General features: G+C 68.3%; 59 protein-coding genes and 10 pseudogenes. 19 read left to right on the top strand and 50 right to left on the bottom strand.

Annotated features, from left to right (window positions below; translation table 11 throughout):
- Window positions 1-16: 16 nt before the first annotated feature.
- The 7 genes from ACZ3IC_RS31255 to ACZ3IC_RS31225 all read right to left on the bottom strand — a co-directional run bounded on the left by ACZ3IC_RS31255 (window position 17) and on the right by ACZ3IC_RS31225 (window position 4,667).
- Window positions 17-361 carry a hypothetical protein gene (locus ACZ3IC_RS31255; RefSeq protein ID WP_467421709.1) on the bottom strand — a complete coding sequence of 115 codons (345 nt, stop codon included), beginning with the start codon at window positions 359-361 and terminating at the stop codon, window positions 17-19.
- 46 nt (window positions 362-407) lie between these two features.
- Complete coding sequence (locus ACZ3IC_RS31250) at window positions 408-917, bottom strand: transposase (protein WP_467421708.1); 510 nt, start codon at window positions 915-917, stop codon at window positions 408-410.
- A gap of 208 nt (window positions 918-1,125) precedes the next feature.
- On the bottom strand, window positions 1,126-1,632 hold the full coding sequence (locus ACZ3IC_RS31245; protein ID WP_467421706.1) for a GNAT family N-acetyltransferase: 507 nt from the start codon (window positions 1,630-1,632) through the stop codon (window positions 1,126-1,128).
- On the bottom strand, window positions 1,607-2,425 hold the full coding sequence (locus ACZ3IC_RS31240) for a hypothetical protein (RefSeq protein ID WP_467421705.1): 819 nt from the start codon (window positions 2,423-2,425) through the stop codon (window positions 1,607-1,609). The genes ACZ3IC_RS31245 and ACZ3IC_RS31240 overlap by 26 nt, the downstream gene beginning before the upstream one ends.
- Window positions 2,426-3,265: 840 nt before the next feature.
- A complete protein-coding gene (locus ACZ3IC_RS31235) occupies window positions 3,266-3,595 on the bottom strand; it encodes a helix-turn-helix domain-containing protein (protein WP_467421703.1) in 330 nt (109 codons plus the stop codon).
- A complete protein-coding gene (locus tag ACZ3IC_RS31230; RefSeq protein ID WP_467421701.1) occupies window positions 3,592-4,386 on the bottom strand; it encodes a tyrosine-type recombinase/integrase in 795 nt (264 codons plus the stop codon). The genes ACZ3IC_RS31235 and ACZ3IC_RS31230 overlap by 4 nt, the downstream gene beginning before the upstream one ends.
- A complete protein-coding gene (locus ACZ3IC_RS31225; RefSeq protein WP_467421699.1) occupies window positions 4,383-4,667 on the bottom strand; it encodes a hypothetical protein in 285 nt (94 codons plus the stop codon). Before ACZ3IC_RS31225 ends, ACZ3IC_RS31230 begins: the two co-directional genes overlap by 4 nt.
- Window positions 4,668-5,012: 345 nt before the next feature.
- On the opposite strand from ACZ3IC_RS31225, the gene ACZ3IC_RS31220 reads away from it, so the two are divergent.
- The gene (locus tag ACZ3IC_RS31220; RefSeq protein WP_467421696.1) at window positions 5,013-5,798 is read left to right on the top strand and encodes a GNAT family N-acetyltransferase; all 786 of its coding nucleotides are present in this window, start codon (window positions 5,013-5,015) and stop codon (window positions 5,796-5,798) included.
- A 2-nt stretch (window positions 5,799-5,800) separates the two neighbouring features.
- Here ACZ3IC_RS31220 and ACZ3IC_RS31215 read toward each other — a convergent pair whose 3' ends face one another.
- The 7 genes and pseudogenes from ACZ3IC_RS31215 to ACZ3IC_RS31185 form a co-directional block, all read right to left on the bottom strand.
- Entirely contained in the window at window positions 5,801-5,995 is a 195-nt protein-coding gene (locus ACZ3IC_RS31215) for a hypothetical protein (RefSeq protein WP_467421694.1), read from the bottom strand.
- A 62-nt stretch (window positions 5,996-6,057) separates the two neighbouring features.
- Window positions 6,058-6,612 (bottom strand): class I SAM-dependent methyltransferase, encoded by a 555-nt coding sequence (locus ACZ3IC_RS31210; RefSeq protein WP_467421692.1) that lies wholly within the window; start codon window positions 6,610-6,612, stop codon window positions 6,058-6,060.
- 283 nt (window positions 6,613-6,895) lie between these two features.
- A pseudogene (locus ACZ3IC_RS31205) lies at window positions 6,896-7,650 on the bottom strand (Mrp/NBP35 family ATP-binding protein).
- A pseudogene (locus ACZ3IC_RS31200) lies at window positions 7,640-7,981 on the bottom strand (hypothetical protein); the annotation flags it as partial. The pseudogenes ACZ3IC_RS31205 and ACZ3IC_RS31200, both read right to left, overlap by 11 nt.
- 32 nt (window positions 7,982-8,013) lie before the next feature.
- Window positions 8,014-8,262 (bottom strand): hypothetical protein, encoded by a 249-nt coding sequence (locus ACZ3IC_RS31195; RefSeq protein ID WP_467421727.1) that lies wholly within the window; start codon window positions 8,260-8,262, stop codon window positions 8,014-8,016.
- A gap of 40 nt (window positions 8,263-8,302) precedes the next feature.
- Window positions 8,303-8,452: pseudogene (locus tag ACZ3IC_RS31190) on the bottom strand (LD-carboxypeptidase); the annotation flags it as partial.
- A 157-nt stretch (window positions 8,453-8,609) separates the two neighbouring features.
- Window positions 8,610-9,650, bottom strand: coding sequence for a phosphotransferase (locus ACZ3IC_RS31185; RefSeq protein WP_467421690.1), 1,041 nt, complete (start codon window positions 9,648-9,650; stop codon window positions 8,610-8,612).
- A 72-nt stretch (window positions 9,651-9,722) separates the two neighbouring features.
- Here ACZ3IC_RS31185 and ACZ3IC_RS31180 point away from each other — a divergent pair, with 72 nt between their 5' ends.
- Window positions 9,723-9,914, top strand: coding sequence for a hypothetical protein (locus ACZ3IC_RS31180; protein ID WP_467421688.1), 192 nt, complete (start codon window positions 9,723-9,725; stop codon window positions 9,912-9,914).
- On the opposite strand, the gene ACZ3IC_RS31175 is transcribed toward ACZ3IC_RS31180, so the two are convergent.
- The gene (locus tag ACZ3IC_RS31175; RefSeq protein ID WP_467421686.1) at window positions 9,911-10,225 is read right to left on the bottom strand and encodes an amino acid--tRNA ligase-related protein; all 315 of its coding nucleotides are present in this window, start codon (window positions 10,223-10,225) and stop codon (window positions 9,911-9,913) included. The two genes, ACZ3IC_RS31180 and ACZ3IC_RS31175, sit on opposite strands and share 4 nt — an antisense overlap.
- A 60-nt stretch (window positions 10,226-10,285) precedes the next feature.
- Between ACZ3IC_RS31175 and ACZ3IC_RS31170 the strand changes: the two genes are divergently transcribed.
- Window positions 10,286-10,483, top strand: coding sequence for a hypothetical protein (locus ACZ3IC_RS31170; protein WP_467421684.1), 198 nt, complete (start codon window positions 10,286-10,288; stop codon window positions 10,481-10,483).
- A 261-nt stretch (window positions 10,484-10,744) separates the two neighbouring features.
- Here ACZ3IC_RS31170 and ACZ3IC_RS31165 read toward each other — a convergent pair whose 3' ends face one another.
- The gene (locus ACZ3IC_RS31165) at window positions 10,745-11,806 is read right to left on the bottom strand and encodes a helix-turn-helix transcriptional regulator (RefSeq protein ID WP_467421682.1); all 1,062 of its coding nucleotides are present in this window, start codon (window positions 11,804-11,806) and stop codon (window positions 10,745-10,747) included.
- Window positions 11,807-11,895: 89 nt separating this feature from the next.
- Here ACZ3IC_RS31165 and ACZ3IC_RS31160 point away from each other — a divergent pair, with 89 nt between their 5' ends.
- The 4 genes and pseudogenes from ACZ3IC_RS31160 to ACZ3IC_RS31145 all read left to right on the top strand — a co-directional run bounded on the left by ACZ3IC_RS31160 (window position 11,896) and on the right by ACZ3IC_RS31145 (window position 14,542).
- Complete coding sequence (locus ACZ3IC_RS31160; protein WP_467421680.1) at window positions 11,896-12,885, top strand: Gfo/Idh/MocA family protein; 990 nt, start codon at window positions 11,896-11,898, stop codon at window positions 12,883-12,885.
- Window positions 12,882-13,489: pseudogene (locus tag ACZ3IC_RS31155) on the top strand (DegT/DnrJ/EryC1/StrS family aminotransferase); the annotation flags it as partial. The gene ACZ3IC_RS31160 and the pseudogene ACZ3IC_RS31155, both read left to right, overlap by 4 nt.
- 80 nt (window positions 13,490-13,569) lie before the next feature.
- Window positions 13,570-14,043: a DegT/DnrJ/EryC1/StrS family aminotransferase gene (locus ACZ3IC_RS31150; RefSeq protein ID WP_467421724.1), complete on the top strand. Its 474-nt coding sequence runs from the start codon at window positions 13,570-13,572 to the stop codon at window positions 14,041-14,043.
- Between the two features lie 61 nt (window positions 14,044-14,104).
- Window positions 14,105-14,542 (top strand): NUDIX hydrolase, encoded by a 438-nt coding sequence (locus ACZ3IC_RS31145; RefSeq protein WP_467421678.1) that lies wholly within the window; start codon window positions 14,105-14,107, stop codon window positions 14,540-14,542.
- A 131-nt stretch (window positions 14,543-14,673) separates the two neighbouring features.
- Here the strand turns inward: ACZ3IC_RS31145 and ACZ3IC_RS31140 are convergent, their stop codons facing one another.
- Window positions 14,674-15,402 (bottom strand): Tn3 family transposase, encoded by a 729-nt coding sequence (locus ACZ3IC_RS31140; RefSeq protein ID WP_467421676.1) that lies wholly within the window; start codon window positions 15,400-15,402, stop codon window positions 14,674-14,676.
- Between the two features lie 130 nt (window positions 15,403-15,532).
- Between ACZ3IC_RS31140 and ACZ3IC_RS31135 the strand changes: the two genes are divergently transcribed.
- Both ACZ3IC_RS31135 and ACZ3IC_RS31130 read left to right on the top strand, forming a co-directional pair.
- Window positions 15,533-15,613 carry a universal stress protein gene (locus ACZ3IC_RS31135; RefSeq protein WP_467421722.1) on the top strand — a complete coding sequence of 27 codons (81 nt, stop codon included), beginning with the start codon at window positions 15,533-15,535 and terminating at the stop codon, window positions 15,611-15,613.
- A 305-nt stretch (window positions 15,614-15,918) separates the two neighbouring features.
- Window positions 15,919-16,122: a cold-shock protein gene (locus tag ACZ3IC_RS31130; protein WP_467421674.1), complete on the top strand. Its 204-nt coding sequence runs from the start codon at window positions 15,919-15,921 to the stop codon at window positions 16,120-16,122.
- 283 nt (window positions 16,123-16,405) lie between these two features.
- Here ACZ3IC_RS31130 and ACZ3IC_RS31125 read toward each other — a convergent pair whose 3' ends face one another.
- The 3 genes from ACZ3IC_RS31125 to ACZ3IC_RS31115 form a co-directional block, all read right to left on the bottom strand.
- Complete coding sequence (locus ACZ3IC_RS31125; RefSeq protein WP_467421671.1) at window positions 16,406-16,735, bottom strand: hypothetical protein; 330 nt, start codon at window positions 16,733-16,735, stop codon at window positions 16,406-16,408.
- Between the two features lie 203 nt (window positions 16,736-16,938).
- Window positions 16,939-18,039: an SPFH domain-containing protein gene (locus tag ACZ3IC_RS31120; RefSeq protein WP_467421669.1), complete on the bottom strand. Its 1,101-nt coding sequence runs from the start codon at window positions 18,037-18,039 to the stop codon at window positions 16,939-16,941.
- Window positions 18,040-18,061: 22 nt separating this feature from the next.
- Window positions 18,062-18,499 (bottom strand): NfeD family protein, encoded by a 438-nt coding sequence (locus tag ACZ3IC_RS31115; RefSeq protein ID WP_467421668.1) that lies wholly within the window; start codon window positions 18,497-18,499, stop codon window positions 18,062-18,064.
- A gap of 154 nt (window positions 18,500-18,653) precedes the next feature.
- Here ACZ3IC_RS31115 and ACZ3IC_RS31110 point away from each other — a divergent pair, with 154 nt between their 5' ends.
- Both ACZ3IC_RS31110 and nhaA read left to right on the top strand, forming a co-directional pair.
- On the top strand, window positions 18,654-18,797 hold the full coding sequence (locus ACZ3IC_RS31110) for a hypothetical protein (protein WP_467421665.1): 144 nt from the start codon (window positions 18,654-18,656) through the stop codon (window positions 18,795-18,797).
- Window positions 18,798-18,899: 102 nt separating this feature from the next.
- On the top strand, window positions 18,900-20,207 hold the full coding sequence (gene nhaA, locus ACZ3IC_RS31105; protein WP_467421663.1) for a Na+/H+ antiporter NhaA: 1,308 nt from the start codon (window positions 18,900-18,902) through the stop codon (window positions 20,205-20,207).
- A gap of 37 nt (window positions 20,208-20,244) precedes the next feature.
- Here nhaA and ACZ3IC_RS31100 read toward each other — a convergent pair whose 3' ends face one another.
- Window positions 20,245-20,448 carry a hypothetical protein gene (locus tag ACZ3IC_RS31100; protein ID WP_467421661.1) on the bottom strand — a complete coding sequence of 68 codons (204 nt, stop codon included), beginning with the start codon at window positions 20,446-20,448 and terminating at the stop codon, window positions 20,245-20,247.
- Window positions 20,449-20,779: 331 nt separating this feature from the next.
- On the opposite strand from ACZ3IC_RS31100, the gene ACZ3IC_RS31095 reads away from it, so the two are divergent.
- The gene (locus ACZ3IC_RS31095; protein WP_467421659.1) at window positions 20,780-21,190 is read left to right on the top strand and encodes a RidA family protein; all 411 of its coding nucleotides are present in this window, start codon (window positions 20,780-20,782) and stop codon (window positions 21,188-21,190) included.
- 81 nt (window positions 21,191-21,271) lie between these two features.
- Here the strand turns inward: ACZ3IC_RS31095 and ACZ3IC_RS31090 are convergent.
- Together ACZ3IC_RS31090 and ACZ3IC_RS31085 are read right to left on the bottom strand one after the other, a co-directional pair.
- Window positions 21,272-21,599, bottom strand: a pseudogene (locus ACZ3IC_RS31090) (ATP-binding protein); the annotation flags it as partial.
- A gap of 71 nt (window positions 21,600-21,670) precedes the next feature.
- Window positions 21,671-22,006 (bottom strand): annotated as a pseudogene (locus ACZ3IC_RS31085) (DDE-type integrase/transposase/recombinase); the annotation flags it as partial.
- Between the two features lie 92 nt (window positions 22,007-22,098).
- Here ACZ3IC_RS31085 and ACZ3IC_RS31080 point away from each other — a divergent pair.
- On the top strand, window positions 22,099-22,383 hold the full coding sequence (locus ACZ3IC_RS31080; RefSeq protein ID WP_467421656.1) for a hypothetical protein: 285 nt from the start codon (window positions 22,099-22,101) through the stop codon (window positions 22,381-22,383).
- Here the strand turns inward: ACZ3IC_RS31080 and ACZ3IC_RS31075 are convergent.
- The 11 genes and pseudogenes from ACZ3IC_RS31075 to ACZ3IC_RS31025 form a co-directional block, all read right to left on the bottom strand.
- Window positions 22,376-25,408 carry a Tn3 family transposase gene (locus ACZ3IC_RS31075; RefSeq protein ID WP_467421653.1) on the bottom strand — a complete coding sequence of 1,011 codons (3,033 nt, stop codon included), beginning with the start codon at window positions 25,406-25,408 and terminating at the stop codon, window positions 22,376-22,378. The genes ACZ3IC_RS31080 and ACZ3IC_RS31075 overlap by 8 nt on opposite strands.
- Before the next feature lie 224 nt (window positions 25,409-25,632).
- Window positions 25,633-26,871 carry an MFS transporter gene (locus tag ACZ3IC_RS31070; RefSeq protein ID WP_467421651.1) on the bottom strand — a complete coding sequence of 413 codons (1,239 nt, stop codon included), beginning with the start codon at window positions 26,869-26,871 and terminating at the stop codon, window positions 25,633-25,635.
- Entirely contained in the window at window positions 26,868-27,674 is an 807-nt protein-coding gene (locus tag ACZ3IC_RS31065; protein WP_467421649.1) for a phytanoyl-CoA dioxygenase family protein, read from the bottom strand. The genes ACZ3IC_RS31070 and ACZ3IC_RS31065 overlap by 4 nt, the downstream gene beginning before the upstream one ends.
- Entirely contained in the window at window positions 27,671-28,588 is a 918-nt protein-coding gene (locus ACZ3IC_RS31060; RefSeq protein WP_467421646.1) for a phytanoyl-CoA dioxygenase family protein, read from the bottom strand. The genes ACZ3IC_RS31065 and ACZ3IC_RS31060 overlap by 4 nt, the downstream gene beginning before the upstream one ends.
- Window positions 28,585-29,691, bottom strand: coding sequence for a radical SAM protein (locus ACZ3IC_RS31055; protein ID WP_467421644.1), 1,107 nt, complete (start codon window positions 29,689-29,691; stop codon window positions 28,585-28,587). The genes ACZ3IC_RS31060 and ACZ3IC_RS31055 overlap by 4 nt, the downstream gene beginning before the upstream one ends.
- A gap of 12 nt (window positions 29,692-29,703) precedes the next feature.
- Entirely contained in the window at window positions 29,704-30,918 is a 1,215-nt protein-coding gene (locus ACZ3IC_RS31050; protein WP_467421641.1) for an aKG-HExxH-type peptide beta-hydroxylase, read from the bottom strand.
- Window positions 30,919-31,059: 141 nt separating this feature from the next.
- Window positions 31,060-31,221 carry a hypothetical protein gene (locus ACZ3IC_RS31045; RefSeq protein ID WP_467421638.1) on the bottom strand — a complete coding sequence of 54 codons (162 nt, stop codon included), beginning with the start codon at window positions 31,219-31,221 and terminating at the stop codon, window positions 31,060-31,062.
- A gap of 268 nt (window positions 31,222-31,489) precedes the next feature.
- Window positions 31,490-32,413, bottom strand: coding sequence for a recombinase family protein (locus ACZ3IC_RS31040; protein ID WP_467421636.1), 924 nt, complete (start codon window positions 32,411-32,413; stop codon window positions 31,490-31,492).
- Window positions 32,414-32,703: 290 nt separating this feature from the next.
- A pseudogene (locus tag ACZ3IC_RS31035) lies at window positions 32,704-33,091 on the bottom strand (IS6 family transposase); the annotation flags it as partial.
- A 78-nt stretch (window positions 33,092-33,169) separates the two neighbouring features.
- The gene (locus ACZ3IC_RS31030) at window positions 33,170-34,309 is read right to left on the bottom strand and encodes a lipase (protein ID WP_467421720.1); all 1,140 of its coding nucleotides are present in this window, start codon (window positions 34,307-34,309) and stop codon (window positions 33,170-33,172) included.
- Window positions 34,310-34,379: 70 nt separating this feature from the next.
- Window positions 34,380-34,928, bottom strand: coding sequence for a YciI family protein (locus ACZ3IC_RS31025; RefSeq protein ID WP_467421718.1), 549 nt, complete (start codon window positions 34,926-34,928; stop codon window positions 34,380-34,382).
- A gap of 269 nt (window positions 34,929-35,197) precedes the next feature.
- Between ACZ3IC_RS31025 and ACZ3IC_RS31020 the strand changes: the two are divergent.
- The 4 genes and pseudogenes from ACZ3IC_RS31020 to ACZ3IC_RS31005 all read left to right on the top strand — a co-directional run bounded on the left by ACZ3IC_RS31020 (window position 35,198) and on the right by ACZ3IC_RS31005 (window position 37,035).
- Window positions 35,198-35,837: pseudogene (locus tag ACZ3IC_RS31020) on the top strand (IS6 family transposase).
- A gap of 65 nt (window positions 35,838-35,902) precedes the next feature.
- Window positions 35,903-36,103 (top strand): annotated as a pseudogene (locus ACZ3IC_RS31015) (ABC transporter ATP-binding protein); the annotation flags it as partial.
- Between the two features lie 151 nt (window positions 36,104-36,254).
- Window positions 36,255-36,605: a hypothetical protein gene (locus ACZ3IC_RS31010; protein ID WP_467421634.1), complete on the top strand. Its 351-nt coding sequence runs from the start codon at window positions 36,255-36,257 to the stop codon at window positions 36,603-36,605.
- The gene (locus ACZ3IC_RS31005; RefSeq protein WP_467421631.1) at window positions 36,592-37,035 is read left to right on the top strand and encodes a tectonin domain-containing protein; all 444 of its coding nucleotides are present in this window, start codon (window positions 36,592-36,594) and stop codon (window positions 37,033-37,035) included. Before ACZ3IC_RS31010 ends, ACZ3IC_RS31005 begins: the two co-directional genes overlap by 14 nt.
- Before the next feature lie 100 nt (window positions 37,036-37,135).
- Here ACZ3IC_RS31005 and ACZ3IC_RS31000 read toward each other — a convergent pair whose 3' ends face one another.
- The 6 genes from ACZ3IC_RS31000 to ureA all read right to left on the bottom strand — a co-directional run bounded on the left by ACZ3IC_RS31000 (window position 37,136) and on the right by ureA (window position 42,326).
- Window positions 37,136-37,993 (bottom strand): urease accessory protein UreD, encoded by an 858-nt coding sequence (locus ACZ3IC_RS31000; protein WP_467421629.1) that lies wholly within the window; start codon window positions 37,991-37,993, stop codon window positions 37,136-37,138.
- Window positions 37,990-38,733, bottom strand: a complete 744-nt coding sequence (ureG, locus tag ACZ3IC_RS30995) for an urease accessory protein UreG (RefSeq protein ID WP_467421716.1) — start codon at window positions 38,731-38,733, stop codon at window positions 37,990-37,992. The genes ACZ3IC_RS31000 and ureG overlap by 4 nt, the downstream gene beginning before the upstream one ends.
- A 25-nt stretch (window positions 38,734-38,758) precedes the next feature.
- Window positions 38,759-39,412, bottom strand: coding sequence for an urease accessory protein UreF (locus ACZ3IC_RS30990; protein ID WP_467421626.1), 654 nt, complete (start codon window positions 39,410-39,412; stop codon window positions 38,759-38,761).
- 8 nt (window positions 39,413-39,420) lie between these two features.
- The gene (ureC, locus tag ACZ3IC_RS30985; protein ID WP_467421624.1) at window positions 39,421-41,295 is read right to left on the bottom strand and encodes an urease subunit alpha; all 1,875 of its coding nucleotides are present in this window, start codon (window positions 41,293-41,295) and stop codon (window positions 39,421-39,423) included.
- 33 nt (window positions 41,296-41,328) lie between these two features.
- Window positions 41,329-41,757, bottom strand: coding sequence for an urease subunit beta (locus tag ACZ3IC_RS30980; RefSeq protein ID WP_467421622.1), 429 nt, complete (start codon window positions 41,755-41,757; stop codon window positions 41,329-41,331).
- Between the two features lie 182 nt (window positions 41,758-41,939).
- On the bottom strand, window positions 41,940-42,326 hold the full coding sequence (ureA, locus tag ACZ3IC_RS30975; protein ID WP_467421620.1) for an urease subunit gamma: 387 nt from the start codon (window positions 42,324-42,326) through the stop codon (window positions 41,940-41,942).
- Between the two features lie 957 nt (window positions 42,327-43,283).
- Between ureA and ACZ3IC_RS30970 the strand changes: the two are divergent.
- A pseudogene (locus ACZ3IC_RS30970) lies at window positions 43,284-44,214 on the top strand (ADP-ribosylglycohydrolase family protein).
- Between the two features lie 47 nt (window positions 44,215-44,261).
- Here the strand turns inward: ACZ3IC_RS30970 and ACZ3IC_RS30965 are convergent.
- Together ACZ3IC_RS30965 and ACZ3IC_RS30960 are read right to left on the bottom strand one after the other, a co-directional pair.
- Entirely contained in the window at window positions 44,262-44,747 is a 486-nt protein-coding gene (locus ACZ3IC_RS30965) for a hypothetical protein (protein ID WP_467421618.1), read from the bottom strand.
- Between the two features lie 91 nt (window positions 44,748-44,838).
- Window positions 44,839-45,252, bottom strand: coding sequence for a hypothetical protein (locus ACZ3IC_RS30960; RefSeq protein WP_467421616.1), 414 nt, complete (start codon window positions 45,250-45,252; stop codon window positions 44,839-44,841).
- Window positions 45,253-45,382: 130 nt separating this feature from the next.
- Here ACZ3IC_RS30960 and ACZ3IC_RS30955 point away from each other — a divergent pair, with 130 nt between their 5' ends.
- Entirely contained in the window at window positions 45,383-45,760 is a 378-nt protein-coding gene (locus ACZ3IC_RS30955; protein WP_467421714.1) for a DUF6420 family protein, read from the top strand.
- 333 nt (window positions 45,761-46,093) lie between these two features.
- Here ACZ3IC_RS30955 and ACZ3IC_RS30950 read toward each other — a convergent pair whose 3' ends face one another.
- The 8 genes from ACZ3IC_RS30950 to ACZ3IC_RS30915 form a co-directional block, all read right to left on the bottom strand.
- Window positions 46,094-46,231, bottom strand: coding sequence for a hypothetical protein (locus tag ACZ3IC_RS30950; protein WP_467421613.1), 138 nt, complete (start codon window positions 46,229-46,231; stop codon window positions 46,094-46,096).
- A gap of 47 nt (window positions 46,232-46,278) precedes the next feature.
- Entirely contained in the window at window positions 46,279-46,662 is a 384-nt protein-coding gene (locus ACZ3IC_RS30945; RefSeq protein WP_467421611.1) for an SUKH-4 family immunity protein, read from the bottom strand.
- Window positions 46,663-46,681: 19 nt separating this feature from the next.
- Window positions 46,682-48,202: a hypothetical protein gene (locus ACZ3IC_RS30940; RefSeq protein WP_467421609.1), complete on the bottom strand. Its 1,521-nt coding sequence runs from the start codon at window positions 48,200-48,202 to the stop codon at window positions 46,682-46,684.
- A 3-nt stretch (window positions 48,203-48,205) separates the two neighbouring features.
- Window positions 48,206-48,532, bottom strand: coding sequence for a helix-turn-helix domain-containing protein (locus ACZ3IC_RS30935; RefSeq protein ID WP_453507495.1), 327 nt, complete (start codon window positions 48,530-48,532; stop codon window positions 48,206-48,208).
- The gene (locus ACZ3IC_RS30930) at window positions 48,532-48,879 is read right to left on the bottom strand and encodes a tyrosine-type recombinase/integrase (RefSeq protein ID WP_467421711.1); all 348 of its coding nucleotides are present in this window, start codon (window positions 48,877-48,879) and stop codon (window positions 48,532-48,534) included. The genes ACZ3IC_RS30935 and ACZ3IC_RS30930 overlap by 1 nt, the downstream gene beginning before the upstream one ends.
- Before the next feature lie 265 nt (window positions 48,880-49,144).
- The gene (locus ACZ3IC_RS30925; protein WP_467421605.1) at window positions 49,145-50,029 is read right to left on the bottom strand and encodes a phosphotransferase family protein; all 885 of its coding nucleotides are present in this window, start codon (window positions 50,027-50,029) and stop codon (window positions 49,145-49,147) included.
- Between the two features lie 246 nt (window positions 50,030-50,275).
- Entirely contained in the window at window positions 50,276-50,656 is a 381-nt protein-coding gene (locus ACZ3IC_RS30920; protein WP_467421602.1) for a hypothetical protein, read from the bottom strand.
- Window positions 50,657-50,910: 254 nt separating this feature from the next.
- Window positions 50,911-52,320, bottom strand: coding sequence for a hypothetical protein (locus ACZ3IC_RS30915; protein ID WP_467421600.1), 1,410 nt, complete (start codon window positions 52,318-52,320; stop codon window positions 50,911-50,913).
- Window positions 52,321-52,721 lie beyond the last annotated feature (401 nt).

Genomic DNA, 52,721 nt, shown 5'->3' with positions numbered 1-52,721 from the left:
CGCACGTCGGCGCAGCTCAAGCGGGTAACGGGAAGGTCGTGCCATGACTCGATCCTTTCATGAAATCGAGCCTCCACCTGACCCGGGGCGGTTCACGCACCCCCTTGTCATCACGGTGGTACTGCTCGGCCCAGGCCCGGCCAAGGACCTGAACCGTGGGGATCTCCCGCAGCCACCGCGGCGCACCGGGCGCGTGAATGGCGTCCAGGATCGTGAAGCCGTCCCGGCCAACCTGTTCGGCCCACTCGGTGCGGACGTTGTCCCCTTTGGGGAAGCGGTAGGAGTCGATCCGCGCCCCGTAGCGCTTGATCCAGTCTGCGGTGACCAAGGGCGACAGCCACTGTGGTGCCGCTGCCGCCATGGCTTCGAGGGCAGCGCGCAGACTCTCGCCACGAACTCCATCCGGTTCAACGTCCGCACTGCGGCCAGAACATGAGTGGAATCGGTCCGCTGCCGACCGCCGAGCGCAGCAACCCCAGTTCGGAGCATCGGGCCAGGACCAGCTCCAGGACTCTCTCCTCCAGGCCGTGCCCGACCAGACGGGAGCGGAAGTCACTCAGTACCGAGAAATCGAACCCCGGGTCGTCCAGTTCAAGGCCCAGCAGGAACTTCCAGTCCATCCGGGCCCGGACCTGCTCGGCGGCCTGGCGGTCGGTGAGCCCTTCGGCGTACTGCAGCACCGACACCAACGCCAGCGCACCCGGGGATATCGCCGGCCGGCCTCGCTTGGGGAACGCCTCGGCGAAGGACTCGTCCTCGAACAGCGGACCGAGTGCCTCTCGGATGCGGACCGCCATCGTGCCCTTCGGGAAGGACGCCCGTACCACGCGCGCCGTCAGCTCCGGCACACCACGGTCATCCCGCGACTCCAGCGACACCCAGCCCCCATCCGCCTGCCCGACCATCGGAATGATCACGCCAGTCCGACCGCCACCAGACAGCCGGTTTACGGATTTCCCAACGGAGTCGTACAGGGCCGGGAGTCCCGCGGGTTCACGCAAAAGGGTTCTTGGTGGGAACCCAAGGGTCGGTCGCCGTGCTTCACGGTGCTGGTTCCGCGAGTTTGACCCCAACTCACGACCACGCCGCTGCCTGGCTCTCTGGGCGGCCGAGAGGGTAAGCGGGTTAACCAATAGGGTGGCCGTAGCGCAGCTTGTTGAGAGCGGCCCCGCCGGTGGTGTCCACCACTGCCGCGCCGCCGGGGCGCCAACCGGCGGCCTCGTAGAAGCGCCGGGCTCGTTCGTTGTCTTCGAGTACCCACAGGACGGCCTGTGCGTAGTCCGCCTGTCCGAGAGTCGTCAAGGCTGCCGCCATCAACTGCTTTCCGATCCCAGCGCCCCAGACCTCGGGCATTGCGTAGAGCGTGCCGATTTCCGCGATGGCAGAGCTCTCCTCAGACGCGCTGAAACTTGCGAACCCGACGATCCCCGCCTCAGTTTCGGCTACCAGCACCCCCGACGATGGCCACTGTGTAGCTGCGATACGTGACTTCCAGCCGGACTCTTCGTGGCTTGGGTCCATGGCGTGGAGGTAGTCCTGCGGAACAAGACCGGCAAAGGCCACCTGCCAGGAGCGCACGTGGACACCAGCGACCGCCGAGGCATCATCAGGCCCTGCCTGTCGAATCCGCATGGCCGTCATTCTTCAAGGCTCCGCGCTCCGGGCCAAGTTCTTTTGCCGAGGGCACTGTCGAGTGCTCGGCTGCCTGTTCCAGCAGTGCTCGCGCAGAGTCCGCGTAGCGGATGGCAGTCTTCTCGTCGATGCCGAAGACGAGCGCGAGGTGGAGCGGGTCGGCGCCGTGGGTGAGGGCCTCTTCAAGCTGACGGTCGACGCGGAGCCGTTCAAGGGTGGCGGTGAGGGTGGCCCGGGTGGTCCAGAGCTTGCCGGCTGGGCCGAGTTCGACGGCTGTCTTCTGGGTGATCAGCAGGTGGGGGTTGGCCGTGTTCGGCCAGCGGCTGCGACGGTAGTCCAGCCAGTCCAGGACCGCGCGGTGGGTGAGGTCGTCGAGTGGGCGGAGGTGGCCGCCGACGGTGATGCGCCGGTTGCCCAGGTCGACGTCCTCCAGCTGCATGGTGCGGATCGTCTTCGGCCGTGCCGCGTGGACGGCGGCCAGGGCGATGATGAGCCGGATGTCTGGGGTGGTGGCGGTGGCGATGGCCTCGTCGATGTCCACCTGGACAAGAGCCTGGAGGACGCCGCCGGTCTGCCGGGGGACACGGATGCGGATCGTGGGGTTGCGGAAGATCTGGCCGTTCTTCTTCGTGTGCCGGAACAGTGATCGCAGCGCGACGATCCGGCTTTCGCGCTGTTTGCCGGTGACAGCGTCCCGGGCCGCGATGATGTCCTCCCGGGTGACGTCTCGCAGGTGGTCGTAGCGCCTGGACCACTCCAGCAGCACCGGCTGGATCTCACCCAGGTAGGCCAAGTCGTGTGCCGGGAGCGAGGTTCGGACCGCAGGCCGCCGTCGAGGAGAGTGCGAACCCAGGCTTCGACGGCGCGATGGATGCCCGGGGCCATCCCGTCTAGTTTTCGCTCCAACCACCGGTCGACGGCGGGGGCCCGGTCGTCGACGAACAGGCCGAGACGGTCGAGGACTTCGGCGGTCCGCACGACGGGAAGCCCACGGACTCGCAGGGCCGGGAAGAGCTCGGAGTATCGGATCGACTCACCTTCGCGGAAGCCGGACAGCACGATGACCAGGGCTGGGTTCACGTCGCTGGTGATCCAGCGGTTCCAGCCGCGGGCCTCGCCCAGGGCCCGAGCGGCCTGCTGGGCCCGGACCAGCCAGGGGTTGGCCAGGTCGGCGTGGAGTTTGCGGTCGAACCGGCGGAAGTCCCGAGTGGCAGTGAACAGCGTCAGTTGCGTTGATGTCGTGATCACGCGATACGGTTCGGGAAGCGGCGACGGCTTCAGCACGCGCCGCCCGGGCTTGCCGACTCGCGGCCCGCCGTTCTTGGGCCGCTGGAGGTTCGCGAAGAACAGCTGCTGACAGGCCACCTGCCGTAGGTACGGCTCGATCACCGAAGCCTTGCCGCTGGCCTTGATCGCCCAGGTCGCCTGAGCCCGGCATAGCCGGCAGTAGCCGTGCTTGTTATCGACCGGGACCTGTCGCCGGCAGCCGACGCATTCGCCGACGGCGTGTTGCTGGCCGTAGGTGTAGCAGCCTCGGCAGAACCGGCCGGGCAACTATCCCCAGGCGAATCAGCCTGAGCAGGAGGCCGCCGGCTTGTTCTCGCTGATCTTCCCCATGGTGATGGTGACCAGGTCACATCGGCGGCAGGGAACGGCCGTCGCGGCGCTTGGGCACGACGGCCGGGGCCACCACCGAGCCGGTCGTGGCCTCCTGAACGCCAGCCTGCTGACCTGGGCGGCTGACCTTCCCGGGGTCGGGAATCAGCAGATCGCCGATCTCGCAGCCGAGCACGACGCAGATCACGTCCAGGTCCTCCAGCTTGAGGGAGACCGGCTGGCCTGACCACAGACCGGACATCTTCCCGGCCGAGATCACCAAGCCGTGCTCGGTCAGGCTCCGCTGGAGTTCGGACGCCTTCCAGATGCCTTTGTTCGCGGCGGTCAGCCGCAGGTTCCACTTCATCCCATCAGTCCTTCCAGCCGCTTCGCGGCCCGCTGCTGCCCGGACACCCAGGCGTCCTCGACCCGGGTCTGCTGAACGTGGATGTACCGCATCGTGGTGGCGATCCAGGAGTGTCCGAGGACCGCTTGGATCCCAAGCAGATCAAGACCTCCTAGGTAGAGCTCGGACGCGCAGAAATGCCGCAGGACGTGCGGCGTCAGCGTGTCGGCCCAGCCGGGCAGATGGGTCTTCGCTGCGGCGGCCAGGCCGTTGCGCAAGGCGTCGTCGCCGACGCGGCGCGAGGAGCCGTCGGTGTTCTTGCGCTCGGAGGGGAACAGCGGGGCTCCGGGTCGGGTGTGGTCGTCGTCGAACTGGCCCCAGACGTCCTCGATGAACCATCGCAGTGTGCGGTCGGCGCCGTTGATCAGCGGCACCATCCGCTCGCGCGGGCCTGAGCCGCGGGCGCCTTTGCCGTGGCGGACGTGGAGCTTGCCGAAGCGGCCCAGGTCCCACTTGATGTCGGCCAGGTCGAGCTTGCACGCCTCACTCACCCTGAGTCCGACCTGGGACATCAGTTTCGCCGCGGTGTAGTTCCGCGCGGTCGGGGCGAACTTGCGGCAGGTCGCCAGCTCGCCGCCCCAGCCGGTGAACAACGTCTTGATCTCCGGCTCGGTCGGCGGGATCCGCAAGGCCGCGTCCTTGGATCCCCGCGGCCGGTTCATCTCGTCGATCGGGCACTCGACGACCCGCCCGGTCATCCGATGGATCTCGACCTTGTGCCGCAGCTCCAGGAACAGGAAGTACGTGGTCAACGCCTGCGCGCGGGCCAGCCGGTGCCACTCGGCGAACCCCGCAGCACCTTCCCGAAGTACCCGTCGGCGTCAGCCGGCTCCATATCCCACAGCGGCCGGCCGAACCAGGCCCGCATCTGGTCCAGGTGCCCGACGTCCCCGCGGATGGTGCCGTCCGCAAGCCCCGCCGAAGCCCGCGCGAGAACGAACCCGGCGAGCACATCGGTCTCGAACTGCTCCAGTACCTCCGCCGAGACCGGATCGCGGAACTCGCGCAGGTCGCGTACGGCTGCCAGCGCCAACCCAAGCCTCCTCGCCTTCATCCCGATCACAGATCGATCGGACGAAGTGAGAACGCTTCAAGAATCCTGAAGTTACGTCACCAACTCGAAGAACACGCCAAGGAGATAGAACGCCCTGGCCACGGGGACAATTAGCGGGGCTCACAGAAACTCACGGGATGTCGCACACTCTGGTATGTGGATGAGGAATGACGACACTGCGTAGATGCGATCGTGGGGACGGCCAGCCACCCGCGGGTGGCTGGCCGTCGAGCCAGGTAGCGGCAGTGAGAGGAGCAGCCGCTGATGTTCGCGCGGTTTCGACCGGCGTTTTTAATCACTTGACCCGGTCCGTACGGTGTTCGAGTGAAGGACACTCTGATCAACGAACTTTGCACCGCGTATGACGCCCAACTCCGTGGTGTCACCCCGCCTGGCGGCAGCGCCCGCGTCGAAAAGGACGGCCCATTGACCCGTGTCGTCGGTTGGCACCGTGGCTTCGTCACGGGCCCACGCGACCTCGGTGTGTGCGGGGCAGAACTCGACACGCTCATTGCGCGGCAGCGTGACTTCTACGCTGCCCGTGGTGAGTCGGTCGAATGGAAGACTCGCGCCCGTGATCTCCCCGCCGACCTCACCGACCGACTCACGGCGGCTGGCTTCGTCGCGGAGGACAGCGAGACCGTTCTCATCGGGCAGTCCGCAGACCTTGCTGCCGACCCCGTCCTGCCCGACGGCGTGACCCTCCGCCGTGTCACCGCCAGATCAGACCTCCAGCGCATCGCCGCTATGGAGAGCACCGTTTGGGACGAGGACTGGAGTTGGCTCGCCGACGACCTGACCGCCCGGATCGAGAACGCCCCAGAGAACACCATCGTCCTCGTCGCCGAGGCACGCACCGAAGTCGTCTGCGCCGCCTGGCTGGTGTTCAAGGACGGCGTCGACTTCGGCGGGCTCTGGGGCGGCTCAACGCTCAAGGAATGGCGTGGCCAGGGCATCTACCGGGCCATGGTCGCCCACCGAGCCCAACTCGCTGCTGCCCGCGACGTCCCCTACGTCTACGTCGACGCCTCAGCCGACAGCGCCCCGATCCTCACCCGCCTTGGCCTAGACGCGGTCACCACGACGACACCGTATGTCTGGTCGCCCTGAGCTCAGCCGGCCTTCACCGGATCCTCAGCTCGTGCCCGGGTGCTGGCGAGGCGGTAGGAGTCCGTGCCGGTCTCGATGATGGTGCCGTTGAAGGGTGAGGCGGTCGACGATGGCCGCGCAGAGCCGGGGGCGGTGAAGGCGTGCTCCTGGTGGACATGGACTTGCAGCCGTCCACCGCGGGCTGGATCGACCCCCACCAGCCCGCCCTCATTGCCATGCCCGGCGCTCAGCGTTGACCCCGCAGCGCCGGGCCGGTCCGTCAGACGACCGTTGCAACGAGGAGCATGTGGGCGGACAGGTCGGCGGTGTCCGGGTGCGGGTCGGCGAGGTGCGCTGCTTCGAGCGCGGTGACGAGCAGGTCGCCGAGGGGTTCGCCGGTGTGCCGCTCGATCCCCTTGAGGATCGCCCAGGCCGGGCCTTCGACTCCGTACAGCACAGCACCGGTCAGACCTGCGTCGGTGGCTTCGGCAAGGAGTTCGCCGCTGGTGTGGAAGTAGGCGGCGGTGAAAAGTCCGGTGGGGCCGGCGTCGGGCTCGGGGTGGTAGCCGCTGGCGAGACGTGCACCGAGGCGTCGACGTACGTCCTTGCTGGTCAGGCTGGTGACGGTGCCGTGGTCCTGGAGGAGCGAGTACCGGCTGATAGCGGCGGCGGCGATCAGGCCGCCGGGGCGTACGACGCGCTGCGCCTCGCGCAGTGCCGTGATGCGGTCGTGCCGGTCGGGCAGGTGGTAGAGGGGGCCCAGGAGGAGGGCGGCGTCGTGCGAGTCGTCGGGGGCGGTGAGCGTGCGGGCGTCGCCGAGTTCGGTGGTGCACACCGTGTGGGAGCTGGCTTGGGTGAGGTGGTGGGGACGGGGGCGATGAGGTGGACGGTGTACCCGTCGTTGGCCAGCCATCGGGCGTGGATGCCGGGTCCGCCGCCGACGTCGAGGACGCGGGCTGGGGCGGGCGGCAGGTGGCGGCGCAGGAGGTGCTGTGTGCGGGCGAGTTCGAGGCTGCCGGTCGCGGTGGCGTGCAGGCGGTCGGTCTGGTCGTGGGTCTCGTAGTGGGCGACGACGCGGGGGTCCATGCGGTGCATGTGGAGGGGGCCTTCCGTTGTGGTCAGGGTGTGGGGAGGAGCTCGAGGAGGTCGCAGTACAGGCCGGCTTCGGTGAGGTGGCGGATGAGGGAGGCGTCGGTGTTGCCGTCGGCGTCGATCTCGGGGGCCTGGCTGTCGATGGGCAGACGGATGAGGCGGGCGCCGGGCAGCAGCTCGTGCAGGGTCTCGCCGGCTGTTCCGGGGAACGGCGGCCAGGAGTGGGCGCAGGAAGGGCAGATGGCTTCGGCGAGGTCTTCCACGATGGCGACGACCGGTACGGATGCTTCTTCGAGCATCCGCAGGGACCGGCGGACGTCGAGGAGGGCCAGTTCGTGGGGGGTGACGATGACGGCCCCGGCGACGTCGAGTTCGTCCAGCACGGCGAGCTGCGGTTCACCGGTGCCCGGGGGCAGGTCCACCACGAGGGCGTCCAGGAGGCCCCAGTCGGTGTCGTGGAGGAGCTGGACATGGCGCCGCGCAGGAGAGGACCGTGCCAGATGAAGGGCCGGTCGGCGTCGGCGAGGAGTCCGGTGGACACCACGGGGATGCCTGCGCTGATCGCGGGCTGGATGCGCTGGCCGGCCACGCGCAGGCGGCCGTCGACGCCGAAGAGGGCGGGGGCGGAGGGGCCGGTGAGGTCGGCGTCGAAGTGACCGGCTCGGATGCCCTGGGCCTTGAGGCCGCGGGAGACGGCCTTGGCCACGGTGCTCTTGCCCACGCCTCCCTTGCCGCTCCACACGATGATGGCCCGGGGCGCGAAGGGCGGGTCAGATGCCATCGGTTCGGTCCCTTCTGGGGATGACGGCCGGTTGGGTGATCGTCAGGGTGGTGGTGTCGAGGGTGGCGGCAACGCCGAGGGGATAGGTCGGCATTGGGTCGACGTGACCGCCTTCCATACCGGCCACTACGGGGTAGGAGCCGCCGCGGGTGTGCGTACGCAGGACATCCGCGTACGCGGTGGCGTCCTGGCCGGCCGGGGTACGCAGCATGACGACGGCGGCCGGGTCACGGATCAGCCCGGTCTGCCGCAGGTGGGTGAGGTCGGCGTCGAAGTCCTCGGGACCGTAGGTGTGATCGCTGATGTCCAGGAGCAGGATGTGGCCGGTCAGGACCGGCTGCCACGGCGTACCGGCGAGGAGCCTCAGGGACGGCGGGCAGAACGGGGCGAGCGGGCCATGAGCGCGGCCGGACGGGTGTTCCGGGCCCTGCGGGCGGCTTGGGCGGTGCGGTGGTCCTCGTGGACGAGGTAGCCGGAGACCGGGACCGGGCCGGGGCCGGTGGTGCTCGTGGTGACCGTGTGGAAGTGGCGGGTGGTGTAGAGGAAGGGGCGCCCGTGCTCGCCCCACTGCGGGATGACTGCTGGCCCGTAGAGGGTGACCATGCCGGTCATGTGGTGGATGGCGTGGTGGAGGACGGCCCTTGGGGTTGGCTGCGATCGTCTCCCAGTCCAGGTACGGCAGAAGCTGCGCGGAGTGGTTGCCGCCGATGGTGGTGACGATCCCGCCGATCGCGGGTTCGGCGAAGGCGGCGTTGAGGTCTTCGGCGCGCTGGCGGGGGGTTCCGCTCGTCCAACCGGCGCGGCCGGTCGTGGTGTGGTCACCGTGCGGAAGCCCGCGGCGTTCAGGTGGGCGATGCCCCGGGCGTAGGCGTCGGGGTAGTCGGCCGGGCCCGGTGAGGAGAGCGTGACCACCGCAAGGGTGTCGCCGGGAGCGAGGGCGCCCGGTCGCAGGAGGGCCATCACGGGCACACCTTCGCCAGCAGGCGGGTCATGTCGTCGGGGACGCCGGCGGCCCACATCGCGAGGTCGTGCGCGCGGTCGTGCGGGTAATCGCCGCGCATGAGGCCGAGGCAGACCAGGCCCACGGCGACGGCACCCCCGGCCAGCGGCAGGCATGCTCGTTCTGCCGGTGCGAGGGCGCGCACCTGGGTGTAGGCGGTGAGGATGTCGGCGGCCTGGTCGCGGTCGATCCGGCCGGGCACGGAGGGGGCGAAGTTCGTGGTGTCCTGGCGGTATCGGACTGAGCAGAAGGAGAGAGCGGCCTCGGCGACACCACGGAGGCTGGGGCCCCGGTGAGCGTTGTCGAAGTCGATCAGGGCGGCGGCGTCGTCGGTGTAGATGAGGTTCCAGGGGTTGGTGTCGCCATGGGTGAGCTGTCCGGCCAGCGATCCCCAGCCCGAAACCGCTGCCTGGGCCGCCCAGGAGCGGACCGCGTGCCGCATGAGGTCGAGCGCGGCCGCCGGCGCGGGCCTGATGTCGGGAGCCAGAGCGATGTGCTGCAGCGCGCCGGCGAAAGCGTCCTCGGCAGGACCGGTGGGGACCTCTGCGGGGGTGGAATGCAGCAGTGCCATCGTTTGTCCGGCCTGGGCGCGGTCGCGGGGAGCGCCGGTGTAGCGGCGGCCGGGCACGAACTCGGTGAGGGTGAAGGACGATCCGCCGATGTCGTACCAGGCGCTGCCCCCGGTAGTGCGCAGGATGCGGGGCACGGGGAGCCCGGCGGCGGTGGCCTGTGTCTGCCAGGCGGTGGCCAGCGCGAGCGTGTCCGGCTCGCAGTACCAGGGGATCTGTTTGAGGAAGAGGCGGGAGCCGTCGGTGGCTTCGATGACCATCTTCCGGCTGGTCTGGGACCGGATGTCGATGAGCGTGACGTGGTCTCCGTCGAGCAGGACCGGCCGGAACCCGGTCAGGGGCCCCAGGCCATAGGCATCCGAGAGCTGATGGAGCAAACCCCCATCGAAAGCGAAGAAGCCGTACCGGTCCGGCTTGGCTGAGATCGGCATATTTGTGCACCTCCAGGACTGGCCCCGCCACTACCATCGGGCCCTCATGCGGGACCGGTTGAAGGAGGAGCCGTGAGGTATTCGGTCAACGTGGACGTGGCGCTGCGCCGTGGTGGGAAGTGGCTGCTGATCGTGCGCGGACTGAAAGAGGAGCACGCGGCGGGAACACTGTCCCTGGAGCTGGATGCCACGTGTCCGCCGTGGACGCTGCGCAGTGTGCAGCAGGCCGCGGCGGCAGTCGGCCGGGCGAGCGCGGCCGCTTAGGGCACGCAGTCCACCCCGTTGACGCGGGTCAGGATCTGGAGGTCGCGGATGTCGTGGTGGTCGAGCGCCCACATCAGGAACCGCTCGACCCCCATCCCGAACCCGGAGGTGTGCAGGGGCCGCCGCTCGCGCATCGCCAGGTACCAGCCATAGGGATCCTCGCTGACCTGGTGCAGGGCAAGCGCGGCCCGCACCTGCTCGGCGCTGGTGTGCCGTTCGCCCGTGCCGACGATCTCACCGAGGCCGAACAGCAAGTCGGCGTTGAGCGCGGCCTGCCGGCTCTCGTCGGCGACGAGCTCGCGCTCAAGCACTTCAGCCGCTACTACGGAGCGCCGAAGCGGCCCAAGGACCAGCGCACGGAGGTGGTCCGGGTGGACTTCTGCGCCTGCGAGGCGCCGGAGCTGGTCGCGAAGATCGAGGGCAGAGAGTTCCCGGCCCGGCCCAGCGACACCCTCGGGGCAGCCGCCGCCCTCTACCTTGCGCAGTGCCGGACCTGCGGCGGCGCGTACAAACTGCCCTGGCGCCGGGTCATCCCAAAGGGGCCGGACACTGCGGCGGCGTCGGGGTGAGCGTGGGCCTCAGGTAGCCCTCAGGCGGTCCGGAGTCGTTCGAGGAACTCGGGGACGCCGTCCACCTTCTGGTAGGGCTTGAAGGCGGGGGCGAGTTCGCGGACCACGGTGACGCATCGGTCGGCGCCGATGCGGGTGGCGAGGTCGAGTGACTCCGTGCTGACGAGGAGGGCCTGTTCGACCTCGCGGGCTTGGAGGAGGCTGCGTGCCTCGTAGGTCCGGAAGACCCCGCGTGTCTTGTCCCGGCCCGTGGCAGCAGGGTCAGGCCCTCGTCGATGCGGGCTCGGGCCTCGTCGGTACGGCCGAGGTCAGGAGGCATTGGCCGGAGTCCACAGCCAGATCCGCGGTGCTCATCCACCGGCACCAGCCCGGTGCGGGGTCGGATGCGGCGGTCAGCAGGGCGGTCTCGGCGGCGGCGAGGTCGCGGTGGCAGTCGCCAGCGGCCCCCAGGGCGGCGTGGGCTCGGGCCCGGCGCAGGTGCAGCAGCGAGCGGGCCGTGGGGTGCCTCGTGGGGATCAGGGCCTGGCTGAGGGGTTCCACGGCGGATCCGGGCTGGCTGAGCCAGATCGACTGGTAGGCGAAGTCCGACAGGACCCCGGCCCCCTGGTCCCTGTCGCGGGCGGTGTACGCGTTGGTCAGGGCGGCATTCCACAGCTTGCCGTCGAAGCGGTACCAGCCGCACGTGCTGGACAGGGATGCGGCCAGTAGGTGCAGGCGCCGGCCGGTGGCCTCGCTGTAGCGGGCGCCTTCGAGGAGGTCGGTCACGGTGGTGAGGTGGGCGTCCATCAGCTTGATGGTGTGCTGGCGCTGCTCGGTCGGCAGGGCGGTCAGCTGGGTGCTGGTGTCGTCCAGCCAGTCCACGAGCTCGTCATCGACGCGGCGCCCGCCGAGTGCGGTGGCCAGGCGTTCGGGTTCGAGCGCGGCCCACTGGGAGGCCAGCCCTGCCAGGGCGAGCGCGCTGTAGGTCAGGAAGGTACGGCGTTCGCGGTTCATCGCGGCTCTCTGTGCGTCTCGAAGTGCTTCGACGGTGTACGCCGCCCCGAGCGGGGCAGGGTCGTCCCGGCCCGGGAGCCAGTGGGGCCACGGGTACCGTTCCAGGTCGGAGATCGGCACGTCGAAGGCGTCTGCGATCAGGAGCTGGGATTCGATGTTCGGCGTCTTGCGGCCGTTCTCCCACTTGCTGACGGCCGCCTTGTCGGTGCCGGATCGGAGACCTTCCGGCCGCCCCGCGGCAGCGCGGTGCAAGCGCCCTACGAGGTCGCTCTGGGACCAGCCGCGTAAGACGCGGGCGTAGGCGAGGGGGTGCCGGATCGGGTCGTCCACGGGAGTAATTCCATCATCGACGGTGACGGCCAGGCTACCGCGCGTACGGTCCCTGTCACGTTCCTCCCCGAAGTGGATGGAGAACGCGCATGAAACGACGTGCTGCGGTCATCGGCCTGGGCCATCAGGCGGCCGAGGATCACCTGCCTGGCGTGCTCGGCTCCAGCCGGGCCGAACTCGTCGCGGTCTGCGACAGCAACCCGGACGTCCTGCATGAGCGGGCGGACACCCTGGCAGTGCCCGGGTTCACCCGGGCCGGTGACCTCCTGGCCGAGACGTCCCCGGACTTCGTGATCGTCGCCGTCCCTCACCACGCCGGGCGTGCGGTGATCGAGGAGTGCGCCGCCGCCGGCGTCCACGTCCTCAAGGAGAAGCCGTTCGCCACCTCCGTCGCCGAGGCCCGCGACCTGGCCGGGATCTGCTACAAGGGCCAGGTGGAGCTGATGGTGACGCTCCAGCGCCGGTTCAACCCGATCTACGCCAGCGTGGCCGGGATGCTGGACCAGATCGGCACCCCGTTCCTGGTCGGCGGGCACTACTCGTTCCACACGCCCAACCCCGGCGCCGGATGGCGCGGGGACCTCAAGCAGGCCGGTGGCGGCTGCATCCTCGACATGGGCTACCACCTGATCGACCTGCTGCTGTGGTACTTCGGGCTGCCCAGCCGGGTCATCGCGGAGTTCTCCACCACGGCCCTGCCCGAAGGCGGATACGACGCGGAGGACACCGCTGTCGTCCAGCTCGGCTACGACTGCGGCCTGTACGGATCGCTCGTCCTGTCGCGGTGGATGGCACCGAAGACGGAATTCATGCGGGTCGTCGACACGGCCGGCTCGGTGGTGCTGACAACGGGCGCCGTCCAGCGACTCGCCCTGGACGGGACGGTCGTCGAAGAACTGACCCGCCCGCACGCCCCCAGCGTCGCCACCGCCCAGATCGACTACTTCTGCCGGGTCCTGGACGGAGAGAGGCCCAACGTCTCCGGCCCCGAACAGCACCTGGCCCACGCCGCGTTCATCGCGTCCTGCTACCAGTCCAAGAGGGCAGGCCGCTACATCGATCCCAAGGAGATGCTGTGACCAGCCCCCTCGCCCTCCTCGGCGGCACCCCGACCGTCACCACCGACGGCCCCCACTTCACCTGGCCCCCGATCGACGACATCACCCGCGCGAAAGTGCTCGCCCAGCTGGACTCGGCCGTCTCCATCCCCGGCCGATCCGGGATCGTCGCCGACCTGGAGAACGCCCTCCAGGACTACTTCGGCGCCCGGCACGCGATCACCACCAGCTCCGGCACCGCCGCCCTCCACGCCACCTACTGGGCCGCCCGCATCCAGCCCGGCAACGAGGTCATCGTCCCCGCCTGGACCTTCCACGCCACCGCCTCCCCGCTGTTCCAGCTCGGCGCGGTCCCGGTCCTGTGCGAGACACTGCCCGACGGCAACATCGACCCCACCCGGGTGGCCGAGCTGATAACCCCCCGCACCCGCGCGATCATGGTCACCCACCTGTGGGGCAAGCCCGCCGACATGACCGACCTAGCCGCCATCGCGAAGGACCGGGACCTGTGGAGGACGGCTCACACGCCCACGGGGCCAGCCACGGCGGGCAGAAGGTCGGCACGTTCGGCCTGGCCGGGGCCTTCTCCCTCAACGGCCCCAAGCCCCTGTCCGGCGGTGAGGGCGGCTTCGTCCTCACCGACGACGACGACACCTACTACCGGATCCTGACCTTCGCGCACTACAACAAGCCGAAGGCCATCCGCTGGCGCGGTACGCGGTCACCGGGGCCGGTCTCAAACTCCGCATCCACCCCCTGGCCGCCGCCCTCGCCCACGACCAGCTCGCCAGCCTGGACGCCTACCTTCTCGGCCGCGACGAGATCGCCGCCTACCTGACCCGTGAGCTCGGCCAGATACCCGGACTGGAGGTCACCCCCGTGCCCGAGGGTGTGAAGTCGTCCTGGTACGCGTTGACGGCCACCTACCGGCCCGACCACCTCGGCGGCCTGCCCTCGACCGCTTCCACCAGGCCCTCGCAGCGGAGGGCGCAACCGAGTTCGACCTGCCCGGCTCCACCCGCCCCCTCAACCAGCTCCCGCTCTACCAGCACCCCTCTCACCTCTTCCCCGGCTACCCGAACACCCGCAGCCGCTACCGGCCCGGCGACTTCCCCATCGCCGAGAAAGCCCACACGCACACGATCAAGCTGCCGGTCTGGCACCGTGAACAGGATCTGAAACTGGCCGAGCAGTACGTCAGCGCGGCCAGGAAGGTCAGCGAACACCACAAGGAGCTTCTGTGACCGTGACCTCCGACCTCGCCCTGTCCCTGGCCAAGAAGGCCGAAGCCGAGGGCATCACCAGCTTCGTGGCCGCCGCCGTGGTCACCGACGCCGGCCGTGTCCTGCTTGTCCGGCGCAACCCTGACGACTACATGGGAGGCCTGTGGGAGATCCCGTCGGGGACGGTCGATCCGGGCGAGACGCTCGTGGACACGGCCCGCCGCGAGACGCGGGAGGAGACCGGCCTGACCGTCTCCTCCGTGGACCGCTACCTCGGGCACTTCGACTACGAGAACAGCCGCGGCACCACCACCCGCCAGTTCAACTTCGCCGTCACCGTCACCGAAACCGGCCCGGTCGTCCTGACCGAGCACGACGCACACCAGTGGACCGCCCTCACCGGCGACCTGCCGGGCGTCACCGACGGCGTACGGAAGGTCCTGACCAGCGCGTAGGACCAGAACGGCCGACCGGGGCCGCGTGGTGTGCGGCTCCGGACGGCCCGCCCGGCCCGGAGGCTACTCCTCTGACGCGTTCGACGGTGTCGCGGCCGTCTGTTCGAGCTTCGTCATCAGGAGTGAGTGGTTCAAGCGGCTGGAACCCCCTCGTCCTCCAGCGTGGTGAAGTCGATGTCGAGGCGGGTGTCGTAGTCCTCCGGGGTGATACCGATCTCGTGCGTGGAGTACACGCCGAACCGGTTGATGTGCTCGGTCAGGTACGGCGAGATCTCGGCCAGGTCCAGCGGGTCGATCTCCCAGCCCTCGGCTTGCAGCTGGCGCACCACGTCTGCGATGTCCAGGGTGTTGTGGAAGATCACCAGGTTGGCCAGCAGCGAGGTGAACTTCACGTCCTTCTCCTGCTCGACCGGGTCGTTGTGCGCGACCGTGCCGCGCTGCCCGAACCGCACCCAGTCGCTGAAGCCGTTGAACGCCTCCACCTTGTTGGTCGCGGCCGTCACCCGGCCGCGCAGCGGCGCGTCCGAGAGGTAGCGCAGCAGCTGGACGGTGCGGATCACCCGCCCGACCTCCCGAAAGGCCGTGTAGGTGGCGTTCTTGTGGGAGCCGGAGCGCAGCCGCTTGAGCAGCAGCGTCGGGGAGATCGTGCCCTCACGGACCGAGACCGTGACCCGCATCAGGTCCTTGAAGTGGGTCTCGATCAGGTCCCAGTCGATCACGTTGCGCCCCGCTTCGCCGAACACGGCGTCAATGTGCTCGTAGACGGCGCTGCGCGACGGGCGGAAGAACAGGCAGTCGGCCTGTCGGTTCGGGAAGGCACCGTATCCTCCGTCACCCTCCTGCGGCGCCTGAACAACCACTCCCGCAAGAACCAGATCACCGGCGCTGCCGGCCGGCCCACCACGGCCTGACCACAGGCCCGAAGCGCAAGCCCACCACGCCCCGACGCGCCATCAGGCACTCACACACCCAACAACGTGACAGCGCCTCCTGCTGGGATCCGTAAGCCAGCAGTGCGCGCTGCACGCCCCGTGCCCCGTGGTCATCGTCAGAGAGAGCCAGTACGGGTGAGGGCACCAGTGCAGGCGGGTGACGGTCGACAGCCGGGAGCGGTAGGGCAGGCGCTAATCAGGTTCTGGGAGGACAGCACGCAGGCCGGGCACCACGTCGACCGCGCGGAGGGAGCGGTGTATTCGGCGGTCATCGCGCCGTCGCTCTCTGGCGGGGGCCGGTTTCGCAATGTAGCGTCACTGTCAGATGTCGTGGTTCGCAGTACCTGCCCGCGCTCCGGTGCGGGCCTTTTGCTGTGCAGCGCGGACCAGGACACCTCCGGGACCGCGCGGTGCGGACCCGGATATCAACGGGAAGGCACCAGCATGGCCAGCGGAACCGTCAAGTGGTTCAACGCCGAAAAGGGCTTCGGCTTCATCCAGCAGGACGCCGGCGGGCCGGACGTCTTCGCGCACTACTCCAACATCAACGCCACCGGCTTCCGCGAGCTCCAGGAAGGCCAGGCCGTCACCTTCGACATCACCCAGGGCCAGAAGGGCCCCCAGGCGGAGAACATCACGCCTGCCTGATCCAGTAGGCGAGATCACCCAGGCCCTCGGAGCCCGCTCCGAGGGCCTGGCGTATCAGCGGCCCGTCTGTACTGAACGCCGCCCGCGGGAATCCGGTACCCGCGGGCGAGGCTGCGAGCACACCGCGCAGCCCCCGCCGGAGATCGGCGGGCAGGGCACGGTAAGGGCGTCGAGAACCGGCAGGCGGCACCGGCGGTTGGGCAGCCAGGCACAGCCCCGCAACGGGAGTTGTCTGCGATGGCTGTCTTCGCGATGGGGGAGGGGGCGTCCGCTGCCGTTTCGGTCAGCCGTCGTCGTGGGTGGAGTCCTGCGCGTCGTCCGGCCGGGTGGTTGCGGGCCCGGTGCCCTTGATCTCGGTCCAGTTCGGGGAGTGCGGTCCGGATGACAGCTGGGTGTGGGTGACCTCGGCGGGCCAGCGGGTCCGGGAGTCGAGGACCAGGGTGACGGCGCCCTTCAGCAGGAGTGCTTCGCCGCCGGGTGCGGTCAGCCGGGCCGTCCACGGCCGGTCCGTCTCTGCCTGGCTGTGCTCCTGGGCGACGGTGACCTCGGCCCACACGCGGACCAGGGTCCCGTCCGTGCGCTCCACCGTGGCCAGCCCCTCGTAGGGGTTCATACTCCCCAGTCTGCTCCGGCGCCGGGCTGTCGCGCAGCGGTGGGAGTGATCGAGTTCGACTGGGCGGCGTAGGGGGATCCGGGATGTGGAGTGCTGAAGACCTTGCCCGGGGCGTTGCTGTTCGACCTCGCCGAGGGCGGCTACGCGACTGTGCCCGATCTTGTCAGCGCCCTCAGGGTTTCCGGGGCCCTCGCTGTCGTCGCTCAATCGCCGGACGTCTGCTCCCGGCCCGGCAGCTGGCGCGTCCTCGCGGCCTCGGCCTCGGCCTTGGCGTCGCTCACTACGGCGGCGGCCTGCTTCGCGACCTCATCAGCAGCCGCGGCGGCATCGAGCGAAAGCGTCGAGCCTGCCTCGAGCTCCGCAGTCCCGCCTTCGTCCGACGCATCGTCAGCGTCGGCAGTGGTTGATTGCGCAGATTCGGGAAGACCCATCGTTGACTGATCGCCGAAAGCGCTGGTGACGGCGCGAACTGCCTCGGTCAGCTCCCCCGGGATCACCCAGAATGTGTTGTTGTCGCTCTTGGCCAAGTGCGGAAGCGTTTCGAGGTACTTGTAGGCCAGGATCTTCGGGTCGGCATTGTTGCGGTGGACGGCCTGGAAGACGCGCTCCACCGCCTTCGCCTCACCGTCAGCCCGCAGGATCATGGCTTGTTGCGTGCCCTGCGCTTCCAGGATGTCCTTCTGCTTCGTGCCCTCCGCGGTAAGGATCTTGGCTTGCCGCTCCCCTTCGGCGTGCAGGATGGCCGCGCGCTTGTCACGCTCGGCCCGCATCTGCTTCTCCATCGCCTCTTTGATGGTGTGCGGTGGATCGATCGCCTTGATCTCGACACGGTTGACCCGGATGCCCCACTTGCCGGTGGCGTCGTCGAGGACGGTGCGGAGGCGGGTGTTGATCTCCTCACGGGAGGTGAGCGTCTGCTCCAGATCCATGCTGCCGATAACGTTCCGCAGCGTGGTCACGGTGAGCTGATCGATCGCCTGCAGGTAGTCAGCGACCTCGTAGGCCGCCGCCCGCGGGTCGGTGATCTGGTAGTAGAGCACGGTGTCGATGTTCACCACGAGGTTGTCCTCGGTGATCACCGGCTTGGGGTCGGACGAATACACCTGCTCGCGCACGTCGAGTTTGGTGTTGACGCGGTCCGCCACCGGCAGGACGAAGTTCAGGCCGGGTTGCAGCGTCCGGCGATATCGGCCGAACCGCTCGATGTTGTAGCGGCGCGCCTGCGGCACGATCCGCACAGTGGCGGCCACGAGGAAGACAACAACAATCGCCGCCACAAGAATCGGGATGACAACCGGATCCACACTTCCTCCCGTGTTCAGCCGTTCATGGAAGGAGTTCGCGGGGGTAGACGACAGCTGTAGCGCCCTCGATCGCCATGACATCCACCAGCGCTCCCACCGGGATCACATGGCTTTCGTCGAGGGCCCGAGCGGACCATTCCTCACCGGCGATCTTGATCAGGCCGCGGGTTGCGGTGACCTCCTGCATGACCTCGGCCCGCTTGCCGATCAGCGCATCGCTGCCCTCATGTGTGAGGGGTGACTGTGCCATATGCCGCAGCGCGACAGGACGGACGATGGCGAGACCCGCTGCCGCTGCCACTGCGAGCGCCACAAGCTGGCCGAGAATGCCGATGCCCACACCAGCGACTACAGCGGCAACCAATGCAGCGCCCGCCAGCAACCCGAAAACCAGCGTCAGGGTGAAAAACTCCGCGACGCCAAGCGCCGCGGCGGCGAGCAGCCATACGAACCACGGCATCGCATCGGCCTCCCTGATGGGACTTATCCACCAACCTACTCCCTCAAACCGGACAGAACGGACTTGTCCCGCCTCCGCGATCAGGACGCCCGGACGGCGAGGCCCCACCTGCGTCGCCGGTGCTGGTCGACGCCCTCCACGCACGACCGCCCGCTTGTCTGGCCGCTCCCTGGAGCGGTACGCCCGCCCCGGCGTCGACGCGGTCGCCCGGCACGTCGCCGAACGGGACCCCGCCGCCCGCCGCGCCGAGGCTGAACAGGCTGGGGTGCACTGGGTCTGGCAGGGCTGCGACGGATAGTGTGTAAAGAACGCGTCAAGAGATGCGGGGTGTGCCGGGAAGTCTGGTCGGCGTCGAAGGGGCCCATGTGCCCGCACGTCGATGCCCCGGAGGTTTCCCCGGATGTGTGCTGCCCCGCGTGAGCGTTCCGTCTTCCTCGGCCTGCTGCCCTGGCCGGAGCGCGTGCAGGTGGCCCGGGCCCTGCGCACGGAGACGGTCGGCGGACTGGTGCTGCTGGCGGCGGCCGTGGTGGCACTGGTGTGGGCGAACACCCCGTTCAGCGGAGCGTATGAGCAGATACGCAAGGTCCACTTCGGGATCCCCGCGCTCGGCCTGGACCTGTCGGTGGGGCACTGGACCGCGGACGGACTGCTGACCCTCTTCTTCCTGGTCGCCGGGATCGAGCTGAAACGCGAACTGGTGGTCGGCGAACTGCGCACCCCCGCCACCGCGGCCCTGCCGGTGGTCGCCGCCGTGTGCGGCATGGCGGTGCCGGCCGCCCTCTATCTGGCCGCCACCGGCATCGGCGGAGGCAGCGGGGCAGGTTGGGCGGTGCCGATGGCCAGCGACATCGCCTTCGCTCTCGCCGTCCTCGCAGTGCTCTCCACCCACCTGCCCTCCGCCCTGCGGGCCTTCCTGCTGACCCTGGCCGTCGTCGACGACCTGGGCGCGATCCTGGTGATCGCCGTCTTCTTCACCGCCGACCTGAACCCGCTGGCACTCGGCGGCGCGCTGGCCGGGCTGGTCGTCTTCTACCTGCTCCAGCGGTACCGGGTACGCGGCTGGTGGTGGTACGTGCCGCTCGGGATCACGATCTGGGCGCTGATGTACAACGGCGGGGTACACGCCACGGTGGCCGGCGTGGCGATGGGCCTGATCCTGCGCACCACCCGCGACGCGGGGGAGAAGGCGTCGCCCGGGGAGCGGACCGAGCATCTGCTGCGGCCGGTCTCGGCCGGAGTGGCGGTGCCGCTGTTCGCCCTGTTCGCCGCCGGGGTGAGTATCTCGGGCGGGGCGGTGGGCGAGGTGTTCACCCGCCCTGAGCCGCTGGGCGTGGTGCTGGGGCTGGTCGTGGGCAAGACGGTGGGGATCTTCGCCGGCGCCTATCTGGCGGCCCGGTTCACCCGGGCCCGCCTGAACCCGGATCTGGCCTGGGCGGACGTGTTCGCCCTCGCGGTGCTGGCCGGGATCGGCTTCACCGTTGCCCTGCTGATCGGTGAGCTCGCCTTCCCCGATCCGGCCGACGCCGGGCACATCAAGGCCGCCGTCCTGCTCGGCTCGCTGATCGCCGCCGCTGTGGCCGCGCTGCTGGTCAAGCGTCGCAACGGGATGTACCGCCGCTTGTGGGAGGCGGAGACGCTCGATGAGGACGCCAACGGCGTCCCCGACATCTACTCCGGCTCCGGCCACGGTGCCGGTGGTGAAAGCTGAAAGAGGCGGTCATGCGTGCACGGGATCTCGCCGAGCCCTACCCCACCCGCTGGTCGGCGCGGCCCGTGCCGTCCGAGACGGCCCGCAGCCGCGGGTCGACCAGCCCCAGCACCCGCTCATCCTCGAAACGGCGCCTCATCCTCTGAATCAGCGCCGGTGACGCCTTGTGCCCGGCCGCGGCCAGTTCGGCGGCCTTGGCCAACTCCTCATCGACCTCACCGCCGGGTCGTACTCGGCCCACACCGGTCCGTGCGGATCAGACCGGAACTCTCCAGAACATGCCTACACATGACCGGGACCCGGCCGTACATGCCTACACATGACCGGGACCCGGCCGTACATGCCTACAGAAGAGCGGGACTGCCTACAGATCGCAGAGACTGGCTACGTTGATCTCTAGGAACAGCGTTTCTTGATGGGTTCCGGAGTCAGTTGGTGATCATCCGGTGTGGGAATGTCGAGCAGAAATGACGGCGTTGCCGTGGGGTGGCGAGAAAAAGTGAAGGCGGAAGCCAACTGGCCGTTGGCAGGATGTCCCCGCTCAACATCCGATGGGAAAGGACCCGACAACCGTGGCTCGTGCCATCACTTTGATCCGCTCCGCCTCCCTGTCCGACGTCGCCGAGTACGCCTACGCGGCCACTGCGCCCGCCGAGTCACGCCTGATCTTCCTCGCTGGGGCGTGTCCGCTGAACGATGACGGCTCCAGAGCAGCGATCGGGGATTACGCGGGCCAGGCAGCGAAAGCCATGGAGAACATGCAGGCCGCTCTCTCTGCCTCAGGGGCGTCACTGCAGGACGTCATCAGTACCCGGGTCCTCGTCGCATCGGCCCGGCGGGAGGACCTGGTGGCTGCCATGCAGGTAGTCCGGGACTTGTTCGCTGACCATGACGTCCCCAGCACCTTGATGGGCGTCACCGTGCTCGGCTACAAGGACCAACTCGTCGAGATCGAGGGCGTCGCCGCCGTGCTCGATTCTTGAGACCTTTTCCAAGGACACCGCGAACGCGGGACGGCCAGCCGTCCGCCAGGACGGCTGGCCGCCGAGGAACGTAGGCTGCGGTCAGCCGGCCTTGGCGGGCTGCTCAGCTCGTGCTCGGGTACTGGCGAGGCTGTAGGAGTCTGTGCCGGTCTCGATGATGATGCCGTTGAAGGTGAGACGGTCGACGATGGCCGCGCAAAGTCGGGGATCCGTGAACGTCTTAAAGATCGACGCGTCCGTAACGGGCGATGGTCTTGTTCAGCTGCTTCTCGTCGGCGGCCTCGACCAGCTCGTTCACCAGCTTCGTGGCGAGCGTGTAGCGGACGCGGTAGCCCTTCATCGCGGCCTCGGTGCCCAGGGCGATGAGCACGTGGGACTTGCTGCCGGAGTCCCCGATCAGGCAGAGCGGCACTGTCACGTTGTTGGGTGGGTGTCTGACGGCGCGGCAGGGTGTGGTGCGGTCGGGTTCCGGCTGTGTGCTCAGGGTGTGGTGGGCAGGCCGGTGGCGCCGGTGATCTGCTCCCAGATGGTGAAGCGGACGGTCATTTCGGCGCGGTAGTCGGGTGCGGCCATGAGGTGGCGGCGGGGTCGGAAGTGGGGTGAGATGCCGCTGAACGCGGACAGGAAGCGTTGTGCTCCGCCGGCGGAGCGGAAGCCTTTCATCGCGCGTTCACGCTGTCTGGTGGGCTGGTGACTGTTCTCGGCCCGGTTGTTCAGGCCCTTGTGGGAGCGGTGCTCGACGGAGGGCATGATTTCGCGGTGAGCGGCAGCGTAGGAGCGAAGCTTGTCCGTGACGACCACTCGCGGTACCGCACCGGTCTTGGGGGTCGAGTAGGAACCATGCGGAGAGTGCAGTTTGCTGTCACATGATTTGACACCCAGGTTGAACTGGCTGTTCGCTGTGCCGCGTGGATGAGGTGAGTGACCCGCGGGTGGGATTCCTGCGCTCGGATGTAGAGCGTTTCTGCCAGCAGCTGGACGGGCTGGCCCCGGCGTTGCGGATGCGGCTGCTGGAGGAGCTGCGGAGCGCGCTGGTGGGCGCGTTGGACGAGGCCCGGGTGGAGGCGATGACCGCGGCCTCGGATGAGGGGTGGGGGCTGCGGCGGATCGGGGCGGTCTTCGGGGTCTCGCACGAGCAGGTGCGGCGGCTGCTTGCCGAGCGGCAGGCCGGGGGCGGCCCGCCGGTCAGCTGACGACCGTCTCGCGCGTGGTGGTGCGCAGGGGGCGGAGCTTGCCGGCGGCGAGTTCGGGCGAGAGCCGGAAGTGATAGCGGCCGATCATGCGGATGTGGTCGTGACCGAGCGGGGAGAGCCGGGCCAGGTCGGCGTCGGAGACGTGGTGGCCCTCGGCGCGGAGCTGGTTGACCGCCTCCTGGATATACACCGAATTCCACAGAACGCAGGCATTCAGGACGAGTCCGAATGCCGACAGTTGATCTTCCTGCCCCTCCTTGTACTTCTGCCGCAGTTCGCCCTTCTGTCCGTAGAAGATGCGGCGGGCGAGTTCGTGGCGGGACTCCTGCCGGTTGAGCTGGGTGTTGATCTTCCGGCGGAAGAGTTCGCTGTGGTAGTAGCGGGCGAGGAAGGCGGAGCGGTCCAGGCGGCCGATCTGCATGACCGCGCGGCCGAGCGGGCTGGGGCGGCCCTGGCCGGCGAGGACGGGCAGGATCTGGGAGGCGCGGACCGTGCCCTCGCGCAGCGAGCCCGCCAGGCACAGCAGGTCGTCCCAGTTCTCGATGATCGTCCGCTTGCGGATGCGGCCGGTGGTCAGCGGGTTGAGCGGGCCGTAGTCGGCGGCCGGGTCGGCGCGGTAGAGCAGGGTGTGCCCGGCATCCGCGAGCCGCGGTGAGAACTGGTAGCCCAGCAGCCGGAACAACCCGAAGATCATTTCGGAGGCGCCTGCGGTGTCCGTGGCGATCTCGGTGGGGTTCAGCGAGGTGGGCTGGTCGAGGATGCCGTCGAGCAGGTAGAGGCTGTCGCGGCGGGTGCCGGGGATGACGATGTGGTTGAAGCCGCTGTACTGGTCCGACAGGTAATTGTAGAGCGTGATGCCCCGTGCGGCGAAGTACTTCGGGTTCGGACCGGAGTTGAGGACTCGCAGCGGGGTGGCGAAGCGCAGGCCGTCGGCGGAGGCGAGTTCGCCGCCGCCCCAGTGCCCGACGATGGGCAAGGTGGCCTGGTAGTCGACCAGGACCGCGTTGGCGAGACGCAGGGTTTCGGCGCGCAGGTAGTTCTGCTCGACCCAGAACAGCTGGTCGCGGGAGCGGCCGGTCTCGTCCTCGGAGACCATCGCCGGGATCCCGATATTGCACGCCTCGGCCACCAGCACCGCTGCGAGCGATACGACGAGGTGTTCGGCGCGGCTGCCCGCCTCGGAGACGTGGTGGAAGTGGTTCAGGAACCCGGTCCAGGCGTGGACTTCGAGGAGGAGTTCCGGGAGGTCGACGGTGGGGATGCGGGCGTCGACCGCCTTGCGCAGGTCGGTGAGGCTGGCGGGTTCGGTGAGCTTGTCCAGTCCGGTGAGGACGAGGTGGTCTCGCATCTTCCCGTTCTCGGTGCGCTGCTCGATGCGTACGTGAGGGTTGTCGGCAAGCCCGGCGCGCAGGCGCCGGTAGTCGTCGTCGAGTTCGCGGCACCAGCGGTCCAGGTCGACCCCGGGCTTCGCGGACAGGCCGAGGCTGCGGCACACCCGGGGGCGGGCGTTCTCCCAGGCGTCGCCCTGGAGCAGGGCCTTGCGGGGGTCGCCCCACTTGTCCAGGCCGGGCACGAACACGTCGTGGCGGCGCAGGGCGCCGCGCAGGGCTTCGGCAGTGCCGACGATCCAGGCGTGCTTGTCGACGCCGCCCGCGTGCTCGCCCTCGGTGGGGAACACCTTCGTCTGCCAGGTGGGGCCGAGGTGCTTGACGGGGACGGAGGGGAACAGCTCGCTCTGACGGCTCTTGGCCAGGGTCCGCTCCAACTTCGGCAGGAACTTCAGCGCCTCCATCAGGGGGCCGGCCTCTTCGACGCCGTCCAGGCCGAGGTGCTTGGCCAGGCGCCGCAGTGGCTGGTTGATGGTGCGGTAGCGGGCGGTCAGCTCGGCGGCGATGGTTTCGGCCTCGGGCCGGGCCAGTTCGCCGACGGTGCGGGCGGCCTGGTGCATGGCGGTGATGTCGAGCAGGTCGAAGGCGCCGCGGATGTCGGGTTGGTCAGGGTCGGCGGCAGCGTGGGCGAGGGTGATCCACGCCTCGCGCAGCATCAGGGCTGAGGAGTCCAGGTCGCCCAGGGTGCGCATGCGGTGCTTGGCGGCCAGGTTCGCCGAGGAGCGGGCCAGGTCGGACATCAGCATGTCGAAGACCTCGATCGCCTCGTCTGCGGCCCGGTTGCGCATCGCGGCGGCGAACGCCACCAGGGTGGCCATCCGCCGCGGCTCGGCGAGATCGGCGACCGCGCGGGCACGCACCGAGGAGGCGTAGCGGGACAGTGCGTGCAGACGGCCGGCGGGGACGGCGGACAGGTCCCAGGTGGAGGCGCCGAGCTTGTTCAGCTCGATGAACCGGTCGATGGCCTTGCCCGCACCGGGGCCGGTGATGTCACGCGGCGAGCGGCGCAGCCGGTCCAGCTTGGAGGTACGGCGGCTGTCCTCGACCGGCAGCAGCCCCGTCAGGGCGGTCCGCTGCTCGGCGGTGGGCTTGGCGGCCAGGGTGCGCCAGGTCTTGCGGTTGGTGTGCTCGCGGATGGAAGTGACCATGCGTTCGAGGACGGTGGCGCCGGGCAGCAGCACCTTGTTCTCGACCAGGTGCAGTGTGGCGAGGTCGAACAGGGCGATGGGGCGCTCGTTGCCCGACCAGCAGCGGTCCCACAGCCAGCGGGCCAGCTTCCACCAGGCATCGCCCTTCAGGTCCCGGTAGCCGTAGGCGTCCTTGATGGCGTTCTGGTGGTCCCAGCGGGTTCGCTCGGCGCCGTACCCGGCCAGCACCGACGGGGAGTGGCCGAGCTGGTCGGCGACGTACTCCACGACCTCGGCGGGCGCGTGTTCGGGGTTGTCCAGGAAGGTGCCGAGGAACCGCACGGTGCCGAGCTGGACGGCGTAGCCGAGCTGCGACCTCGCGCCCCGGCAGGCCGTCGCCCGGCGCCGAGCGTCGCGGTCCAGCAGGAAGTAGCCGGCCAGCTGCCCGTCGTCCGGCACGGCGGTGAACGTGCCGTAGTTGCGGCGCTGCTCGTCGGTCAGGAACGCCACCCGTCCCGCCCCTCCCCATTGCTTCCGGTGCTGTGACGGCGCTCACCATAAGTCACATGATCGGCAGAGGTGGAACCCGGGTCAGCGAGGGGCCGACGGTCACCGGTCACCGCCCGGCGTAGCGGGTGGTGAAGCCGCCCGCTGTGTCGCGGGTGAGCAGCAGCGGTTCGGCGGCCGGCGGCAGCCCGGCCACCGCCGATCTGGCAGGTCGATCGATCTGGAGGTCATGGGGTGACGGCTCGCCACGCGGGATGCAATGCGGGATAGAGGCTGACGAGGAGATAACCAGCCGCGATGACGAGCAAAGCCGTGGTGAGGCTGGTCATGGCGACCAGCAGGCCAGCGCCGAAGATGCCCAGCGGCACCGCGGCCACAACTGCGGCCATGATCGCGCCGGACACGCGTCCCCGGAGCTCGGCGGGAATACGGCTGAACTGGACAGCGGTCAACAGCGGGTTCACAGGTCCAGCAGCGATGCCGGCGAGAGCCATAGTGACGACAAGCGTGGGAGTTCCGGGCATCGCAGCGATGACGAAGAACTTCGGGGCCCCGGAAATCAGCAATGCGCCGGTCAGGATTACGTGCCGGGGGAACCGATGCCCAACTGCACCAAACAAGACTGCGCCCACCAGGGCGCCGGCGCCGAAGGCAGCGACCGAAAGCCCCAGGGCGAGCGGGTTGTCGAGCACCTGCTCGGCCAAGGTGGGCAGCAGCACGGTGAACAGGGCGTTGTCGGCCATGTTGGCGAACATGAACACCACGAGGATCCGGGGCAGCAACGTGTCCTCGCGGATGAACCGCAGTCCTTCCCTGAGCTCCGCGAAGTACCGTGACGTGCCTTTCGACAGGTGCGGAGACTTGCGAGGCAACGCTCGGGGCACAGCCAGTCCCACGAGCAAGGCCGATACCAGGAAGCTGGCCGCATCCATGTACAGCACAAGGATTGGCCCGAGAGCTGCGAGGAGCACGCCGCCGAGTAATCCGCCGGTGAGCTGGGCGACACGCATCACTGTCTCGTGCGCGCTCATCGCCCGTTCCAGCCGCATACCGCCGGCTTCGGCCAGGTCGGGCATGAGGGAGCGGCGGGCGGTTGTGCCTGGAACGTCGAGCATCGAGCCAGCAAACGTGAGGACCAGCAACAGCCAGAACGACAGGTGGCCCAGCATGTGCAGGACCGGGATCGCGGCCACCGTCACGCCGCTGGCCAGGTCGGCCAGGATACTGCTGCGGATGAACCCCATGCGGTCCACCAGGGGGCCGCCGAAGAGCCCGGCCAGCACCACGGGAGCGAAGTAGGCGACCCCGCTCAGCCCGGCCCGTGCGGGATCACCGGTGGTCTCCAGCACGAACCAGGGAATCGCGATCAGGGCGATCCGGTTTCCCGCGGCCGAAACCGCCTCGGCTGCCAGGACAGCGCCAAGCGCTCGCCGTGCCGCAGCCGTTGGCGTGGCTGAAGAAGTCACCTGGTTGCCTGCTCCCCGCCCATGATGGTGGCCTGGTCAGCCGGAAAGTACCAGTCCATGGGGTCGGGCTGCCTACCGAAGTGCCCGCAGATACGCCGCTGCCGCCCGGTCATCCTGGCGACGGTGTGCTCGGCCATCCGATCGTGGTCGTTCGGCCTGATCCACAGTTGGCCGAACCGCAGGATCACCGACTTGCGCACGTTGCCGCCGTTGTTGGGCGCCACGCCGTGCCACAGGCTCCAAGGGAAGATCGCCGCGTCGCCTGCTTTGGCCAGCAGTTGCCTGGTGCGGCTGTGGACGACGTCCTGCGGAAATGTGACGTCGTCGTCGGTGATCGCGGCCGGTCGCATCCGGTGGCTACCTTCGACGTACATGAAGTTGCCGTTGTCCGGGGTGTCGACGTCGGTCAGGAAGAACTGCACCTTCAGGGTGAGGCATAGTCCGCTCGGGTCATACGGGAATCGCCAGAGCGCTGGGCCGCCGTCGAGGTGGAGATCGTGGATCACACCGGCATTGGCCCTGCGCGCGTACACCTCGCTGCCCAGCAACACCATGTGTGCGCCAAGGAACCGCATGACCAGGGGAAAGACCGCAGGGTGGTCCAGCAGGCCGTCGAAGGTGTCGGTCAGACCGATCACATTGGTCAGCCGCACCGAGGTCCCGTCGTTTGCGTCCCTGCTCGTCAGCGAGTCGACAGTGGCCAGTAGCGATCCGACCTCGGCCGAGGACAAGGCGCCGCGGATGTGGGCGACGCCTTCGCGTTCCCACCGGTCGATGGCGACGTCGAGAGATTCGTCGATCATGCCGGTGCTCCGTCCCGCCAGTCGTGGCTGGCGCGGTCGTCCACGAACGGCATCAGCTCGGTGGCATGCGAGGGAAGCCCTTCCAACATGGTCGGCAGGTAGTCGGGACTGGCAGGCAGATAGTAGGTCGCGGGCACCGCATCCGGGATTCCGCCGAGTAGCAAGCGCCTTCGTGGGGTCATCCGGTCGAGCACGTCAGCGGCGATTCGGTCGTAGTCCACGGGCCTGGCCCAGAGCTGGGAGTACCAGACCACGGCGCTTACCCTGGTGGTGTCACTGCCGTTGGCGCCCACCGAGTGCCAGAGGTTCCACGGGAACAGCACCACGTCACCGGCATCCAGCAGTAGCTCGCATTCGCGCGCCCTGGCCGGGTGGTTGGTGATCTCGTCCCCGGTGGCGGGCAACGGGATGCGGTGCGAGCCGGGCACCACGAGCATGTTGCCTGAGTTGGGTTCCGACGTACCGGTCAGGAAGTACAGGGCTTTCACGTGGGACAACGGCGTTTCCGGCCGTGCCATCATGCGGCTGAGTGCCGCGCCGCCGTCGAGGTGCAGGGCGAGCGCCTGAGTCGGGCGCGGTCTGCGCAGGATGATCTCCGTTCCGCACACCTGGATGTACGGACCCATCAGCGCGATGGCTCGGCGGAAGATCGGCTCGTAGTCAAGCAGTTCGTCGAGGCAATCCGACAGGCTCACGACGTTTTTGACCCGCAGGTCCTCGCGGTTTCCGGTGGCTCCATCGTGGGCCCGGCCACGCAAGGGGCCGTCCTTATAGGACCTCGCAGTACGCTTGGCGCGTTCCAGCGTCGCCGCGGCCCGGGTGGGATCCAGCACGCCTTTGAGCACTAGGTAGCCGTCCGCTTCCCAGCGTTCCCGCTCCTGCGCGGCGAGCAGGCTTTCGGCGGCGATGGTCACGATGTCCCCACTCTGAGTTGAACGTGGTCCACGAACGAGAGCCAGCCACAACACTGCTGGTAGGCGTCCTGTCCGAGGTACTTGCTTGCCAGATAGTGGTCGTGCGGGCAGGCGCCGGCACACATCGCGAAGCCGGGACAACTGCGCTGCTGCGCCAGACGGTTCTCGTTGTCCGACACTGTCTTTAGGTAGTGCGGATGCTCCCGCATCTGCGGAAAGGTGTCGCGGTGGACGTTGCCGAGCACAAACTCGGACTGGTCTTCGTACAGCCCACAGACGTAGACCTCACCCGTGGGCTCGACGCCGAAGAACTTACCCATGCAGTCGCCACTCGTGACGCAGCCGACCGACGTGGCACCAAGCGACCGGCGCACGACGGAGTCGAGTGTGGTGACCCGGACCGGCCGGTCACTGACCCACCACAGGTCGAACAACTCGCTGAGGAACGCCGTCCACTGGTCGCTCGGATGCCGTGAGCCGAACTTCACCGCCTGTGGCTCAACCGTCTGGTATCCGACGGAATTCGGTGGGCGCGCGGGGATCAGATCGACGTCGGCGAGGCCCTCGTCCACAATGAACTGCCAGAGGCGCTGCGCGCCGAGGTCGATCATCTCGTCGGTTAGCACCATCAACGTGGCGAACGGGATGGCTCGGTCGCGCAGGCGGTCCATGGTCTTACGGATGTCACTGAAACTGCCACGGCCCGCGACGGTCGGTCGCATACGGTCGTTGAGCTCTTTCGGGCCGTCCAGGCTGATGCCGAGCCGGAAGTGGTTGGCACTGAGGAAGTCCAGCCACTTGTCCGGCAGCGACACTGCGTTGGTCTGCAGGACGTTCACTACCAGCTTGCCGTGCTCGGCACTCAACGTACGTTGCCAGGCGACCGCCTGCTCGTAGAACTCCAGCGGCGCCAGCGTGGGTTCTCCGCCGTGCCACGCGAACACCGTCATCCCGCTCGCGTCGTCGGCCATTGCTGCTTCCAGCGTGCGATACAGCGTCTTCCTGCTCATGACCGGTGCGGAGTTCGGTCGCCAGTCGTTGCAGTAGACGCAGCGCAGATTGCACCGCCGCGTGACTTTGACTATCGCGGTCAGAGATTCCACGGTCCGGCTCCCTCAGTAGTCGCGATGCGCGCCCAGGACTCCGATCATGTACGCGGGCTCCGGCTGCCTACCGAGCCCGACCTCGCGGACGTGTTGCTCGACCTCCTTGCGGGCCCACTCCAATTCATGGTGGTTGGATTGCGCATGCTCCTCGCTCCAGGTCCGCGCGGCCAGTTCCATCCCGTCCAGCAGGGCATGACCGGCATCCGTCGGCTCGGCGTCCGACTCACGCAGCAGCTCGACCGCTCGCTGCACCGCGACTCGCCACGCGGCTCGGCGCCTGCGGCCCTGTGATGAGGGCCGGCCCAGCGACATGATCGCATCGAACGCCTTGGCGACGTTCGCGAACACGTACGCGCCATGCAGAACTCCGTTTGCCGTCCGGATGTCCCGCCGCCACGGTGCGATCACGGGAGTCTGGGGGCGAATCAGCAGGGGCGTGGTCTCGGCGAGCAGGTCGAGTTTGAGGTGGTGGTACTCGTGTACGAGCAAGTCGACCGTCTCCAACGGGTTGACCAGATTGGTGTAGACCACGTCGGGTAGTCCGGTCGCTGTCAGGCTCAGGCGGTGCCGCCCCCGGCCCAGCAGCGCTAGGCGCACCGGGAACGCGACCATTTCCTCGTACAGTTCAGGATTCGTGTGTGCGAGCACGGCAAGTGACTGCCGCAGCTGGGTTGTCTCGGCGTCGTTGGGTGGGCGGCCGAGGAACTCGAAGTCGGGCGGCAGTGTGATCACGGAGGTGACGCCGCCGGTATCCACCATGAACTCGGCGAACCCGGGCACTTCTTGGACATGATCCGGGTTTCCTGGCGCCTCGAGGCCGACTTCGCCAGGCGTGCGCGCGGTGAGCTTGGTTGTCGTACCGGCGTGGATGCTGACGGTGTCCTTGGTTACTTCGATGGTCACCGCTTCGGCGCCGTTCGCCACCAAACGACTGGCAGGTAAGGAGACCATCGCCGTCGGGCCCATCGGCAGCACAGCTTCAATCCCGGCCGCGCATGCGATCTCCGCCACCGTTCCGGCGACAGCTGAGGCGACACGGGCTTGCCGGGCAGGGGGCGCGTTCTCGGCGAGCCGCACCCCGGCCGCACCCGCCACGTGCTGCCACAACTCAGGACGGGCGGTCAAAGCATCGTGCAACACGGAAAACACCACATCACCGGCTTCGGCGACCCGTGCGAGGCACGCGCGGTCACGTTCCAGCCGCTGATTGACCGCCGCCGCCAATGCCCCGGACGCACCCCGTGGGAACAGCCATTCCCTGGCGATGTGCGCTGCTACCTGCGACATGCGAACCCCCGGGATTGTCGATGCTTGAGGTACCAATGGCGGGGGCGGGGGCCGCCGGGCAGGCGGCCCCCGCTTCGCTCACCTGGCTACGGCCGCAACCACGTCGTCGAGGTTCTCGACAAACGCGGCTTCGGGTCGACTGTCCTCCGGCAGACCGGAGATCCACCATTTGGTCGGCGTTGGGACGTCGTCCTCGGCGGCGACGTCGTTCTTGATGCGCTCCAGTTGCGAGGTACTCATAGCGACGCTCCTCTGTTGGTGCGTACGCCCCCGGATGAGAGCGGTACGGCAGTGTATCCAGGCATGCGGTGCCGGTCCCGGTCGCAAACCGGCCACTCTCCGGGGCGGAGGGCAGCTTGCCGCCATGAAGACGTCCGGACGGGTCAGCTGCGGCGGCCGGGGCACGTGAGGCGACGTGCCAGGCGGCCGCGTCGACACCAGGCCGCGTGTACCGGGAGGTCAACCGGAACGCGTGGGAAACGTGCTGTAGACCCGTGACGGCCGACCGTCACTTCTTCCTCGTCGCCGCGGCGATCCGGTCGGCATACGCGCGGTATGCCTTGCGTCCGGCCGGGGTGGAGCCGTCGCTGGCCAGGGCGGCGCACTGCTTCAGGGCGGCCTTGTGGAGCGCGAGCGGGGCGGTGACGCGCACCGAGTGACCCTGCCCGCGGCGGATGGTCCGGCCGCTGTGCAGTGCCTCGTGGACGGCGGTGTCCCGGGTGCCCTGAAGGTGGTCGGCGAGCAGGCCGGGCACATCGATGGCGTGCGGCTGCTCGAGCGCCTGCTCCTGGTCCTCGACATCGGCGGCCACGCCGTCGAGTTCCTCCAGGACGTCGCCGACGTCGCGGGCGCCAGCCGCGTCGAGCACCCTGCGGATGGTCTTGGGCGCGACGTTGTACTGCCTGGCGAGCACCTTGACCGCGGCGCCCTTGGCGTACGCGTCTACGAGGTCGGCCACCTTGTCCTCGGCGAGCGCGGCCGGGCGCCCCAGCGTCTTGCCCGCAGCCTCGGCGGCAGCGACGCCTTCCTTCGTGTTCTCGCTGATCATGTCGCGCTGGAACTCCAGGACCCCAGCGAGCATCGTGACGAACAGCTTGGTCTGCGGGTCGTCGGCCGCGAGATCGAAACCGGACCAGGCGCCGGTCGCGATGCGCAAGTGCAGTCCGCGCCGCTGGAGGACCTCCCGGATCTGGATGACGTCCTTGGTCGAGCGGAACAGCCGCGCGGCGTCCGCGATGCGGATGGTGTCGCCGACCGCCGCCTCATCGAGCAGTTGCCGGAACCCGGACCGGCTGATCGCGTAGACGCGGGACGATGTCGCCGGGTCCTCATACTTCGGAGCGCCGGACTTGAGCAGATCACCCAGAGCATGAAGTTGACGAGCATTCGTCTGCTTGTCGGTGGAGTGCCGAAGATACAGGCGATCAGTCACGCTTTGTGCCTCTTCGTCGTTCGGGCGGACGCCGGATCATGACCGTAAGGGGGCGAAATAGGGAGGCGCAACGAGAGGGTAAGCCTGATTGGATCGGTGCACCTGCTCACCCCGATATACCCGTCTCTGGTCATTGGATCGGCGCGGGGGCGTAATCGACCGATTCCGCCCCCACGCGGCATTCGACCGGAGTCCAGACGATCACCCCGCCGCCGCGGGCAGCACTCGGGACGGGACCCGGGTGTCAAATCATGTGACGGCAAACTGCACTCTCTGCGCGGTTCCTACTCGACCCCCGTCTTCTTCATCAGCCTGCGGAAGAAGCGCCTGGCCGCGGCCTTGTCCCGCTTCCCCTGGACGAGGATGTCGAGCACGTTGCCGTCCTGGTCGACGGCCCGCCACATACTTCCGCTCGCCGTTGATCTTGATGAAGACCTCGTCCAGATGCCATTTGTCCCCGGGCCGGGGCCGTCGGCGGCGCAGTCCGTCGGCGTAGGCCTGCCCGAACTTCACACACCACCGGCGGACCGTCTCGTACGAGACGGTGACACCGCGCCGGAGCATCAGCTCCTCCACCTCACGGAAGCTGAGCGGAAAGCGGAAGTACAGCCACACGCAGTGGGAGATGACCTCGACCGGGTACCGGTGCCCCTCATACGACGGCAACGCGCTCACCATAGACGACCCCCCTCCAGCAAGATCAACTTCGAGGAACCTCCCACGCCGCCCGCCAACGTGAAGTGCCCTACGAACGGCTCAGCGGAAGGGACCGTTGGGCGTGAAGGCGTGGGCAGCGAAGCGCTTGCCCATTCGGCGGTACGCGGCGGCGGTGGGGTGAAGGCCGTCGGTCAGGTTGTCTGCCTCGTCCGGGCCGAGCAGTGCTCGTCCGTCGAGACAGTGGAGGTGGGGATCAGACGTCTGTCGTGCTGCGGCGATCCGGGCCAGCTCGGCGCGGACCACTGTCAGCGACAGTGCGCCGTCGGCCACATCGGCCGGGTCGCCCAGGGCGGTGATCCTCCCGTCCGCTCCGGTCCTGGTCGGGCCGGGAACCTGCTCAAGGGCCGGGCAGCTCACCGGGGAGATCAGCAGCAGCGGGGTGTCCGGGTGACCGTCCCGGATCGTGTCAAGAAATCCGTGTACCGCCGGGCCGAACGTCCGCAGCCGGAAGGCGGACAGGCTCACGATGTTGATGCCCACCTTCAGGCTGATCAGGTCGGCGGGCGTGTCGCGGATCGTCCGGGCGACGTAGGGGTCCAGCAGTGCGTTGCCCGCCTGGCTGAGGTTGATCACTTCCACCCCTCCGAGCGCAGCTGCCACCACCGGCCAGGTCCCGGTCGGGCCGTCAGCCTCGATGCAGTGGCTGATGGAACTGCCGTGGTGCACCCAGCGGCGCCGCCCGTCCTGCAGCGGCGCCAGCACGTTGCCGTCGGCGCGCAGTGCCACCAGTTCCGTAGGGGTCTGCTGCGGAAGCCACAGCTCGACGTTCTTCATGCCGGTTGGCAGTCCGGCGAACCGTACGGTTCCGGGTTTGCCCGGGATGAGTCGCTGTGCGGCTCCGGGGCCCGCCATTCTCAGCACGTTGCCCACCGGCGCCTGCCGGCGCCCGGCCAGGGCACCGTCCACCAACAACTCCAGCATCCCGGTCGGGCGAGGGTGGGGGTCGGCGGCGAGCTGGCCGGTGGAGGTGAGTACCTCTAACTCCAGTGCGCGTGCATCGGTGCGGAACACCAGCCGCACCCCCGAAGGCATCACGGTCACCCCGTAGACCGACGGGTCCTGGTACTGCTCCTTGGTCCACGCGGGCAGCCGGCGCGGCATCACCCCTGCCGCTGTGGTCTCCAGGTCCAGCGCACCCCGTAACTCCACCGGTCCGCCCACCAATGGGACCGTCCGCATCGTCACCGTCACCGCTCCTGTCCCAGGTCGATGTGTTCCGGAGATGGCATCGACCCGGTGTCTCCGTGGTTCATCGACGCCCGCCGAACTCCCAAGCGTGGACCTCGATGTCCGCGTACCGATCCGGGGTCAGGACGGCGCGTGCCGTGTCCGGGTTCGGGGCCTGGACCAGCGCGGCCGTGCCGAGCCACGTGTCGCCGTCGTCGGACAGCAGCGGCCCGTACGCGATCAGCTCGTCCTGGTCGGGCGGCAGGGTGAGGTCTGCGGCCGGGCCCTCGCCGAGGCCGAGCACCAGGTACTGGTTGCCATCGCTTCGGTCACCGGGAAAATCCCACATGGTGCGCCCCAGCGCGTTGCGCCATCGGCGCAGCAGCACGTCCCGGTACGCGCCGGCCTGGTAGTTGGGCTCGTCGAAGGCGAACGCACGGGCAGCGGCGGGATCGGGCAGATCGATGATGTGCACGCTCCCGGTGGGTGTTTCACCATCGTCGGCGAAGGTCGGGCCGCGGGCGATCAGTTCCTTCGTGTACCGGTCCATGTAGGACCAGTGCTCCTCCAGCAACTCCTCGCGCAACGCGAGGGAGCCGGGCCGGTCTCGGTGGTAGCAGAAGTACTCCATGGTCACGGACTCTTTCTCACCAGGGGCACCATCTCAACCGGCTTTGTCGCCGAGGACCCCGTGTTCCAGATGGAACAGCGTTCCGTCGGACGGCGTAGCCGCCATGGCTGTGCGGTCTCGGCCAAGGTGTGTCAGATCATGGCGAGTCGGTCCACCAGCAGTTGCACCCTCGGTTCGGTGTCCTCCGGTGGCAGCCGTCCCGACGGCGCTGTCACGTTGGTTGGCCCGTGGGATGATCTTCGGCTTGATTGTGTTGGGGGGAGCCGTCCGTGGTGGGTGCACCGGCGTCGTACAAGGGGCACCGGTACCCGGTCGAGGTGATCTCGCACTGCGTGTGGCTGTACTTCCGGTTCCCGCTCAGTTTCCGTGAAGTGGAGGAGCTGATGCTCCAGCGCGGCGTGATCGTCTCCCACGAGACCGTGCGCCGCTGGTGTCTGAATTTTTTTCGGCCAGGCGTACGCCAACGCGCTGCGCCGCCGACAGCCACGGCAGGGGGACAAGTGGCAACTGGACGAGGTCTTCATCAAGATCAACGGTGAGCAAAAGTATCTGTGGCGGGCTGTCGACCAGGACGGCAATCTCCTGGACATCCTCGTGCAGGACCGCCGGGACAAGGCCGCGGCCAGGCGCTTCTTCCGCCGGTGGAGCATCGCTCGCACAAGGGCCCTGAACAACCGGGCCGAGAACAGCCGCCAGCCGACGAGGCAACGCGAACGCGAACGGGCCGTGAAGGGCTTCCGCAGCGCGGGCGGGGCCCAGCGATTCCTATCCGCGTTCAGCGGTATGTCACCCCATTTCCGGCCCTGCCGCCACCTGATGACCGCATCCGAACACCGAGCCGAAATGACCATCCGCTTCACCATCTGGGAGCAGATCACCGGCGTCACCTGCCGACCTACCGCGGCCTGAGCCCAGGCCGGCACCCGGCCCCACCACACCTCGACGCACCGTCAGACACCCCCACACCCAACAACGTGACAACGCCGTCCGAGGTCCTGCTGCTCGACGAACCCACCAACCACCTGTCGCCCGCTCTCGTTGAGGAGCTGGAGACCGCCCTGGCCGACTACGACGGCGCCCTCGTCGTCGTCAGCCACGATCGCCGGCTGCGCCGACGCTGGCGGGGCGCCCAACTGGCCATGCGGGCAACCGAGACGTCCGCCGCCAACGCCTGACGCCCCAAGATCTCGTACACCCCCGAGATCTCGTACACCCCCACGCAGACTCGAACGCCCCCACGCACAAAGGACGCGCTACGTGACCGCGCCGTGCCCCGCCGCCCTACCGGCGAACCATGGTCCCAGCACCGAGAATCGAGCCGCCTGCATGCCTGCTCCGTCCCCTCACCACCCGTTCGGCGACTGGCTCCGAGCCCATGCCGTCCCCCTCACCCACCTCGACCGTGAGGCGCCGCTGGACGACCTGGAGCCGCTACGCACCATCATCGGCGAAGCCCGCGTCGTCGCGATCGGCGAGAACTCCCACTTCATCGACGAGTTCGCAGTCATGCGGGAGCGCATACTGCGGTTCCTGGCCGAACGCTGCGGCTTCACCGTCCTGGCCTTCGAGTACGGCTTCAGCGAAGGCTTCCCCCTCGACGCATGGGCCCAGGGCGAGGGGACGGAGGACGACCTGTCGGCCCACCTCGCCACAGCGATCCCCCGTGGGAGTCGATGAGCCGCTGCGCTGGATGCGCCGGTACAACCGCACCGCTTCCACACCGGTGCGTTTCGCCGGGATCGACATCCCAGCGGCCGGTAGTTCCTTGCTTCCCGCCCTGACCCCGGTCGCCGACTACCTGCGCCGCATCGATCCCGAAGCCGTGCCCGTGATCCGGACGGCGATACGGATCGCCGAATCGTTCGCCGGTGGATCCGGTTTCCCCGGCAGCCTGAAGCGCATCGCGGTGGGCTCCCGGACGAACGTCCGGGGCGTCGACCCTGCCGGGAGCATCTACCGGTACACCAACAACGACGCCAGCGGCACCAACCCGTGGATCAAGATCCCCGGCACCGCCACCGACATCGCCGCTGGCGCCGACGGCACCGTGTGGCACATCAACAGCGCGGGCGACATCTACCGGTACACAGGAGACCAGCCGAGCTGACCCCTGCCCCCACCAACCGTGCGGGCCTCGGCCGGAACAGGCGGGACCCGCGTCGGCATCCTGGTCCCGGCCGTCAGCCGCATCGAAGACGAGGGCAGACCTACGGGCCTGCGGGTGCTGTTGGTGACGACGAAGGGAAGCCGGTCGGCGTTGACACAGCCCTTCGCCCGGCTGCTTCTGCGTGGCTCAGGTGTCGTGTAGCGCGTCGGTCCTGGTACCGGTGGCCGCGTATGGCTTCCTCGTACCAGGCGGCGAAGGTGGGGTCGCACAAGCGGTCGCGGAATCGACCGATTCCGATCCAGCGCAGTACGGAACCGGCCCGGTCCAGACGGAAGTAGGTTTCGCCGGGCCCGATGGTGCCGGCTTGCGGCTCGCCGGGCGGTTCGGGTGACCAGCCCAGAGCGGTGACCGTGTCCATGGAACGCAGGTTTCCGAGGACGCCCGGCATGGTGCGGGATCGCCTGGTCAGGTCGAGGTGCTCCACCTGTACCGGTCCGGTGTCGTCGGTCGCGTTCAGGGACATGGTCAGGTCCCCGCCCGTCTGGCCGGCGCGGCCCAGGACGATCTTCTCCTGCATCAGGATCCTGCCGGTGCCGTGTAGCCGGATCCGGGTGTCACGGTGGGTGGCGATCCCGTCCGAGACCACGAATGGCTTGCCCGCCCAGGTGAGCAGCGCCCCGTCGCCCACAGTGGCGTCGACCGTCCAGGACGACGGTGCGTCACCTTCGTACGCGACCGTGCCGGTCGTCTCGACAACGTCCAGCCACGCGCCGGGAGCGACATCCACGTCGATGCGGACGGCATCGCCGGACAGCAGCAGCGCCTGGGTGGCGAGCAGGCCCACCCTGGCGCCGCGGGCGTCCTGATTTATGGTCCGCACGGTGAGATGTCCGGTCTTGTGGTGGACGCGGCAGCGGCTCCCTGTGGGAGTGACGCTCAGGCGGGTCGGTCCGGTCACGCGCGCTGTCCCGCATGTGCCGGGGCGTGGTCGTGCGAGTGGGTGGTGCCGCCGGCGTGGGTGTGCGGGTGGGGTTCTTCACCCTCCCGCACTGGGTGGAAGTGCGGGGCCATGGGGCCGGGGTCGACGGGGGTGTGCTCGCCGGTGCGGTAGTGGGCGAGGGTGTCGCGAACCCAGCCGGTGAGCAGCCGGACGGACGCCTCGTCGTGCCGGGACAGTGCGACCACTGGGGAACCCTGCCGGGCTTCGCGCCCTTCGCGCGTCATGCGCTCGACGTCCACGCCCACATGCACGCCCAGGTCGGTCTTGTTGATCACGAGCAGATCGGCGCGGGCGATACCGGGTCCGCCCTTGCGGACAACGTCACCGCCGCCGGCGACGTCCAGGACGAACAACTGGGCGTCCACCAGAGCCGGGGAGAAGGTCGCGGTGAGGTTGTCGCCGCCGGATTCGATGACGATCAGGTCCAGGGGACCGAAGTCGGCCTCCAGGTCTTCGGCCGCCAGCAGGTTGGCCGTCACGTCGTCACGGATCGCCGTGTGGGGGCACGCGCCCGTCTCCACTGGGCGGATGCGTTCGGGGTCCAGCACTCCGGCGCTCTTGAGGAAGCGCGCGTCCTCGTCGGTGTAGATGTCGTTGGTGATGACGCCCAGGCGCAGTTCCCCGGAGAGCGCCTGGCACAACGTCGCGATGAGCGAGCTCTTCCCGGTGCCGACGGGCCCGGCGACGCCCAGGCGCATGGCACGGGTGGGGGCGGTGGCGTTCTCAGGCACGGAAGAGCCTCTCTGCGGTGGTGTCGTGGGTCTCGGCCCAGCGCTCGATGAGGGGAGCGCCGTGGGCGGGGATCTGTTCCGGGAGGTGGAGAACGGCGACCCGGTCGGCCATCTCATCGATGTCCGGGAGGAGTTCGTTCACCCACGCCGCGATGGTCAGCGGGTCCTGCGGTTCGAGCTTGAGCAGGGCCGCAGTCACGGTCTGGGCGTCGTCGTACCCGACGAGACGGGCCACGTCGGCCGGGTCCATTGTGGCGCGGTGCGCGAGCAGACCAAGGACGACCGGGCGGGACCAACCCCGCGCGCGGACGTCGACGGGGCCGGGCCAGAGCGCTTGCAGGACCCGCAGGTACCCGCGCCCCAAGCGCCTCCCGTTCGCCCTCAGCGCCAGGCTGGGCGTCCGGGCGGCCCAGGCGGCCTCGACTTCGGCCAGGTCACCGCCGTTCGCCGCGACCGCTCGTGCGACGACGGCGGTACCCGCCTCCACACGAGTGACGGTGCGAAGACGGGAGCGCAGGTACGCGGGCACCTCGGCGGGCGTCGTGCCGGCCCGCAACGCCGGCTCCAGACCGGCGGACTGCGTATGTCCCCCGGACGGGAGCCGGGCATCGCCCAGCAGGGCGAGCAGGAGCGGAGAAGTGCTCACCGGGCGCCTCAGAACAGCAGATATCGCTGGGTGAGCGGCAGGCTTTTCGGCGGTTTCGGCTGGTCGAGATACCAGTAACCGTTGAGGCTCTTGTGCCGGGTGAGGCTGTGTCCCTCCGACGGATCGACCCCGAGAATCTCCACCGCGATCTTGAACGTGGCCGGGTCGATATCAATGCCGAACCGCCCGTCGTTGAAGACCATGTCCGCCTTCCCGACGTCCTTGACGGGCTTCGCGCCCCGCAACTCACGTCGCAGACCGAGCGTGTCCTGCAATGAGTCCTTGAACACGCCCTTGCCCCTCACCGTGCTGTACGGGTCGGTGCCGGAGGGAGGGTTGAGCACCTTCTCGGAGACGAACGAATACGACAGCTGGCAGGCGATCGCGTCGGCCATCGCAGGGCGCAGGAAGGTCGGCTGCGGGGTCGACACCGAACCGTTGGGATCACCTAGGTTGCCGACGACCATGGCACCGCCCTTGATGACCACCTCCGGCCGTACGGCGAAGAACCGCGGGTCCCACAGCACGAGATCGGCCAGCTTGCCTGCCTGCACCGAACCGACATACGCATCGATGCCGTGGGCGAGGGCGGGGTTGATCGTGTACTTGGCCACGTACCGCAGCGCACGGGCGTTATCCCCTTGCCCCCGGTCGGCCCCGTAGAAAAAGTTCGTGTCCTTGAAGGTCCGGTGGCTCCACTCCTTCATGACATGGGCGACCTGCCAGGTGCGGGTCACGACCTCCCCGATACGGCCCATGGCCTGCGCGTCGGAAGAGGTGATGGACATGGCACCCATGTCGTGCAGCACGTCCTCGGCGAACATGGTCGTGGAGCGGATCCGGGAGTCGGCGAACGCCTGGTCGTTCTTGTTGCTCAGATCAAGGTGGTGGGCGGAGGCCAGCATGTCGATGTGCTCGGCGACCGTGTTCACGGTGTACGGCAGCGTCGGGTTCGTCGACGCGGGCAGGACGTTCTGCTCCGCGGCCACCTTCAGGATGTCCGGGGCGTGCCCGCCACCGGCGCCCTCGGCGTGGAAGACATGAACTCCGCGTCCGCCGATGGCATCGAGGGTGGTCTCGACGAAGCCGGACTCGTTCAGGGAGTCGGCGTGCAGGGTGACCTGCAGGCCCCACTCCTCCCCGGCCCGGAGCGCGGCGTCCAGCACTGCCGGGGTGGCCCCCCAGTCCTCATGGATCTTGTAGCCGCCGGCCCCCGCGAGCGCCTGCTCGTCCAGACCGTCCTTGCTGATGGTGTTGCCCTTGCCCAGCAGCATCACGTTGACCGGCAGGTCGTCGAAACTGCGGTGCAGGTTCACCAGGTGCTGCGGCCCGGGCGTCACCGTGGTCGCCTTGGACCCCTCCGAGGGGCCGACGCCGCCGCCGATCAGCGTGGTGGTCCCGGTGGACAGGGCCTCCATCACCGCAGAGGGGGAGATGTAGTGCACATGCGTGTCGACGGCTCCGGCGGTGAGGATCCGGCCCTCGCCGGAGATCACGTCCGTGGAAGGACCGATCTCCAGCCCCGGCGTGACCCCGTCCATGACATCGCTGTTCCCGGCCTTGCCGACCGCGACGACCTTCCCGCTCCTGATCCCCACGTCGGCTCGCACGATGGAATGGGTGTTCCCCCGCTCCAGAGCGGGTCCGACATCGAGAATGATCACATTGGTGATCACGGTGTCGGGGGCATCCTCCGCGCTTGTGGTCGTCCCCTGCAGCATCGACTCGCGGATGGTCTTCCCACCGCCGAAGATCGCCTCGTCACCACCGAACGTCAGGTCCTCGGTGACCTCGATCCAGAGACTGGTGTCGCCCAGGCGGACCTGATCGCCCACGGTCGGGCCGTAGGACTTCGCGTACTGCGCGCGGGTGATGTTCGCCATTGCATTCCTCCAGCTGGATGTACGAGGGCCCGGTCAGCCAAGAGCGACGTCGTCGGCCCGCTTGTCCTTCCGCAGGCCCGGAACACGGCGCCGCCCACCGATCGGCACGACCTCGATCGCCTCGCTGGGCGCGTTCTCGGGGCTGAACCGCATCGAGTCCCCCGGAGCGATGTCCAGGCGGTACCCCCAAGGGGCCTGCCCCGGCTTCTTCGACCGGTCGTACGCCAACGCCCGGGCCGCGGCGATCTGCTCGGGCCGCACGCGTTGAGGATCGGTCAGAACGGTCTCCGCCTCGGTCGCGGTCTCCAGATCGGTGAAGAACAGCAGGTCCTCGTTGACGTCGGCCAGATGGAAGTGCGAACCGATTTGGATGTCGCGGTCACCGACGTTGACCACGTAGACAATGGCTTTGTCGCTCTGCGAGTTGAGCACATGCACTGCGGCCTGGTCCCTGACCCACACTCCTCCCACCTTGTACTGGGAGAAGTCGTGGGACCGGCTCGGGTCCAGGGCAGAGGGCGGTACAGGTTCCGGATTCTGACAGGGATCGTCCGCAAGACAGGGGCAAGTGCCCGGACACGTGACCGGAGTGGTCACCAAAGGCTTCGCGTCCAGCGGCTGGAAGTAGGGCATGGAATTCGACCTCAGCGAATAGGAGCGGGCAGCGGGGTGGCCTTCGGCGCGCGGATCGGGTCGTAGAGGGTGACAAGCTTGCGCCCGTCGGGGAAGGTCGCCTCGACCTGGAGGATGTCGAGCATCTCGGGCACGCCCTCCATGACGTCATCAGTCGTCAGGACGCTCTCGCCCCGGCCCTGGGTGTCACCCTTCCGCTCATCCAGAGGAACGTCGGCATTGCTCATCATCTGGTCGACGGTGTAGTTGCCCGCCCGCGCCTCCTCAATGACCCAGCAACTGATGTACGCCACCGCCTCGGGGTAGTTCAGCTTGATGCCACGCTCCTTGCGATAACTGGCCAGCATCCCGGCCACGCTCAGCAGCAACTTCTCCTGCTCTGAGGGAATCAGGTGCATCCGCGCTCCTCTTCGGTGGTAAGGGTGCCCCAGCCCCAAGTAGGGACAACGGCACCGTGCGTCCCCGTCCCACGCCCGACCGCCCGGACACATCCACCGAACTCGGCAGGTACGTCCTGTCAGCCAATCCCCCTGCAGACACGCGACGCCTCTGCGGTAAGCACCTTGCGATCCCGAGCAGCACCGTGCCAGACAGCTGCCATGTGAAGGAGCAGGCACACCTGTGCGCGTGGACTACGCCTGCGGATTTTCCGGATTCAGGGACGAACATGAGCCGGCAGTGCGATGCGGCTCCACCGGTTCATCAGCGGAACCACCCCGCGCCGCAGTCGATCATCACGCCAAGGGCCAACATGCTGCCGCATATCCACACAGTCACCCCCGAACGGATGCCAATGCGAACACTTAGCCGAAATTACCGCCCGCCGCAACGGGAATCGTGCCGACGAATACTGAGTCGCGCAGCCGATCGTCGTAAGAGATCCTATGCTTCACAAGAAACAGACAAAGGCAATCAAAACCTCATGGCCGGACAGGCTCCTGCCAGGCCTGCCCGCGTCACGCGCCATCACGCTGATGGATGGCTGCGGCCCTGAATTGAAGTGGCCTTGTCAACGAAAGCGGCGGCGCCGCACATGTGTCTCATGAGACACAACAAAGTCTGGAGAAGGACGGTCACAGGACTGTGCTGCGCCGCACTGACGAGACGGTGATCCTGTACGCCCGGTCCGGGAGGGTTGTCACCCAGCACTGGATGGACCTGGCTGTCGCTGGCATGGAACTCCGCCCTGGCACGGTCCTGGATGGCGTTATGTGACCTGTGCAGGTGTCTCAGACCCAAGGTGTCTCAGGCGGTGCACCTCCGTAGACGAGACGCATTCGACGCCGATGGTTCGGGGAGCCGAGGAAGGAAATAGGGCCGGGCGGCCGTCGGCGCGGCGCGGATAACCTTCGCGAATGAAGCGGATTCAGCGAGCGGCCGGCGCGGTCGTCGGCTCAGCGGTGGGCGACGCCCTGGGCGCCCCCTTCGAGTTTGGCCCCCCGGGAGCGTTCTCCGTGCGGTTTCCCGCGCCTGGAGCCGGTGGTGAGATGCGCGGAGGCGGTGGCTGGGACCCCGGCGAGGCCACTGACGACACGCAGATGGCCGTCCTGGTCGCGGAGTCCCTGCTGGAGCGGAGCGGACTGGATCTGCCGGACATCTTCGCCCGCTTCCAGCGGTGGGCGGCATCAGACCCCAAGGAAATCGGCTTGCAGACCGAAGACGTCCTGACCAACGGCATGCCCTGGGACCTCGCCGCCGCGATTCATTTCCAGGTCAACCAACGAGCAGCGGGTAACGGCTCTTTGATGCGGGCATCTACCTCCGCGGTTCACTTCGCACCCGCCGGCCAGGAAGCGACCATGGACGCGGCCCACCGCATCGCCGCCCTCACCCACGGCGACCGCGCGGCCTGGGAGGGCACCGCGATCTTCCACGAACTCATCCGCCTCACGTTCGAGGACACCGACCCCCTCGCCGCGCTCCCGGACATCCTGGCCCTTGTCCCACCCCGACCACCGCGGCCGCTACGCCACCGTCCTCGCGCCTGGCTGGCACCCCGATCAGGCGACCGAGTTCAACGGTGCCGTCTGGCCCTGTCTGGGCTCCGCCGTCTGGGCCTTGCGCACCACCGCCAGCTTCGAAGACGCGATACGCGCGGCGATCGACCTCGGCGGTGACACGGACACCGTCGCCGCGGTGACCGGAGGCCTCGCGGGGGCGTACTACGGGCTGGATGCAATCCCCGCCCACTGGACCCAGCCGCTCCACGTTCCCCTCCCAGGATTCGAGGGACGGGTGCTGCACCTGGCAGATCTGCTCCGCCTTGCGCACCGCCTCGGATGCTGAACGGGCGCTGCTCCGCACTCTCCACGAACTCCGGCCCTCAGCCGCAGTCACCTGACCAGTGGCTCCGCAAGGAGGACGACTCGATTAGCTTCGACATCGAACCCGAGCACCGGATGACCATGTGCACCCTCCTGATGCATCAGCACCGGCTTACCCAACCGCCGCCCGATTTCTCGCAAGAAGCCGCAGAACACATCAAGTTGCTCCTGCCCCTGCAACTCGCACAGATCAACGTCGAAATCGATCTCCTCGTCTGAGTAGAAGCGGAAGATCGCCAGCACATCAGCTCCCAGCCAGACACGCAGGCTCGGGCACTCAGTATCCGCTGGTCGAGACAGCACAGCCTCCGCCCGGGGCAGGGGAAGCACCCTCTCTCCTTCGGAGTACTGGCACTTCCAGCCCCTCTCCACGACGAGATCCAGTACGTCCTGCCAGTTGTGCCCCGAGGCATCAGGGACACTCACGTCCGGTAGCGATCCCATCAGGTCCGGATCGAAGGAACACTTCACGTCATCCCACAGCAGATCAGCCACACCGTCATACTGCCCGGCGCCCGGCCTCAAGGCGGCCCTGTTTTCCCTGATCAAGGGCATAGAAGCCCCCGCATGAGTAGAGGCACGGCAGTCATTCTGGCGGCAGCATTCGAGGCGTCACGGGAAGGGAGGCCACGGAGCCGCCGTGGTGGAGAGCTTCACGCAGGGTGGCATTCTCCGATTCGAGTTCGGCGTTTCGCAGGCTCAGAGCCTGAATGTGGTTGGCGTAGGCGGCGATGGTCGCGCGCGCCTCCCGTTGCTCGGCCGCGTGTTGCGAACGCAGCGTTCGGTCGGCCTTTTTGAGGCGGGCGATGTCCGCCGTCAAAATGTCCGTCTGCGGGCGGGGCGCGTCCGGTGTCCGGAGCAGTCCGGTGATGATCTTCGCCAGGGGTGAGCGGTAGTAGGTGGCGCGCGAGATACCGGCTTCCGTGCACAGCGTGGAGAGAGGCAGAGCGCCGCTGGTGTGTTCGGGGCTGCCGGTCACGATCCGCTCGAAGGCGTGCACAACAGCCTGGTCGGTGCCCGGCCGCACGGGAATGCCAGCGTGTTCCAGGGCTTGCCGCAGCCTGCTCCTGCTGCACCCGTATGGCGCCGTGACGGTCGGCGACCGTTAGGTCACACCCGGAGGAAGGCGACTGACCATCAGGAAGGCCAGCACTCACTTCCAGATTACGCTGGACCACCTCGGCTGCCCGGCCCAGCTCACCGAGGAGAAGAACGCTCTCTTCAAGCGGCTCGGCCTGGCCGCCGAGGGGCACTGCCTGCACGCTGGGTGCCGCCATCACGCCGCCGACGGGGAGGCAGTGCTGCGCTCCTTCCAGCTGCGGACCGGCAGTATCGACCTCACCGCATTCGTGCGGGCCGCGCTCGCCATCGAACTCGGCGACGAGCGCCCCAACGACCGACTCCTGCAGGACGCCGAGCGTTGGTCGGCCCCGTACGGCGAACGGACCCGCAGGGCCAGGAAGGGCAGGACAGCGTCGCCGAATAGGCCCGCTAACCAACCGATCTGACCGGGCCAGGGCGCGACCGTGGCCGCCGGGGCTCGGGAGGGCCACCCACACGAAGGAACGACTGGCCAGGCATCACACTGGTCGGCGAGCAGGGGGCCGACGAAGCATGGCTCCTGGCCCAACACGCCGACCGCGCTCTCGACTTCCAGCAGCAAATACTCGGCCTTCTGCAGGGCGTCGTCGAAGCTGGGGACGCCCTGCCACGGCATTTCGCGTACCTCACCGGGCTTGGGACTGGTAAGCCCACATGTTGAGGTGTCGCGTATTGCTTGGCTACCGCTGCTCGGTATCACCGTGAGTGATGAGGGCATGCTCACCTGTTTGGTGATCTGCCTAGTAGAGCCAGCGGTCGAGGAGTTCAGGCCAGATGAATCCGATGTAGCCGTCGAAGGCAGCTGGGTCGATCTTCTTCAGCTCCTCGGCTAGGTGGGCAAGCTCGGCAAGAGCTCTCTCCTCGTCCTGTTCGGACAAGTACTCCTCCTCGGTCCCGTCTGGCTCGCTGAGGAGATCTGACTCGGCTACGTGTCGGCGTAGTGGTGCAGTGTTCGCAGCCACAGCTCGATGGAGGAGTTGGCGAACCATGCATCCCCGGGAGGCATGACGTAGTAGACGGCCCCGGTCTCTGGAGCCACGCCGAACGATGACGGCTGTTCGGTCGGTATTTCGCCGCCGTAGTCGAAGGTCAGGCGGTAGAGCCTGCTGCCCGAGGCGGTGTCGAGGACCGGTTCTGTCTCGCTCTGAAACACGACGCGCTCGTTCAATCGCGCGACGGCAGGAACACCGACCTCGACCAGGAGCATCTTCATGTCTTCGGATATCCGCCAGCCGGAGACAACCTTGGGATCCGCTTTGGTGACATTCTCCGTCCCGGCCCATGAGACAAGTTGGTCCAAGGTCACCATCGAGAGTCCTCCTCCTCAGTCACTCTATGACGGACCCTATCGGGCCAGGTGACAGCTGGGTTGGTGCTGCAGAAGGGCCGCCCTCAGTGGCACCCGGAGCGTATCGGCTCCAGGTTCCGCCGGCTTCGGTGACCAGGCGGGTGGCGGTCTTGTCGTGATAGCCGAGTGCCTTCGCGATGACGGTAGCCGGGGCTTGGAGGACGAGCTGACGGATCGAGGAGGTCCTGCCGCGCTGGGGAGGGACGCCGATCTCACGCAGATGGACTTGGAGGCTGACCGGGTTCATGGGCTGTCCCGGCTGGCGGCCGGGGAAGAGCCACTGTGAGCTCCTGCTGCTGGCGTAGGGCAGGTGTTGCCGGGACTGGATGTAGGCCCGCATCAGGTCGGCGACGGGCTCCGGCAGCGGGGACGGCGGGTCTCCCAGCCGGACGGTGATGGTGGTCTCGTCGTCAGTGACGTCGTCGACGGTGAGGCGGACGATGCGGCTGACGGGCTGCGCGTAGAGGAGAACGAGGGCGGCGACCCGGGCCCGCAGGGGCAAGGAGTCGTCGTTGAGGACCCGGCGGAGGATCGCGAGCCGACGGTGCTGGTGCAGCGGTTCCGAGTCCTGGGTGATGACCGCCGGTGGCAGTGTGAGGCGGGGCATCCGGCCGCTCTTCATGCACCACCGCAGAAACGACTGGGCTGGACGGCGGGTTGTCACGCTCTCGGTGTGCCAGGCGTCGATGTCGGCCTGCTGGCACTGCCCGATCGCCCGTCCTCGGCCGGCGAGCCATGCGAGGAAGGCGCCGGCCTGGGTGACTTCCTGCTTGGTGTGGTTGGTCTGGGAGCGTCCCAGCGGTCCCTTCTCCGCCTTGGTCCGCAGGCGCCGCATCTGGTGCCAGGTGGCGAAGTGTCGGAGAAGCTGACGGTGTTCGGGTTCCTCGACGGTGGCGAGCCGTTCGGTCAGCCAGCGCTGGTAGAGCAGGAGCTGCCGGTCGACCCGCGGGAGGACGCCGCTGTCCATCAGCAGGTCACGCAGGTGAGTGACGGTTCGCCAGGGGGTTTCCTGATGCAGCCCGTCATGGGCGAGCGGGATACTGCCCGTGGCCAGGCCTTGGAGAAGTCGGACGACGTTGGGGTTGCGCAGCCAGATGGGCCGGCTCTTGGGCCGGTCCATCTCCAGCAAGATCTTGACCAACGGCAGCAACTCCGGGGCGACACGGCCAGTGCCGTCGTCGAGGAGGCAGGCGAGCGTATCGGCGAGGGTGCAGTGTTCGCAGAGGCGTCCGCCAAGCAGCAGCCCCTCGAAGCCGCAGTGATCGCAGAAGAAGTCGCGGACGATGCCCGCGCAGTCACGGCAGATCGGTGTGCCGTCGGTGTCCCGTCCGGGCAGCAGCCGGTCGGTGTCGCAGCAGGGGCAGCGGCCACGGACTCGCATCGCGCGGTCGTAGCAGGTCCGGCAGATCGGACCGTCCGACCACTCGGCAGACTTCGAGGCGCGACGGCCGCAGCGTGCGCAGTCGCGGATCATCCACCGCTCGTACTCCTCGGGCGTCACCGCTCATCCCTCGGGCGTCAGCCGGACCCGTGTGGGTCGGCGGGCGGCCAGGTTGATCGGTGCCTCTTCGCCGGCGGCGCGGCGGGCCGGGAGGTTCTGGGCCGAGGTGGCGATCAGGTCGGTGGGCGTGCAGTCGAGGATGTCGCAGAGCGTGGCCAGCACCGGCAGGGACAGTCGTTCCGGGATGCCGGAGACCAGACGGTGGACCTGGGAGGAGGACAGTGTGATGCCGCGTTCGCTCAGGTGCGGCATCAGTTCGGCGACGGTGAACATGCCGCGGGCGGCCATCAGCTCGCGCAGGCGCCACCGGTAGCTGATCTGGCGTGGCATCAGGAGGTCCTTCCCGGCCGCAGAGCGGCCTCGATGGTGGCGTCCAGGACGCGACGCAGAGAGCGGGTGCGGAAGTCGGAGGAGACGCAGGTGTAGATCGCGGTGGTGGAGGCGTGGTCGTGGCCGACCTGCTGCTGGACGAACAGCGGGTCGTGGCCGTCCTCGATCAGGTGGGTGATGTAGGACCTGCGTAGCGAGTGGAACTCCAGCGCGGGGTCCAGGCCGGCTGCGTCGCGGTAGGCGGCGAAGCGGGAGTCCAGGCGTTGAAGCCCGATCTGCGGGCCTCGCTCGGATGGCCACAAGGCCCGGCTGGTCGAGTGCCGCATCCCGGGACGCACCTCGCTGATCCACTCCCGTGGCCAGCAGCGCCCGGTCCCGCATCCCGCCGAGGGTTCCTGGGTGGGTGAGAAGGGTGTGGACGGCGTTGCCGACGGAAGCCGCCATCGTGCTGTAGCCGCCCTGGAACATCACCCGCGCCGTGTTCTTCACGTACAGCCTGGTCAGCGCATTGGAGCCGGGCGCCGTATACGCCTGATGGCACTGGGGCCCGGCGCCGTCTCGGGACAGACGAAACCTCCGTCGGACGGCGGCTCTGATCCGCACACCGGCCGGTCAGGCCAGAGCGGCAAGCACTTCGGCCAGCGTGTTGTAGCTCTCGCGGACCGCGTCCGCCTTGCCCAGTCGGTGCCGTTCAAGCCGAATCGCGCCCAGGTGCCGGGCCTCGTAGATCCTCGCGCGCCACACAGCGGCGGGCGAGCGGTCCAAAGCACCGTAGGGCTCCCAGAACGCGGTCCGCTCGTCCTCCTTGGCCGTCGCCATGCGGATGGTCCAGTCGGCCGCCGGGTCACCGAACCACGTGCGGTCGAAGTCCAGCACCCCGGTGATCACCGGCTCGGGGGCCTTCGGGTCCAGCAGGACGTTGACGGTCCACAGATCACCGGTCAGCAGCCTTGGTTCGGTGACTTCGTCGAGCGCTGCCCGGCCGTGCAAAGCCGCCGCGGCGACCTTCCGTACGTCGCCCGCGTCCAGACCGGCACTGTCCAGGTCGGCGGCGATCTCCTCCAGCGACGTGAGCACCGCCTCGCTCCACGTCCCGTGCTCCGGCCCGCCGACGGGCCCGAAGTGCGGACCGCGCACGTCGTGCACGGAACGGGCGATGGCACCCATCTGCCGGAAGAACGCCGACCGCTCCGTACGCGGATACGCCCCCAACTGCTCCGGCGCCGGGACGCCGTCCAGGCAGGTCTGGATCATCCAGTCCCGGCCGATCACCTCGTGCGACCAGTCCGCAGCGAGCACCTGCGGCATCAGCGGCGCGATCACCGTCAGCCAGGGCTGGCTCGCGTACTCGTTCCGCATCAGGTGGCGCTCGCTGCGGAACTGGCGGCCCTCCTCCGGCGCGACCCGCAGGACCACCGGCTCCGCCCACCCGGCCAGGGTCACGCGGTAGACGTTGTTGTACATGCCCGTGCCCAGCTCGACCGCAGAGGCAGGCACGGCCGCAGGGCCGAAGGCCCGGCAGCAGATCTCCGCAATCTCCTGGGCGGTCAGTGACTGCTGGAACGCCTCCGAGGCGCGCTCAACCGAAGCTGGAAATCCATGCCGCTCAGATGCCCCGCTCGACGGCCGTTCGTCACATCCATCGCGTACAGCGACACAGCGGAAACGTCCGTCCAGGTCAGTGCCCCGCCTCTTTCAACCAGCAGTGCGGATTGAGCTACCCGTCGTCGCGAGGGGCACCGCTCAGAGTCGCGGGCACCTCGTACCCTCCAAAGCCTTACGGGCGGCGAGATAGCCCGCGATTTTGAACGCTAGTTCGTGAGAGCCGAACGTATCGGCGCGGGCACGCCGCAGCACCACCCGAGCGGCAATCACGACTCCGTGCTCGGGCGAGCTCAGCTGCTCCTCGATCCCCACGGCGACAGCCGCGAAGAAGCGTGGCAAGTCCTCGGCGGGTTCGTACTCCACCGTCAGCTCTCGGGCTACCTCGAAGGCGAAGCCTCCGACTGCGGGCTCGAAATCCACCTCTATCTGCGCGAAATGTGGCGCGCAGTTCTGCCTCTGATGCAGCACGCGCACGCCCCGGATCGGATACGGCGGAAACCGGGGCAGCGCTGACGTCATGTCAGAACGCTACCGCCTGCCCGGTACCCCGCCTCCGCCGTCGACCTTGGTGACAGGAAACCTGCCTCGGTGACAACGTTGCGACCAGGTCGGTCTCCCCGGACCGCTCGGATTCGGGCTCGTAGTAGTCCTCGCGGTGCAGCAGGTGATCGAATCGGCGTCCTGCTCCAGGGCGCCCAAGTCCCGCCCATCAGCTGCAGCACACAGCGGGCCCGCCCTTCCGGGCGGGCCCGCTGTGCCAGAACAGCTGACGATCAGTTCTTGCCCACCGGGTTCAGCACGATCTCCCCGGAGTCGTTCGCCGGGTTACCCTCGTTCGGCATCGTGTACGCGAAGAACGCCCGGCCGGTGGCGTTCTTGATCACCTCGTCGACGCGGAGGCCGAAGGTGAAGGTGCGGGAGGCATCTTCCAGGATCGGCGTGTCGAGGAAGCAGAGGTAATCGCCCTCGGCGCCCTCCCAGCCCGGGCGGCAGTCCTCAGGGACCGCGGTGACCGTGGTACCCGGGGGGAGGTCGACCCAGAAGGGGATCGGTTCGCCGCCGGAGCGGAGCACGGCCAGCCAGGCGGGGCCGTGGTTGGCGAAGCCGATGTCCACCGGCACCGTGCTGCCCTTGCTGGCCCGCAGCCGCTCACCGGTCAGATCGAGGTCGAAGGTGTTCGCGGTCGGGAAGTCCATCTCCGCGTAGCGGGTGTAATCGGCCGGGTCCGCGTCCGGCACGCGGGCCAGCTCCAGCGCCGGCCCGTCACCCGCCTGGTAGTCGCCTTCGGTCAGCAGCTCCCGCGCCTGCTCGGCGGGCACCGCGCTGAAGCTGTAGGACATCGTGTCGTAGAGCGCGAAACCGGCCGTCTCGATCGGGAAGGGCGCGCTCAGCCCGTATGCCGCCTCACCGGTGAACTCGCTGTCGAAGATGCAGAGCGCCGTGGAGCGTCCGAGCACCTCGTCGGGGTCACGCGGGTCATACCAGCAGTTGCTGAAGGTGCTGGGGAAGGACAGGCCCCGGCTGCCGGAGATCCGCAGCACGACGCCGTCGCCGCCCAGCCCGCCGACGTTGCGGAAGCCCAGCGGCGCCTGGAAGGTGTCACCGGCCTGGAAGCCCTCGGGCTCGGTCAGCTGCTTCATCAGCAGCTCCGGGCCGCCCACCAGCACGTCCACCGTGTGTCCGGTGAAGGCCAGGCCCTCGCCCGCGGCCGTGATCTGGATGGTGCCGAAGTCGCCCGCGGCGCTCTCGTCGGTCACATCGAGGCGGATGCCGCCGAGGTCGTTGTAGTCCTGGCCCGCGTAGATCTCGTAGTTGCTGCAGGTGGCGACGAGCCCGTCGACGGAGCACCCCTGCCACCCGCCGAGCTGGGAGAAGTCCACCGCAGCAACGCCGGCCAGGGAGCTCGCGTCCACGGTGACCGTGTACTCGCCGGTGTGGATCGGCCAGATGACGCCGTCCTCGTCCGGTACCGGCTCGCCGGGCGCCCGGAGTCCCAGCTCGATCTGCGGCTCACCCGGCTCACCGGCCTCCGGGTGCAGCGAGAGGTTCACGCTGTCGGGGCCAGTGATCGAGACCGGCAGCGGTTCCTCCTGGGCATGGGCAGGACTGGCCAGCGCCGTGCCGACCATTGCGGCCAGCACAAAAGCGGAGATGGTACGCCGCACGACGGCGAGAGAAGTCATGAGACCTTCCGTAATTCGGACATCATGCACACCGGATCGGTGACGCGTACTCATGACTCACGAACTTCCCGGAAGGTTGCCCTGGGCGCTGTCACGTTGTTGGGTGTGTGAGTGCCTGACGGCGCGTCGGGGCGTGGCGGGGGTCGGGTTTCGGGCCGGTGCTCAGGCTGCGGCGGGCTGGCCGACGGCGCCGGTGACCTGGTCCCGGCGGCGGCGTCTTTCATCGCGGCCGAGCTCGACCGGCCACACACACGCTCGTAGCGTTCATCGACGAGCGCAAGGGCCGCTTCGGCGGCGTCGAGCCGCTCTGCAGGACGCTCACCGAGCACGACTGCAAGATCGCCCCTTCCACCTACTACGCCCACCACAAACGCCGGAGCACGCCGTCGGCCAGGACCGTG

This window comes from Streptomyces sp. NPDC002958, assembly GCF_055563255.1.
This window is presented reverse-complemented; position numbering and strand designations above follow the sequence as displayed.

Coding starts and splice junctions, on each gene's coding strand:
- ACZ3IC_RS31255 (WP_467421709.1), bottom strand. CDS start 361: ATGGCGGCAGCGGCACCACAGTGGCTGTCGCCCTTGGTCACCGCAGAC.
- ACZ3IC_RS31245 (WP_467421706.1), bottom strand. CDS start 1,632: ATGCGGATTCGACAGGCAGGGCCTGATGATGCCTCGGCGGTCGCTGGT.
- ACZ3IC_RS31235 (WP_467421703.1), bottom strand. CDS start 3,595: ATGAAGTGGAACCTGCGGCTGACCGCCGCGAACAAAGGCATCTGGAAG.
- ACZ3IC_RS31195 (WP_467421727.1), bottom strand. CDS start 8,262: ATGACCGGCATGGTCACCCTCTACGGGCCAGCAGTCATCCCGCAGTGG.
- ACZ3IC_RS31185 (WP_467421690.1), bottom strand. CDS start 9,650: ATGCCGATCTCAGCCAAGCCGGACCGGTACGGCTTCTTCGCTTTCGAT.
- ACZ3IC_RS31160 (WP_467421680.1), top strand. CDS start 11,896: ATGAAACGACGTGCTGCGGTCATCGGCCTGGGCCATCAGGCGGCCGAG.
- ACZ3IC_RS31130 (WP_467421674.1), top strand. CDS start 15,919: ATGGCCAGCGGAACCGTCAAGTGGTTCAACGCCGAAAAGGGCTTCGGC.
- ACZ3IC_RS31125 (WP_467421671.1), bottom strand. CDS start 16,735: ATGAACCCCTACGAGGGGCTGGCCACGGTGGAGCGCACGGACGGGACC.
- ACZ3IC_RS31115 (WP_467421668.1), bottom strand. CDS start 18,499: ATGCCGTGGTTCGTATGGCTGCTCGCCGCCGCGGCGCTTGGCGTCGCG.
- nhaA (WP_467421663.1), top strand. CDS start 18,900: ATGTGTGCTGCCCCGCGTGAGCGTTCCGTCTTCCTCGGCCTGCTGCCC.
- ACZ3IC_RS31065 (WP_467421649.1), bottom strand. CDS start 27,674: ATGATCGACGAATCTCTCGACGTCGCCATCGACCGGTGGGAACGCGAA.
- ACZ3IC_RS31045 (WP_467421638.1), bottom strand. CDS start 31,221: ATGAGTACCTCGCAACTGGAGCGCATCAAGAACGACGTCGCCGCCGAG.
- ACZ3IC_RS31030 (WP_467421720.1), bottom strand. CDS start 34,309: ATGCGGACGGTCCCATTGGTGGGCGGACCGGTGGAGTTACGGGGTGCG.
- ACZ3IC_RS31025 (WP_467421718.1), bottom strand. CDS start 34,928: ATGGAGTACTTCTGCTACCACCGAGACCGGCCCGGCTCCCTCGCGTTG.
- ACZ3IC_RS31010 (WP_467421634.1), top strand. CDS start 36,255: ATGCCTGCTCCGTCCCCTCACCACCCGTTCGGCGACTGGCTCCGAGCC.
- ureG (WP_467421716.1), bottom strand. CDS start 38,733: ATGCGCCTGGGCGTCGCCGGGCCCGTCGGCACCGGGAAGAGCTCGCTC.
- ureC (WP_467421624.1), bottom strand. CDS start 41,295: ATGGCGAACATCACCCGCGCGCAGTACGCGAAGTCCTACGGCCCGACC.
- ureA (WP_467421620.1), bottom strand. CDS start 42,326: ATGCACCTGATTCCCTCAGAGCAGGAGAAGTTGCTGCTGAGCGTGGCC.
- ACZ3IC_RS30945 (WP_467421611.1), bottom strand. CDS start 46,662: ATGGTGACCTTGGACCAACTTGTCTCATGGGCCGGGACGGAGAATGTC.
- ACZ3IC_RS30935 (WP_453507495.1), bottom strand. CDS start 48,532: ATGCCACGCCAGATCAGCTACCGGTGGCGCCTGCGCGAGCTGATGGCC.
- ACZ3IC_RS30920 (WP_467421602.1), bottom strand. CDS start 50,656: ATGACGTCAGCGCTGCCCCGGTTTCCGCCGTATCCGATCCGGGGCGTG.
- ACZ3IC_RS30915 (WP_467421600.1), bottom strand. CDS start 52,320: ATGACTTCTCTCGCCGTCGTGCGGCGTACCATCTCCGCTTTTGTGCTG.